Origin of the sequence: Leptospira licerasiae serovar Varillal str. VAR 010, assembly GCF_000244755.1 — a bacterium.
Lineage (GTDB): Bacteria > Spirochaetota > Leptospiria > Leptospirales > Leptospiraceae > Leptospira_B > Leptospira_B licerasiae.
The window spans coordinates 1-57671 of the sequence record NZ_AHOO02000011.1; the positions used below are offsets into that span (position 1 = coordinate 1).

Sequence of the window (57671 nt, forward strand, 5' to 3'; positions counted from 1 at the left end):
TTCGCAACCCATCGCGAGAAGACTAAACGCGAATAAGGTAAATAAGGATCTTATTATATAATATACTTTTCTCATCTCTCTTTCCTTAGAACGCGTGATTGAAGTTTACGAATAACTGTTTATCTTCTTTGGAAACCGCATAGTCGAACATGATGATCGTTGTTTGGTTCCATGCGATCCTGAGACCGATACCTCGGGAATATTTGTAATCCTTGGTCCCCACCTTATGTTCGTCGTTCCAGACTCGTCCGAAGTCCATGAAAGGAACCAGGTTGAATGCAAAGTGTTGTCCCGCAACGGAAAGTGAACCGAATTTCCAACGAAGTTCGATATTACCCCACCCCATTGCACGTCCTACGAATCGGTCTTGTTTATAACCTCTTAATGTAGTACGTCCGCCTAATCCGGAGATCACACCTTCCGTTCCCCACATATTACGATATTCGAAGAATGGTGCGTCTCCCTCTGTAACGGAGAAACCGCCTCGTCCTGCGAGAACCAATTTGTCGAAAACTCTTGGAAACGGACTCCAGAAAAATTTTGCCTGTGTGAAATATTTAGAATAATCGAAATTAGATCCGAAAGTTTTTGCCGATCTTTCGTATGTCGCTTCTAAGAATACACCTTGATTCGGATCAGGTTCCAAGTCTCTGGTGTCGTATACTACACCTAAACGAAGTGTATTTACCATACCTCCATGGTATCCTAAGATCTTTCCCGAATTATAATCTTCGGTAATTTTAGTAGTACCGTTAATCGCCTTTCCGCCCGAATTGATCCCGAATCCATCTAAGTAAGGATCCGAAGCATTCGCAAGAGTTCCGTCAAATGCTCTTACTATATTCTGGGACATACGAAGTCCTGCAACAAGTCGGACAGTTCCTCCGACATAAGATCTTTCTCCACTTAGCATAGCAGTAGGAGAGATCAAATTATATCGGTTGTACTGAGAGTCTGTCACTCTGAATCCGTTTTGAGCGGGGAACCCGTTGTATACTGAACCGTTGATATCCACAGGATCTCCTGGGCCGCCTGGTCTAGTATATGCCAGGTTCCTTTGTTGGTCGGCAAAAGTTGCGTTTGTAAAAACTTGGCCTCCATCTTGGTTCCTATCCGTATAGCTTAAGGTTTGAAGAGAAGATTCTCCCAAACCGAAGAATAAAGTGTTCGGATTCGCATCGTAAACACCCTCTCCTCTCAAACGCCATTGTGTTCCGAACACGTAAGGAGCGTCAAAGGCAACGTCCTGATACTGACGATGTTTTGTGGTGTTGAAGTATTGAGCGTAAATCCTGAATTTGTAAGGTGTATATTCGAAAAATGGATCTTCTTTCTTTCCATTATTATATGCGAATACACGAATACCGTAACCTATACCTGTATTCGGATCCGAATTCAAAAGAGGAAGTCCTGTCGGAAACCAACCTTCTTTTTTCTTTTCAAGATCCTTTTTACAAAGCTGTCTTTTAGGACTTATGTAAAACGGTAGATCCGTTCTTTCAGGAGGTTTTTCACAACCATCTAAGAGGCCCGGATCGGCGGAGATATTTTGAGTCGAAACAAAGGCCAATATAGCAATTATGCCGATGCGAATAAGGAAATGCTTCATGCAGTAACCTGAAATTTTTTATGGAATTCGCAATGTATAATAGCGTCCGAACCGATGTCAAATTTATTCCTGGAACCTTTTTCTTCTAAGAAGGGTCAGCAGTCTCGACTTGAACCTCATTCTAAAATTATCATATCGCTTGTTCGAAATAAGAATTTAATTTTTAACAATACTGAAATGTTCCAGTCTCATAAAACATTTCGACATGGAGAGAGAATGGAAATTTATTATTCGGCTAATTTGATCAACAACTGATCTTGGGAAACGATATCGCCTGGCTCCGCAAGTACTTCTTGCACCTTAGCATCCGTCCCGGCCTTTAAGGCGTGCTCCATCTTCATTGCTTCTACTACCGCAAGGGTCTGTCCTTTTTTTACGGAGTCACCTGACTTCACTTCTACCTTGATGATCTTTCCAGGCATAGGACTTTTGATCTCTAAAGAAGCCGATTGAGCATCCGAAGCTTCCCTCCCTTTGATCGCAAACTGGAAGGTTTTTCCTTTAGTATGAATGAAAAGTTTACCACTTCTAAGTAATGCGACACTCCCATCAGGTAGGGAATAAGAGCCGTCTTCTTCCCCAGTCCAAGAATAATGAGTAAGAAGTGATTCCCATTTCTTTTCAGGACCGAATAATCTAGAAGAGGAATCTCCCAGATCTATTACGTATTCTTTTTCTTTCCATTGGAGTCGGAATAATCGGTTCAAGATATTTCTCCCCAAACTCCGTTCGGCCCGACGGCTTCCCATACGGAGGAAGTTTTCACAGTACGGTTCGCAAGGAAAGAAGCAGTTCTCATAAGCGCTTCTTTTTCTTCTCCGGATTCTTCCCAAACTATTTTATGTTTTTCTAAAAAATGAGTATTGGTGTTTCCTTTTACGAATTCGGAATGCTCCAAGATTGCCTTTAAATAATTCAGGTTTGTAATAGGTCCGAATACTATAGTTTCCTCTAACCCGGCGATCAGATTTTTACGCGCCTCTTCTCTTGTTTTTCCGATCCCGATCAATTTAGCTAACATAGGATCGTAATAGAGAGAAACTTCGGAACCGGTAACAACTCCGGAATCGACTCTGACATTCTGTATCTCGGGGAATCTGGCAAGTTCTACCTTTCCGATGGAAGGTAGGAACTCATTCTCAGGATCTTCCGCATACAATCTGACTTCGATCGCATGTCCGCTCTGAGATGGGGATTTTCCTGCAGTGAGTTTTTCGATACTCATTCCTTCCGCAATTCGGATCTGCCATTCGACTAGATCGAAACCGGTGACGGATTCGGTCACTGGATGTTCTACCTGGAGTCTTGTATTCATTTCCAAAAAGTAGAATGCCCCGTCTTCTCCCAAAATGAACTCAACCGTTCCAGCACCCAGATAACCGATAGAAGAAGCGGCCTTAACAGCAACTTCACAAATCTTTTGTTTCAGATCGGAGGGCAGATTCGGTGCGGGAGATTCCTCCACTACTTTCTGGTGTCTTCTCTGGATGGAACATTCTCTTTCGAATAAATGTATCACTTTCCCGGAAGTATCCCCGAATACCTGGACTTCTATATGTCTAGGATTGACGATGTATTTTTCTAAGAACACTCTCGAATCCCCAAAAGCGTTCCCTGCCTCTCTTTGGGCGGATTCTAATGCGGGTAAAAATTCTTCTTTGGAAAAGACACGCTTCATACCTTTTCCGCCACCGCCTGCGCTTGCTTTGATCATGATCGGAAATCCGATCCTCTCGGCTTCTTTTAATAATATGGAATGTTCTTGGGAATCCCCTTCGTATCCGGGAACAACCGGAACTCCTGCCTTTTCCATGGCCGCGCGAGAACGAATCTTGTCTCCCATTAAGTCCACAGTTTCTGCCTTAGGTCCTAAGAAAGAAATTTTTGCCTTAGATAGTTCTCTTGCAAATTCAGCCTTTTCGGACAAAAAACCATAACCCGGATGGACCGCGTCGGCTCCGGTCTCCTTGATCGCCTTTAGTATATTAGAAATTACTAAATAAGATTTAGAAGGTTCCGACTCTCCTAAATAAAACGAAAAGTCTGCAGCTTTTACGAATGGAGCATCTTTATCCGCGTCGGAATACACGGCTACGGTCTCGATTCCCAACCTTTTGCAGGTCTTCTGGATACGGAGGGAGATCTCTCCCCTATTTGCGATGAGTAGTCTTTTGATCACTTGGATTTAGTAGAGACAGGTTCCTGCACAATTCCGATTTCGGAATCTAATGCAATCTTTTCCTTGCTCATGGTTTCGTATAAAAAATCCCTAAAACTCTCCCAGGTCTCGTGAGTCCAAGGTTCGTATCTTCCGATGAATTTATACCCGACTTTAGCAAACATAGGTTCTGTTTGGTAAGTGGTGATACCGGATTTTAGTACCAACACTACGGGGATCTTATTTTCAAATGCGAGTTTGATCATACCTTTTTGCATAGGTTGGATAATTTCGGAATAAGAATTATGGCCTTCCGGATAAACTATATAAGAAGTAGTGGAAAGACCTTTGATCAGATTACGAACGGAAACCGCTATGGTTGCCGCCTTAGAAGTTTCGAAAACCTGAGAACCCATCGCCTTCATCCACCAATAAGCGACTAAAGTTTTTTTGATCACTTGGTTCGCTAAATAAGGCTTATTTACTACCAGACAATCGTAAGGAAAATCTATTTCGTTTACATGATTTAGGAAGATCATGTGACCCTTTTCAGGGATCTGCATCTCATTCTTTATCGTCAGATCCGTTTTGGTCATACGGATCACGACCGGTCCCCAAGTTTTTGCTCCTCTTAAAAAAGCCGCATATTGTCTTTCTCTTCTCCCGATCGCAGCATAAAAAATTCCAGCGATCATAGAAGGAAATGCTACCGTAAGTACCAATCTTAAGGTTACGACATAGGTGCGTAATACCAATTTACGATACTTAGGGGAAAACCTGCCCAAACGGCTTTCCATAAACTTGAGTGGATTCATGCGAACTATGCTTTAGTACCTCTCCGAACAAGGAAAGCAAATTCTTAGAAGTATTCAAAAGGAGAAACACGAATGCAACAATTCCACTCTGACATAACTTACAATGTTCGCTTTACTTAAAATGGGAATAATAAATAAAAAAGCCCGTCCCCTTTGGAAACAGGCCTTCTATTTTTCAGAAGAATGGAAAGATCTTATTTATTTGGCTGGCTTGCTGCAGCAGCTTGTTTTCTCTTCTGAGCTCCCGGAGGGATTTTATCTCCCAGGAGTTTTTTACGAGTCTCAGCATCCCAACGAAGATATAGTTTATTGTCTATCTCGTCGTCGTAAACTCTTCCTAAAATATCCACAGCGTCTCTACGATAATCGTCCGGAATTCTTTTATCGAATACGGGGCTCATTTTATTATCCGCGCGGACAAGAGGATTCGTAGAGAAGTCGTAAGTTACACCTTCAACGGAAACAACTTCTCCAGGAGTGACCTCTCCGATCTCGTTACGAGTCTCTTCGGTCTTAGCGTCCGATCTTTGTAGATAGTAGTTATCGTAAGGATACTTGAGTTTGAAAATGTTCATCGCATTGGATCTTGCGTCCCTACAAAGATTGATCGCTCCTAAATACATTTCGATACGATGTTTTCTGTGCTCAGGCTGGAGTTTTTGATGTTTCTCCAAATGTTTTTCTATCTTAAGAGCGTTATTCCTAGCTTCCTTCGCTTCTCCTAAGAATTGATAACCTAATTCCATATTCTTTTCGATGGTGTATTTATTCACCACGTAATGGAATTCTCTCGGGTTATACATCCTACGAGTAAAAGGAGCTTCTCTATTCTCCTTAATGTCCGCACGAATATAACTGGTTTTTCCGTATTCCACGGAAATATCCACAAGAGCTCTATCCATAGGATTGTTCGGATTTTTCTTTTCGATCGCAGTTTTTAGGATCTCTTCCGTTCTTTCCACATAGGCTTGTGAAAGTTCTTCCAAAAGAAGTTCCATTCCAAGCTGAGATTCCAAAAATCTACGATAAGAATTTACAAAGTTTCCTTCGAAGAAATACAAAAGACCTTCTTGGTACAGTCTTTTTAGTTCTTTATACTTCGCGAGCCTCTCCCCATCTGCCTGGGGTTGCCCGTTTGCGGAGGATTTTACCTCTCCCGGATAATTTTTTACGACCGGCTCTATCGCTCTTAAATAAGTTAAGAGTTCTATTCTCTTCTTATACGATTTCATAGAAACGGCTTCGCCGTGTAATAGAACTGGGGCGACTAACATCGCAATCATGAAAACGAGAAGTTTTTTCATTGGCGGACCTTTTCCTTAGTATCTTCTTGAGAAGACCGGGTTCAACCCGAAAATCGTGCTTTTCTTCTTAGTCTATCGGTTAGAATACGGTGAGAATTGACGCTTCCGGCTCGATTTTTCCGGAAATTCTTCGTATGACAGCAACTGCATTAGCCCAAGGCAAAAAAATCTCGTTTCGTAACAAAGAAGATACGGTCTGCCCTATCTGTAGCGAGGTCCACCAAAGGGAAAGTATGTTCCAAGGGGGAGGAAGGCTGATCGCAGGCAAACTCACCCAAGAATTACGTCGCTTATACGAAAAAAACAAAAAATTCGGCAGGGTTTCCCCGAACGATTACGTTCTAAATGTCTGCCCACGTTGTCTTTATACTGCATTTCCTAAAGATTGGTCCGGTCTAGATGCGGATGAACTAGCAAAACTACGAGAATCCGCAGAGATCCGACGTAAAAATATAGAGTCCATCATGGGACCTACTGATTTTTACCAGGAAAGAAATCTGATCTTAGGGGCCGCGTCTTATCTTTTAGCGATAGAATGTTACCAGTCCAGAAAAGTTACAGTAGCTCCTACACCTAAAAAAGCAGTCTGCGCTGTCCGAGGGGCCTGGTACTTTGATGATGTGAACACAGAGTTTCCGGGAATGGGTTACGACAAGATCCGGGACCTTCTCTACCAAAAAGCCGCAGGCTGGTACACAGAAACAATGGAAATCATGCAGTCTGGTTCCGAACCGGTGGATGCAGCATCTTACTTACTCGGACCGGATACTGACAAAAACTGGGGATTTGACGGAGTCATTTATCTTTCCGCTTATCTCACAATGAAGTTCAAGGAAGAACTCGCATCAGATGCCGCTTCTAAACTAAACCTTCTTATCCGAGCCAAAAGGACTCTTTCCAGATTGTACGGTTCCGGTAAGGCGTCCAAATCCAAACCTTCTGTCATTATCGATATGGCAAAAGAACTCTATGACGAATACAATAAGATCATAGAGGAGATGGGCGGAGAAAAATAAGAGAATTGTTTCTCCGTTCGCCCCGTCGTTTTACTCAACTAGCTTCCACCCTCTTACTATGACAGAAGATCCTAGAAACTATGCCTTGCTGATCGAATTCGATGGTGGATGTTTTTTCGGATACCAAAGCCAAAAACAATCCCCAACAGTTCAGGAAGAAATAGAGAAAGCCTTAGAGGTACTTCTAAAAAAACAAACCCGGATCTGGGGCGCAGGAAGAACGGACACTGGTGTCCATGCAAGGGGAATGGTCGTAAATTTTAAGACGGATTCTCCGATCCAGAACCTGTCGAAGTTCCTACTCGGAATGAATGCACTCACCGACCGAGGTCTGGCTATTCATGAGATCACGGAAGTTCCGCTGAATTTTAACTCTCAATTTTCATGTACTGCAAGAGAATACGAATACCTTTTAGTTAACGCAAGGTTCCCTAGACCCATTTGGAAAAACAGAGCATTCTGGTACCAACATCGGATTGACGTTTCCCGCTTAAGAGAAGAACTGGAACTACTAAAGGGAGAGCACGACTTTAGAAGTCTGGCAAAAGCCACTTCGATGCGGAACCGCAGGAGCACGACTCGGGTCATCTATGATGCGAGCCTTTTAGAAAGTGAAGAAGAGCCCGGACTTCTTCGTTTACGGATCAAGGCAAACGGTTTCCTCCATAATATGGTCCGGATCCTAACCGGAACACTTTTTGAAATAGCGATAGAGAAGCGCAAAGAGACGAATATATTGAAAATACTTTCTTCCAAAGATAGAACGATAGCCGGGATCACCCTCCCTCCTTACGGATTGTATTTTCTAAAAGCGTACTACGATTCTTTTCCTGAGATAGAACGTATGTACCAAGACAGAAAAGAATTCGGTGGAGTTCCTAGATGAAAAAACTCCTTCTGATCGCATTTTTACTTTTTCCCTGGTCCCAAACATTCTCCTATCCTGACCAACTGGATAATAAAGCAGTAAAATATCTGGGAGGAAACCCGGTTTCTCCTCCTATGGATTTTAATAAGATTGGTAATAGTTTCAAAAATGGAGAATTGATCCTAGCACAAGCTGGTGGAAATTTACCTTCTTCCGGACTTTCCCGCTCGGACAAAAAAGATGGTACAGAAGACGAAGAATTAGAGGAAGAACTTCCTACATTCTACGATAATAGAAAACCGGAAATCGGCGCCTGGGTAGGAGCTTCGAATCCATTCCCCGGCTCGGAAGCACAGAAGTATTTGGATACAACTCTGGGTGGCGGGTTTTTCTATAGAGTTCCTTGGCCTTGGATCTTTTATGTGGAAGTAGGAGCATCTTACTCCAACTATTTATCCAGATCCGAAAGAGCTCTGACAACGATCCCAGTATATTCTGCACTCTGTTATAAACTTCCTTTCGAACTTCCGATCACATTTATGGTTAAGGCTGGATTTGGAGAAACCTATGTGGTGGCAAGACCTGCAAACACTTCCCGTTGGAACGATACATTGTATGCAGGATTCGAGGCAAGTTTCGTAGCAGGAAAAAAGATCCGGATCGGGATCCGACTGGACTACAATAAAATTTATGAATCAGATTTAAATTCGCCTGCGGAAACAAAGTATCCCTACGTGGGTCCTACTGTGGATCCAAGGTTGAATAATCCGTATTATTACAATAAAGTGGATACTGAATTTTTCCATTTCGGTTTAATGGTGAGCGTATTCTTATGATTTCCAAAACGAATCATCTTTTATACCTTTCTTCTATTTTGCTAGCATTCGTTTCAGATTGTAAGGTAGGACATTGGGAAGGAAACGCCACCGATAACCCGGTAATCAGTACTCTTTTTAATAGCCGGATGTTGCTCCTAATGAAAGGTACGTATGCGACCGACAGTCCTCTTGAATTTTCAGAATACAATAACGGAACTGGAGATGTATACGAGGATCCATCCGGCGATCCTACTTTCAATACAGCCGGTCTTCCTAAGATGGCCAATCTTCCCATTTATATCGATATAGGTGAGATACGTATTTCTTCCAAATACCAAGACGGTCTAAACAATCTTTCTCAGATCAGGACGGTTGCAGCTGCTAAAGCTTTCTGGGATAACGTCGCTCCAAATAGAGAGGTATATTGCACCCAGCCCTATACATTGAATGCAAATACATGCCGATCCCTGAACGGCGAATTCAAAATGGTCCAATTCTTAAACGGAGAAGGAGCCGAATTCCCTTCTAACGATCCTACTTCCGGAACAAACAGCGGACTTGCGAGCCAATACTATTATACCGGAACTTATATCCGTTCCTTAGTTACAGGTTGGGGAAATTCCCCAGGCGTAGACCTAACAAAAGTAACCTTCTTTGATAACTATGGAGTTTATGGATTTAATATAGTTCCAAGACTTGCATATGCTGCCGGAGCAACAGACAAATCGGGTTATCCTTTAGTATTCCCACTCCTCTACTCTGTACAACCCGGAGAAGCGGATATGGACTTTAAACCCGGATTCGAGCCTTATATTTTCGAAGTAAGAATGAACCTTAAGGAAAACTTAATGTTGCATTCCATCAAGGCTGCTGACGGAAGTACCGCAGCCACTCTCATTTCTATCAGCGATTGGAAAGTAAATCACCAAGGCCAAACCGATATGGGAGGGGGGATATTATCCAGATCCAGGACAATTTATCCGAGCGGGGCTTCTTCTCTAGCAATCACAGGCGGTTCCGGAAATCTAACTCATTACTTTGCGGTTTTCAGAGAAAATGAAACAAATGTCACGAGTAAACTTCCTTTGGCCGCAACTCCTGCAAGAAGCGGCACGGTAAAGATGAAATACATCAACCCTGGAACTCATAAATTATACTGTCTGGCTGATACAGGAAACCTGGACGGTTTTCCTGATACGATCGTAGGGACTCCACTCACATTTTCCGTTCCGGAGAACGGAAACATGAGTACGATCTCTTTATCTTATTCTTGTCCTTAATAAAAGTCACAGAGTTTTAAAGAGCTACCGAGCGGGTTTCACACAGAGACACGAAGACGTAAGAGAAGAGGCTTTTTTCGCACAGAGTCCACTTTAGAGTTTAGGATGTTGGAGTTCCTACATTCCCTTTGTGTCTCTGTGACTCTGTGTGCCAAAACCTCTGGAACTCTTCCTAACTCAGTGCCTCTTTTCCGAGGATCTCTTTCTGTCTGCCCATAAGTCTGACAGAAAGTCTAGGTCCGATCTCCTGTACGATCCTGGATGCAACGTAATTTCCCCATCTTGCGGCATTCTCTTGAGAGAATCCGTGGGTAAGTCCGTAAAGCACACCTGCTGCAAAACAATCTCCTGCTCCAGTCGTATCCAGTAAATTCTGAGCCGGGAACCCTCCCACATGACTGATCGTTCCATCTACGGAAACGAATGCACCGTTCGCGCTATCAGTCATCATAACATTTTTACAAAGTGAAGAGATAAATTTTAAAGCATCTTCTTTGGACTCGGTGGCAGCCAAAGCTTTTGCCTCTTCCGCATTACAAAAAATTAAATCACAATATTCTTTAGTAAGTTTTAAAAAATCCTCTCTGGAGCGGTTTACGCAAAACGGATCGCTAAAAGTAAAAGCTACTTTTACCCCCGCCTTTTTGGATTCTTCCATGGCAAGAAGGCAAGCTTCCTTGGTAGAAGGTCCGTCCCAAAGATATCCTTCCACATAACTATATGATGAGGCTTTCAATTTATCCAGATCCAAATCCTGCTTTGTTAATGTGGAAGAGATCCCCAAGTGGGTCAGCATTGTTCTTTCCGCGTCAGGAGTCGTAAGGATCACGCAGGTTCCGGTATGTCCGTCTTTGGAAGGAGGAACTTCGAATAAGATCCCGGCCTTCTCCATGTCTTGTTTGTAAAATTCTCCGTAAGTATCCTCGCTTACTTTTCCGGTATATGTTCCGGTTCCTCCGGAATTTGCGAGGGCGATCATCGTATTTGCGGCACTTCCACCTGATCTTAATTCTTTCTTATGTCCGTCTAAGGAAGTAAGGACCCCACCCTGCACTTCCGCGTCCACCAGGGTCATAATCCCTTTATTCCAACCCATTTTTTGTAAAAAAGAATCTTCGGTAGGGATAAGAATATCCACAAGTGCGTTCCCTATTCCGAATACGTCGTAATGTCTCATTTTTTCTCCGATATTTAATATTAATAAAACGTTATGGAATTTTGCGGGTCCACTCGATCAATTCCCAGCCGTTCCAGGAGTCTTGGTATACGAGTTTACCCCCGACTTGGGAAGATAGAAGTTCCAAGAATTCTTCCTTTCTTTCGGTAATCACTCCGCTGAATAAAAAATGATCCGTATGAAGTCCGGCGATCTTTTCCATATTCGCTTTTAAGACTGCGAATGTGATATTTGCCACGCATAGATCGAATTTTTCGGCAGAAACCTGCGGATGATCGAATCCGCCCTCTTCCACCACTAAAACTTCCGGAGAGATCCCGTTCTCGTCCCTATTAAATGCGGAAGAACGTACTGCATTCGGATCTATATCCACTGCGATAATTTTAGATGCGTCTAATTTTGCCGCTGCCACGGATAAGATCCCAGAACCTGCGCCAATATCTGCGACCTTCTTCCCTTTCAAATCTATGGAACCGAGCCTGGACAAAACCAAACGAGTGGTTTCATGATGTCCTGTTCCAAATGCAAGTCCAGGATTGATATAAACAGGAACAGAATCCTTTCGTTCCAACTTTTTGTTTTTTTCCCAATCTTCCTTTTCCCAGGTTGGCACTACCCAGAAAACTCCGACGGAAAAAGGTTTATAAAATTCTTTATAAGCTTCTTCGTATTCTTTTGTTTCTATCCATCTGGATTCTGCAAATGAATCTTCAGGGGCAACTGTTTGTAGATAGATCCAAATTTTAGCCTCGGACTGAATATCGTCTTCCGCCAGATAGACTCTGATAGGAGTGTTATCGGAGATGATCTCTTCTCCTGGTTTTCTGGGTTCTTCTCTATCGAATAGGATCTCGTAATATCCTGCCACCTGCCATTCGTCCAAATAGGCGGAAAACTCTTCCGCAAAATTTTTCGGAATGGAAACTCTGATCTCTTTGTATTTCAACGGATTATCTCTGGAACCGATCGGGAAGGATTTTCCCTGTGAGGTTTTTCTTTTGGTATTATAGAAACTTCTTCTTCGGAAGATTTTTCTTTTACTATTTTATAAATTTCTTCTTCTTTCATATACACTCTTCTGTCTTTCACGATCCAAACCCAGATACCTACGAAGAGTGCTGTCGCCGCCCAATGGCCGAACCTTCCCACTGGGATCACAAAAAAGTCGAATAGTCCATGTTGGACCACCGCAAGTAGGAATCCGGAAAGAATATACCAATACTTTCCGGACTGTCTTTTATTACTTTTGATCAGACATAGCGCAAAACAAAGATTGATGAGTAAATGTGCATTCGAAGATTTTAATGTTCTTAAAATAAAAGTATGAATCCTATCATCTTCCTTTGCGGTAAGAATATAATGATAATTCTCTATTCCTGCAAAACCTAACGCAACAAATCCACCCACTAAAAAGGTTTCCGGAAGAAATTCCTTCTTTTTCCAATCATAGGCTAATGCGAGAGACAATGCTATGATCAGGACGGATTTACATGATTCTTCCATCATTCCCGCTTTCACAAATGCGAGAAACGCAGTCTGAGAAAGGATTGATTTTGCAACCTTGGCTTTGATCTCAGTCTCCGGCCAAATCCAAGCGCTTGCGCTCAGAACTAACTCTGTGGAGATCCAACCTAAAAGTAATGCAAAGAATATTATAAAAAAGAAACGTTTTTCCCTGCCGGTATCGGGTTGGGTGTAGATGATATAAAATCCCCAAGGAAAAATACTCGCGATCGCAAGAAGAATTACTTCTAAATTCATAATTCCTCCATATAACGACCATCGAACATATTCACCAGTTCTTGTTGTAAAGGTGTAGGCATTGCCTTTGCATCCAAAGGACCGTTCCAAAAGAGTTCGGTGACTCTGATATAACCTTTGGTCCCTGGAGGAGGCATCATAGGAGATAAGTTCTCTATCAGTTCCAGTGTTCTTTGGTCCTGTTCCGGATAAGGAGAATTTTGCACAAGTTCCACGTCCACCACTTCCCCGTCAGGAGTGATCGTATAAGCGACAACACAGGAGTAATTTCGAGGAGCGCTTCTCCAATAATCCATAAATGATTCGAAAGTTCTCATCTTAGCGGAGATATAATTGGAATAAGTAGGAGGAAGTTTTTTGCCCTTGATACGTTTGACTTCTCCCTTCACCCTTCCTTCGTCGGAGGGTTTTTCTTCGGGAATTTTCTCACCTTGCACGCTATTTGGCGTATCTGTTCCGGTAATGACCCCGCCATTCAGTCCTTTCACTTCGTCGGGAAGGTTCGGGTCTATAAAATAAAATTCCGCATGATTCTCAGGCGTAAAATGATCCGTAGGTCTGGACTTGCTTTCTTTCTGGAACGCAATCGTAGTCGGCATAAGCAAAATAAGACAGATCACTATCAAGTGAACAAGAACGCTTAATCCTAGATTGTTCTCAAAACCCGGACTGAGGCCCAGAAGAGGCGTTTGTGAACGGAAGGACCTTCTCAGTAGCCAACCTGAAAACACATTAATTAAAACTAATGCAGATAGGATTGCAGACCAAACCCAAACGGAAGACGCCACCTCAAAAAACTTTTTGTCGGAGAGGCCGGGTTTTAAACCTAAACTTGCCAAAAAGCGGATCCCTAAAGCAGGTTCCCACCAAGAAAAGAAGAATGTAGCAAATAACAATAACCCGAGCAAATATACGAACAGGATCGGAAATCCTTTCCACAAACGTCCCGTGTAAATATGCCCCCAACCTGCTAAGATCACATCTCTTACTTTTGCGTTCTTACGTTTTCTAGCGGAAGCAGGTAAATCGCCTTCTTCCTCCGCGAAAGAATCTCTAGTCTGTCGTACGAACCAGGCCCAGGGTCTACGGAATAAGAAGAATGGCCTTTTACCCGATAATAGTTCAGCAAGCCCGATTGCTGTAAAAAAGAAAATCCAAACACTTTCGGAGAAGACCGCAAAGGTAGCCATCTTTGCCCGGAATGTATCCGAATATGTTAAATAATGAGTGAATAGGATTAAACAGAATACTGTTAGAAAAACGATTACAGGATTTAAGATCAGAGGTCTTGGATCTTCGGGTTTTAATCTTTCCCTAATATGTTTTGCTTGGAGAAAAAATACGGTCAGGCCTATGAAGAACATCAATGTCAGGACGGCAAAACCGAACGCGCTTGAATCCTCCGAACTAAGTAGAACGAACGCTGAAAATATCTCTTCCGCTTTCGGGAAAATTAAGAATAGAAGTTCTAAAGAAAATAAAAATAGTCCGAGGACTACTTGCAAAAAAACCGAATGGAATGCCGGCCTACGGACCCTATCCTCTTTAGGAAATAGGAAGATGACTCCCAGAGGAAAAAAGATCCCGAACCCAATCATGGAAATAGGAGAGGTCCAAGAGAGGAAATTGATCCCCCAGAAGACTAACTTTTCCTTTTGCGAAATTTCCTTTTTCATTCCGAATATCCTTGTCCATTGGACCCTAGCTTGTTCCGGAAGCAAACAAGAATTGAAGGAATTCCTACGAATTTAATACTTTATCGCGAATCCTATTCGAGAATCCTTGGACCTATGGAGAAAAAAGAAACCCTAGATTCCTCTCTCAAGGATATTGTATCCGTTTGTAAAAGAAGAGGATTTGTTTATCCCGGATCCGAAATTTACGGAGGACTTTCCAATACCTTCGACTATGGCCCTTACGGAGCCGAGCTTCTCCATAATTTAAAAAGACTCTGGTGGAAACATTTTGTCCATCTGAGAGAAGACGTTGTCGGATTAGATTCTTCTATCCTTCTCAATCCTAAAGTATGGGAAGCATCCGGACACGTTTCCAATTTTAACGACCCGCTCATCGATTGTAAAAATTGTAAAACTAGGATCAGAGCCGACAAATTTTTGGAAGACCAAAAAGGAGAAGGAGCCGCAACAGGATTGACCTTGGAAAAAATGAACGAGGTAATCAAAGCGGGGAATTTTGCCTGTCCGAATTGCGGAAACAGGGGAACGTTCACAGAAGCTAGAGACTTCAACCTGATGTTCAAAACTTCTCACGGAGCTTCCGCGGAAGATTCTCAAGATATTTATCTTCGTCCGGAAACCGCCCAAGGTATTTTTATCAATTTTAAGAACGTTATCTCCACCACCAGGAACAAGATCCCTTTCGGAATCGCTCAGATCGGCAAATCGTTCCGTAACGAGATCATGGCAAGGCAGTTCGTATTCCGTACCAGAGAATTCGAACAGATGGAGATGGAATTCTTTTGCGAGCCTGGAACCCAAAAAGAATGGTTCTCTCATTGGGTGGACTATTGTCTTAAGTTCTTAACGGATCATGTAGGCTTACGAAAAGAAAACCTAAAGATCAGGGAACATGAGAAGGAAGAACTTTCCTTTTACAGCGAGGCCACTTCTGATATCGAATACAAATACGGATTCGGATGGGGAGAACTTTGGGGGATCGCTTCCAGAACCGATTATGATCTTTCCCAACATGAAAAATTCTCCGGAGAAGATCTGAAATACCAAGACCAGGCCGCTAATAAAAAATATGTGCCTTATGTAGTAGAACCTGCACTCGGATTAAACAGATTATTTTTAGCCGTTGTTTCAGACGCTTATGCAGAAGAAAAACTTCCAGACGGAGAAACAAGGACAGTTCTTCGTTTCGCTCCTCAAGTTGCTCCCGTAAAGATCGGGATTTTTCCTCTGATGAAAAAGGACGGTCTTCCTGAACTTGCTAAATCGATCTACGCAAACCTGTCTTCTTTAGGGAATTTAGAATACGATGAAGGCGGCGCTATCGGAAAAAGATACCGCAGACAAGACGAGATCGGAACTCCTTATTGTATCACGGTTGATTACGATTCTTTAACGGATAAATCCGTCACGGTAAGAGAAAGGGATAGTATGTCCCAAGAAAGAGTCTCGATCGATTCTTTGAAGTCTTACTTTGCGGAAAAGATACTTTAATCAGGGACTGTAGTTTCGGATATCGTCCCGACATTCCTGTCCGAAAATTAAAGGACTCGCTGGGTTGAAATTGTCCACCTTGGTGTCGCTTAAAGCCCAGAACATTCCGCAAGTATCGTTAGAACAATGATTCCCATGTTCTGTATCTTGATGAGAAGAATATAATGGGATCCCTGCGTTCACTAGGCCAAGCGCATGCCCAAGCTCGTGGGTCAAAGTCATTTGTTCTGCCTTTTTTACCTTATCCGGTGAAATACCGGAGAACTGATCTATCATATCTTTGAATACAAAGATCACCGGAGGACCAATCCCCAATACTCCCGAAATTGTGACTGCTATTACACCCGGCGCATCCGCCAACTGTCCTCTTACATACACAATAAAGAAACTAGTCGATTGAAAATCGGAAGATTTCTTTCTGTATTTAGGTACCAGATCCAGGAGTTGATTCACACTCCAGGTAGATCTGTTCTGGTTCGGGATCTCATTCATCTCAGTAAGATCGCTCGGAACATTGACTGCAACTGAATAGCCTCTGTCTGCAAAAACATCCTGCAAATTACTATCCGTCACATTCCAAATATTGGAACCGCTTACTATAAAATTCCCGGTAAAAGGCTCCGCGTCAGTTTCATAAGCAACTTCAATATCCACGGATCTAACTGTGGAAAAATAAACGGAAGAACGATCCGGATCCGTTAGAACGAGATAATCCAAAGCGATATATCCCAAAACTGCAGGCGGAAGTTCCGATTTACCGTTTTCGCAATTGATAATGGTGAAGAAGGATAGAATTATAAGTGCTCGAAAGATCATTGTACCTTCGTATTAATAACAACCGGAATCGTTTCTTTTTTTATTAATTTGCAAAAAGAAGAGAAACTACTCTTCTACAGCATAAAAAATACTCCACAAACTCCGGTCATTTGCAAAGTTTTATTTTAATGCCTGAGAAACTTTTGGAGATACGGCCGATCCTCCCCCAAAATAGGGAGCCTGCCATTGAATTGGTAAATCAATTCTTTAGAATGGTGAACAAACTCCCTTTAGATGGAATATTCAAGATTCGCCCAAGAGCCGCCGCCAAAATGGTGGACATCTATCTAAAACTCAGGGCTACAGACAAAGTATTATTCATCGGTGGATTTGTAGAAGATGAACTTGTCTCGCTCTTAATCGCAAGAATCGAAGAAAAACCGTATCTCATAGAGGAGAAGAATTTATTCATCGATCTCGCAGTCACCAAACAAGGCAAAAGAAAATCCGGCTATATGAAACCTCTCGTAGAAGAAACGTTCCGCTACGCAAAAGAAAAAGGGATCTTAGCGGTAGAATTAAGAGCAATTTCCGAGAACGAGGGCGCAGTCGAATTCTGGAAGAAGATGGGATTCGATCCGTTCTACGTGAGATTTAGAAAATCTGTTTAGAGACGCAGAGTTAAGAGAGGCACAGGGGTTTGGTCACACATAGGCACAAAGACACGGAGATGAGTGGAAAATATTGGAGTTCCTACATGACTGCTAAAACCTTAGCGCCTTCGCGTCTCAGCGCGCTAAATATAGCTGGTCAATTTTCATGCCAAGCCGCCAAGTTAAGAAGATATTTTATCCAGGAAGCTTGAACTCTCCGTGGGCTCTGTGACTCTGTGTGAAAATTTCTCGGAGTCTCTTGCTTCTTCGTGACCTCCATACGAAAAAATAAAAAAGGCGCTAAAACCCCAGATCCTCTCTGCAGCTTAGCGCCTCTGCGTGAAAACTAAAAGTTCTTATTGGAACAAGCGAAGTAGCAATCCGCCGTGCTGAACGAAGAACTCCGCGAACACTAAGCTTGTAATCGCCATCAATTTGATCAAAATATTGATAGAAGGACCGGAAGTATCTTTTAAAGGATCCCCTACGGTATCTCCCACAACTGCAGCCTTGTGTTGGTCGGAACCTTTTCCACCTGCAGCTTTTTCGATGTATTTTTTAGCGTTGTCCCAGCCGCCACCGGAGTTCGCAGAAGAGATTGCAAGAACCACACCTGCTACTAATGCTCCAGCTAAAACACCGGACAAAGATTTAATTCCGAACAAGTAACCTACTACGATCGGAGTTAAAAGAACTAAAAGTCCAGGAAGGATCATTTCTCGGAGCGCCGCAGTGGTGGAAATATCCACACATCTTTTGTAATCAGGTTTAGCTTTTCCTTCCATGATCCCAGGGATCTCACGGAATTGTTTCCTAACTTCTTCTACCATGTCTACAGCAGCTTTACCTACTGATTTCATAGTCATAGCTGTGAAAACGAATGGAAGCATAGCTCCGAAAAGTAATCCGCCGAAAACTTCCGCATCTAAGATATCCAAACCGGTAGTCTTAGTTCTGGTGATAAATGCTGCAAACAATGCTAAGGAAGTCAGAGCAGCAGAACCGATCGCAAAACCTTTTCCGATAGCAGCTGTAGTGTTACCTGCAGCATCCAGGGTATCAGTACGATTACGAACTTCTTTTCCGAGTTCGGCCATCTCAGCAATCCCACCCGCGTTATCCGAAACTGGACCGTAAGCGTCTATAGTAAGACCGATAGCGATTGTAGAGATCATCCCGAGAGCAGCAATTGCGATCCCGTACATTCCCGCCAAAATATTCGCAGTAACGATCGTGATCACGAGAAGGATCACAGGAACCACAGAACTTTGGTAACCTAATGCAAGTCCGTAGATGATGTTTGTAGCAGCTCCAGTTTTAGAAGCGTCCACAACCTCTCTTACAGGCTTATAAGAATGAGAAGTATAATACTCGGTGATGAGACCGATAAACATTCCTGAGAAAAGACCCACAACCAATGAAATGAATACATTCCATTTACCGATCGTTTTACCCGCGATCTCGAAAGAATCCACCATGTATTTATCAGTTACAAAATACATGATCGCACCAACGATCAGAGTAGAAACCCAAAGTTGGATCTTTAGGACCTTCTCCACATTTCCTCCCTCTTTCACAGAAGCGATGAAGGAAGTTAAAAGAGAAGCCGGGATCCCGAAAGCGGAGATCAAAAGTGGATATAAAAGAGCGTCTGTATTTCCAGAAAGAGCAGTAGCAGTAGCGCCTATCACAAGAGCGGCACAAGTAGCCTCGGCGCAGGAACCGAAAAGATCGGCACCCATACCTGCAACGTCACCTACGTTATCTCCTACGTTATCTGCGATAGTCGCAGGGTTTCTAGGATCATCCTCAGGGATTCCTTTCTCTACTTTACCTACTAGGTCAGCACCGACGTCCGCAGCCTTAGTGTAAATTCCCCCGCCTACTCTTCCGAAAAGAGCCACAGCGGAACCACCTAGGCCGAAACCTGCAAGAGCTTCCATCAGGAAAAGAGTTCCTACGTTTTGGAATAAATGAGTATAAAGTAGGAAAAGTCCAATCATACCGGAAACAGCAAGACCAACCAGCCCGAATCCCATTACTGCACCCGAGTCGAAAGCGACTCTGAAAGCCTTGGACATAGAAGTTTTAGCTGCCTGAGCCGTACGAACGTTCCCGATGGTCGCGATCTTCATCCCGATAAAACCGGAAAGACAGGAAATCAAGGCCCCTGATACGAAAGCGATCGCAGTAAACAACCCGTCGTTAAAATCCGGAGTTTCCGGATTGTCCAAAAGGAAGAAGATCAGAACAGCCATAAAGGCGATGAAAAGAGAAATGGTCTTGTATTCTCTCACGAGGAAGGCCATAGCTCCTTCGGAGATTGCGGAAGAAATTTCGATCAATTTCTTGGATTCGTTATCCTTTCCGCCCTCAGTTCCGATTTGGATCCTGGTGACCTTCAATGCGTACACTACGGCGGTCAAAATAGCCAGGACGGCAAAAGCCAGAATAATGGTTACCGAATTCATTCAGGGAAACCTCTTGTTTTTTTTTAAAATTTCCGATGGTTTAAAAAGATGGGAACTGTGTTAGCCAAAGCTAAGGAGAAGATCGCCTCGCGGATCCGGGCAATTCTCCCCCAAGTAGAGCCTTTGTTTAAAGGGGGCTTCCGCTTATGAGACGTACACTTTCCATTTGGTTCTTTTTAGTTATTTGCACTATAAAATCGGTCCTGGCCTTGAGTTCAACCTTTTCTTGGGAAGAGCTGATCCAACAGGCCGGGGAAGAAGCAGCAAGAGGCAGATACCAGCAAGCGTTGGAAAAATTACAGATCGCCGACGAAACAGGAGAGCCTAGAGACTTTCGTTACTATTGGATTTTAGGAAAATCCCAAAAAGGAAAGGGAGAAGAATTAGAAGCGCTCAAAAGTTACGAAACTAGCCTTCGATTAAATCCGGAGCAAAGCAAATTATTGGAAGAAATGACGGATCTATACGATTCACTCAGATTTCCGGATAAGGCCCTGAACACTGCTCGGGTAATATTATCCAGGGATCCGGAAAACAGAGATCTCAGATACAAAGCGTTACTTTGGTCTTCTCGTATCGGCGACCTAGAATACTATAAAGCCACTTTAAAAGAATTAGAATCCTCCAATCCATATATAACGGAAGAACAAGCTCTATTAGATGAGATCTCAGGTTTCCAAAAAGCGGGAAAAATAGACGACTCGATAGCAAGATGCAAAAGATTCCTGCCCTACTTTCCTCGAAATAAAAGTCTACATAGGCTCTGCATCTTATCTTATAAATCTAAAGATTCCTATTTATATGAAGAAGGATTACTCCAAAGAGCGATTATATTTAGGGACGAACCGATCTTTCATCATATATTAAGTATGGAATATTTGGATCAAAGAAGGTTCGTAGAATCCGCCGCATTAGCGAGAAGAGCTCTATTACTTTCTCTCAGAAAGAATCTGTTTCCGGATAAGGACTACCTTCTTCCTTTAAGAAGATATTATATACAAATCGGATCAGACTCCGGGATCTTAGGGACCGAACTTTTAGAAGAGATCATCCGCGCCAAAAAAAGTCCGAGTAAAGAAGAGTGGGACGTATTACTCAAACATTCTTCGTTCAGTTGGGAAGTTTTGGCATTTGCGCTCAGATCCGTCGCGGAAACGGAACAAGAAGAATCGGCTCTTATCATTTCTAAAGAATGGAAAGACATGTATAAAAACCTAAAAGCCGGAGAATTGGAGAAGGACCTTTCCAGATACGCAGGACCTTACAGCCTGGACAAAACTTTTCAGTTCTATTTAGAGACAGGTTATTCGCTCCCAGAAACGGAGTAAGTTAGGATAAATTCCTTGCCTCTTCTAACCGAGTATTTCCAATTACTTTCGTGCCTATAAAAGGAAGGCAAGAAACCTAGATGAGAGTATTTATTTCTATCCTCGCCATTCTTTTACTTTTCGCAAGTTGTATCATTAGCTATTCTGATTTTCCCAAAAAAGACAAACCTTCCAAAGGAATTATCTACTTCAGCGTAGAAGATCCCAAAGATTGGAATCCTCATGAAAGAAGAAAAGAATTTCTGAAAAAAGGATGGAAAGAGTTAGAATCGGATAGTTCTCCCCAAAAAGACAAAGATCGTATCCATTTTTTGATCAGTAGATTTCCCGGTTTAAGCAGAAATGAACCTGCGGTCAGAAAAGCACTGTCTCAAAAAGGCTGGAAAGAAATAGAAAATTATCCGCCTGAAAAAGGATATTATATAGATATGAAGTCCTCTCAAAAAGATCCTTCTTTGACTGCTATGATCTTTTTGTATCTTTCCTACGCCACTTTTACGATTATCCCTTCTTATAGCGGGAAAGACGGCGCAAACATTACATTTACCGTATATAAGGACAATTTTGCTTGGAAAACTTTCGAGTATGAAATTACAAGAAAAGCATTCGTATGGATACTTACGTTACCCGTTCTTTGGTTAAACTACACCTATCCCACCGAAATGGAAGCTTACCAAGCAGTAATAGATCAGTTCGAGTCGGATCTATATTCTTCTAAAATATAACTTAAAGTGTCGGAGCCTTAGGGTCCAAAAGATATTCTATCATAGCGAGTATCCTTTCCGGAGGCATAGGTCTAGTAAAATAATGATCGTTCCGAAAAGAAGGATATACCAGACTCCCAGGATGGACAGAATCGGATAAAAGAATAATCCCGTCATTCGGGCCGTAATTCATTAAAAAATTATAATATGGGCGAGCCCTCTCTGTCACATGTCTAAACAATGGGACTCCGACCAAATTGATCATTTTGATCCCGGGAGGAAGTTTCCAATCTCTATCCAAAGGAGCATCCTGTCCTTTTCGGATGGATAAAAATCCATCCCAATCGTAACCTTTGAAAAAAAAGTAGCTTCGGACTTCTAACTTAGTCCAAAAATCATTTAGGATTCCTTCTATCATTCGGGAACCTTTTAAGATCCCTCCTATACTATACCAACCCTTGACTTTTTTAAAATAAGGCTCGTTCCCACATCTCTCGATTGCCATCCTAAAATCGGAAGAACCTTTGCTAGGAGAGGCTACGATCACAGTTTCTTCCGGATTTGAGACTTCCAAGTATTCGCAGATAATCTTTGCATTTTCGCGCACATCGCCAACCTGTCCGATCGGTATCAGATCGGAACGAATCCCTACAGAAGCCACCATCTTTCGAATAGATGCACCGTCCGCTCCCACGCTCGGATTATCCGCATAGAACATCCCTGGCACCATTGCAAGCACGATCTTTTTGGAGGAAAAATCGGGTCGTTTCCCTGAAAATTCCTTCTCCTTCTTGTCCAAATATTCCAAAAACTTTTTATTCTTCGGATCATTGATGATCCTATGATAAAAAATCGCAGCTCCCTTATCTATGTCATCAGTCTCTTCCGAAATTTTTAAAAGATTTTCCTCAGTCAATTTATCCAACGAGTTTAATTCCGGATATGCATTAGAGGCCCAATCCAAATAAGCCTTTTCATCTTCGCAAAGATTTTTAACACGATAGGCAGGAGTATCGCAGGAAACTTTTTTCATTTCCGGGCCTGGATCGGGAACCTTCAGGTCTCCGTCCGCCCTTCCGCTGCAAAAGTTAGAAAAAACGAATATAGAAAATAATAAGAATACTTTAGGACCAGAACGGATCATATCAGCAGTTTTCATTTAAGAAGGAAATACGAAGAGAGAAAATTTAGGAAATAGAAAAAAGGTCGCATAAAATTAAAATTTACACGACCCTTAAAAACCGTTTCACCTAAACGATCCGAATGGATCAAATCGGAAACAATTCGATAGATTTGTTCGTTATAAACGAACTAAGAGATGATTAATCTCCGTAAGCTATCGTACAGTTGGAAACGTAAACTGATCCAAGAACGTTGGATCTGTTGAAATCAATGGATTTAACCACTTTGATTCCACCTTTTTTAGCAGCAGCTTTGATACCTGCATCACCTGTAGCGATCAATGCTAAAATAGAAGATGCACAAGCTTCTCCTGATTTTTCACCGATTCCGTCTTTTTGAGAGTTGTCTCTGTTGAAGATGGTCGCGTTGTCGGTTACGTTGGTATATAGAGATCCGTAAACAATTGGAAGGCAATTGGATACAGAAACCAATACTAACGCTGCAGCTAATAACATGATTTTTCTCATTGAATCTATCTCCGTGTTACTATATTACTTTTTATTTATTTTCGCTTAGTTTTGCGTGATTGTTGGACCCGAAAGTTTTTCGGTAAGAAACAAAAACATAAGAAAGGAACGTCATACCGTCTTTGAAAATGTTCTAAATGGTAAAAACTTAAGAGAGGATCATCTTTTTGAGAAGATTCGAGTCAAGATTTAAAAAAAGAAAAATAACAAAAAAACTACAGAAGTAGTATTCCAAATGGGAGACAAAAATCATATAAAAAGTTTTATCCGAATTTTCCGCAAATACGGACAGAGGCTTCGAAAAATTTTTCCGATTGTCCGTGATTTTGCGAGTAAACAAACCCCAAAGTAAAAAATTCTTTCCAAAGAGAAAACTTTTCCGTTATCACGAAGGCGAATGTCGCGTTTTCTTTAATTCTGGTTGACATCTTATTTTTGGAGGAATTTTATATTTTCCAACTAAAAAGGAAGGAGAGGTTCGTTTATGAAAAAAGAACTTCTATCGATAGGATTAGTCGGTTTACTCTGCTTGTCCTCGGGAATTTCAGTCTCCGCCGCAGACTACGGTGTAGCTGGCTGCGGGCTTGGATCTATAGTTTTTAAAGAAAACAAAGGTGGCCAACAAGTTTTGGCAGCCACTACCAACGGGACTTCGGCAAACCAAACTTTCGGGATCACTACCGGAACTTCTGGATGTGCTACCGACGGATTAGTCCATAAAGAAAAAGTACAAGAAGTATTTGTTTCCCTCAATTTCAATTCTTTGGAAGTTGAGATGGCAAAAGGAAAGGGAGAAAAATTAGAGGCTCTTTCAGGACTTCTAGGCTGTTCCACAAACGGAACCGCTCAATTGGGAGAATATACTAAGTCCAATTTCGAAGTATTGTATACCCAAGAAACCACTCCTTCCTCTTTACTGAGCGCGGTAAAAGACGGGATCAGAAAAGACGCAGTGCTCTCTAAGAGCTGCAAAATTTAAGGAGATAACTCATGAAAAGAATATTAGCAGTATCTCTATTTCTCGCTTTAGTAGCTTCTCCACTTTACGTAGCTTCCGCTAAACACGGCGCCGCAGGATGTGGTCTGGGTTCTATCGTGATCACTGAGAACAAAAAAGTTCACCAAGTAATTGCGGCTACCGTTAACGGAACTCTCGGAAACCAAACTTTCGGGATCTCCACAGGAACTTTAGGATGTGAGACAAGCGGTTTTACCCAAAAGCAAGCAGAACAACAGATCTTTGTTCATATGAACTTCCAATCTTTGGAGCAAGAATTTGCCAAAGGTTCCGGTGAAAAAATGGAAGCTTTCGCTTCTTTAATGGGCTGTTCCGATATGGGAACTTTCGGAAAAGTAGGAAAAGAAAAATTCTCCGCACTTTTCGACCAAAACACTCCGGATTCCTTTTTGGAAAAAATGAGATTCGAAGTAGCAAACAACTCCGCCTTAGTCGGAAGTTGCAAGATCTAACGTAAATCCCTTTTCAGGGTCAAATTCCCTTCTCCGAAAGGAGAAGGGAATATTCTCTAATCTAAAATACTAAGTGCCGACCAAGTATTATTCTCTTTTTCTAATATTCTTTCTATTTTCTATCTTCGGGACTTTTCCGGCTTATGCAAAGGACGGCGAAAAGATCTTAAAATACCAAAAATTGGCGGAAACCAATAAACTTTGGGAAGATAGATACTGGATCCTTCTATTACATTATACTAAAACCACGTTCGGGTGGATAAGCGAGGCTGATTCGTCTTCTTTTTTCCTTTCCGGAGAAGGACGAAAAGATCCGAAACAAGAACTTCTCTCTGCAATCGAAACTTTTATGACGAATGTGTCCGCTCCGACCGGAGAGGAAAATTGGATGCATCCTGTATGTAAATTTCCCGAAAGAAAAAGATGGATCCAGGAAAAACTTTCCATCCCGGATGGAGATTTTGCTCAAGTGGAATGTTCCAGATTCGAAAAATGGTTCGCTACTTTAAACCCAAAAGGTGCAAAAATCATATTCGCTTCTTATTATATGAATGCGCCCGCTTCTATCTTTGGTCATACTCTCTTAAAATTGGATTCCGGAGATCCTAATCGAAAAGAGATCTTGGAATATTCCGTGAACTATGCCGCAAATGCGGATCCTGATTCCACAAATGCGATCGTGTATTCCATTTTCGGTTTGTTCGGCGGATATCCCGGGACATTCTCCTTGTTTCCTTATTATGTTAAGATTGCGGAATATAACGATATTGAAAGTAGAGATCTTTGGGAATATGAGTTGGATCTGAAAGAGGAAGAAGTCAAAAGAATGACCAGACATCTCTGGGAATTAGGAGCAGCCACATTCGATTATTATTTTTTAGACGAGAACTGCTCTTATCATCTGTTCTCTTTGATAGAAGTAGCGAGACCAAGTCTTCATCTTAGGGACAAGGCCCCATTTGTGATCCCCGGAGATACCGTTAAAAAATATATGGAACAGGCAGGTCTTGTAAAGGATATCAAATACAGGCCTTCTCTACATAGCAAAATTATACAGAAACTGAGAAAGATGAACGAGAGCGAAAGGGATCTTTACGAAAACGTAATGAAAGATGGAAATATTTCCTTTTTGACAAATATGGAACCTGATCCCAAGATCAGGATTTCTTTTATTTCGGACACGATACTGGATTCATTTCGTTACAAAAAAGCGGAAGGAGATTCTCCAAAAGGGTGGGATCAAACATACAAACAATTACTTTTGTTCAGAAGTAAACTTCCGACCGACTATGAGGATTCCGGATATTCTCCAATTACGCAGAGTCCTCATGTAGGACATGGAAGTTCCGCATTGTATAACGAAGTGGGAACTTCTAACTTAGGAAATTTTGTTGGATTCGGTTATAGAGCCGCGGTTCACGATCTTTTGAATACAGATCAGGGTTATATTCCGAATTCTTCCGTGGATTATTTTTCTCTTAAGGCAAGGTATTATCAGGATTCCAAAAAACTTCATCTAGAAGAATTCCATATTATCCGACTTCTTTCCTTAACTCCCTATAATTCGTTAGGTCGATCCGTATCTTATTTTGTGGATTCAGGAGCGGACTCTTCCGTGTATGAAAAGAAAGGAAACAAAGAGGATCGAAAACTCCTGGAATGGCAAACTTTACTCCGACCGGAAGATCTATCTTACACGCTCTACAGACTGGACGATATCTCTAAATCGGAAAAATATGAAAGGGTCACGAATGCAAATATAGAGACCACTTTCGGTTATAGTTTTCAGGACCAATTCTCGGAAGGACCAAAACGTTTCTTATTCTCCGCTCAAGCCGGAGCGAAAGTAAGATACAACGGTAAATACGATACGAATGCAGTAGTTGCCCCACAAATCGCCGCTTATTGGATCGCCAATTTCGATGTTTTTAAAGCGGTCCTATCTTTACACTATTACACTTTTTCAATTTATGGGATACCGGACGATTATAAGGCACAATTAGGTTTTCGTTATGCGATCCATGCCAACCATGAATTAAGATTAGAGGCCAAAGCCCAAAGGAATTATAATGAAGCTAGTTTCTCCTATGTTTACCAATTTTAAATATATATTATATTCCGTTCTTCTTTTTATATTTCTGGGAAACTGCTCTTCCATGTTATTTTATCCAACTAGAGAAATGTATATCCCTCCTGAAAAAATGGGATTCCAACCTGAAAAAATCTCTCTCCAAATGAAAGACGGAACAAATATTAAACTTTGGATCTTCAAACCTTCCAAAATAAAGGCTAAGGCAAGTATTCTTCAATTCCATGGGAACGGGGACAACATGTCGAGTCACTATATCAGCCTGGTTTGGCTCGTTGAAAAAGGATACGAATTGGTCATCTGGGATTACAGAGGTTATGGAGATTCGGAAGGAGAAGCGGAAAAGGAAGCTATATTAGAAGATTCTAAAGAAGTTCTCATATTCGAGCAAAATAGAGCGAAAGAACTGGGCATTCCTTGGATTGTTTACGGGCAAAGTATGGGCGGAGCGCTCGCGATCAGAGCGGTTGGAGAAATGCAAAACAAAGACGGATTGTTGCTGGTAGTCGGAGATGGAACTTTCGCGTATTATTCACATGTGGCCAAAACAGTAGCTGAGAGAGTGTTTTTCTTTCCAATAGGTCAATTAGTCGGATTTTTCTTTTCGGATCATCTAAGCCCAGGAGAAGTAGCGGACCAAATCTCTCCCGTAAAACTATTAGTGATCCATGGAACGGAAGATCAGATCGTTTCTTATCCGAACGGTATGGAACTTTTCCAAAAAGCGAAAGATCCTAAAATTTTCTGGGAGATTAAAGGTGCAGGGCATTTGGATTGGATGGAAATGGGAAGGTCCAAAGGTGCAAAAAATTTCGTAAAGTTCCTGGAAGAACTGATCTCTCACTGGGCTCCCTAATTTTCGGAAGGGCTCCAATACATTCTTTTACCTTCTAATAAAGATCTCAGAGCATCTTCCGGTTTAGATTCTTGGATGAATAGGTCCGGCAAGGAGAAGTTACCCGTATTAAAAAGTTCTATCGATAAGAAGATGATCTTACCTTCTTTAGCAAAGAAAACTTTTTCAAAATCTCTACATTTCAACGCGTAAAATCCCGGAACCAACTCAAAGGTCTTATATTCTCCGGAATCCAATCCGAAATTCTGGAATAAACTTCGATTCCCTTCTTTGAAAGATCCCGGATATTTATACAAGTCTATAGTAAAAGAGAATAAGGACTGCGCCTCTCTTTGTGGTCTAAGCACATACAACAATGCCTTATCTTCTTTCACTTTTTTAAGTTGGTCGAATCTTTGGGTACTCGCACAAGATCCGATCCCTGAAACCAGGCATAAACAAAATAAGAAGGTTCTAAAGTAGACAATGTCCTGAAAAAATCTGGTAGCTCCTTGGGCTCTCCGGTTAAAATTGACCTTAATTCGAGGATTTTTCATGAAAATTGAGTTCACACCCGAGCAGTACGAAACCTTACTAAAATCCATCGCGATCTCCAGTTGGATGATCAATGCATTTAACGAAGGTGACGAGGAATTAAATTCCTACGCGGAACTCGAGCAATACATACTTTCCTTTGCAAAAGATTTTGGGAAGCAGGAATTCGTAGACTACGACGCGGCTGACGATGTATATTTCCCCACTCGTAAATTCGAAGACCAAACGGATATTTTCGATATTATCTCCGATTATGATAATGAATTATTCTGGGATGAGCTAATTCACAGAATGGCCAGACGGGATTTCCTCCAAGAATATGGAGAAACTGGTGTGGCCTCTATGGCGATCGAGGAAAGAATAGAAAAGGAAGCTCCTTATATCAGCAAATACGAAGAGATATTTACCAACCAAGGTTTGGAGAATATAGACATTCGTCCTTAATCCATGTTTGATCAGGAACCTTTCGGAGTTTTAGAAATTGAGAACCTTCTACCTAACTTAAGAGGAGAAGGTACATTAGGAAAAAGAAAAATAGAGATCCCTTATTCTCTTCCGGGAGACGTATACGACGTATACAAGTTCGGAAAAAGAAAAGTGTTCTATAAATGGAACCCTACCCGCTTGGAACCGAGGGCTTCGTCTCCTAAATGCCCAAGTTTCGGAGAATGTGGAGGATGTTCCGGTCAACACCTTCTCTACCCTGACCAATTCAAATTAACATCCGAGCCGATCCTAAAAGGATTAGAAAATTTTAATACGATCCACAAAGGAACTTCTCCAGCCGAATCTTCTTACTCTTACAGGAATCGTATGGACTTTGCAGTTTTTCCTGGGCGTGTCGTCGGCTTAAGGATGTCAGGAAATTTTAGAAGGATTGTGCCTATAAGTAATTGTTCCATTCAAACAGATTGGGCAAATTCCGAAATGCCTCTTTTTCAAAAACTTTTGGAATGTTTTCCGGAATTGGAATATGATCGCAAAAAAGAAACAGGTTATCTGAAATATCTCACTCTTCGCAAATCCGTCTTCAATGATGATTCCATGAGTATCCTAACTTTTACGGAAGACTTCAAGAATGAAGATCTGATGGACCGAGTAGCCGAAAAAGCAAAAGAGATCTTAAGCGCTAAAAATATAGTTTTCTGTTTCAACCGCAAAAAAGGCGAGATCTCGGCTTCCGGAGAAGCGTTAGCTATCCGAGGAAATATCTATCTGATAGAAGAGATCTGGGGTAAAAAATTTAAAATCCCTTTCGACGGATTCTTCCAGCCGAATCCGAAAGAATTCATTAAAATTTTAGAATTTATCAGATCTAAGATTAAACCTGCGGAAAATCTCGCTGACCTTTTTTGTGGAAGCGGTTTTTTCTCCATTCTTTTCGGCGAAAATTTTTCCAGGATCTTAGGGATTGATATCATATCTTCTTCCGTTTCCGCGGGCGAAGAGTTCCTACAAGAGGTCTTCCCGGATAAAAAAATAGAATTTCTCGCGTTCGATTTATTTCACAAAAAAGGACTGGAAAGAATGTCTTCGGCAAATCTTCCTTGGAAGGATTCTGTAGTGATCGCGGACCCTCCCAGAAGCGGTCTTTCCCCCGAGTTGTGTGCCTTCTTAAATTCCAACCCTGTTTCCCAGCTTATTTATATTTCCTGTAATCCGGAAAATCTTTTGAGGGATGCCCGCATTCTGGAAGGATCCTACCAAATGGAGGAATTCCTACTCTGCGATCCATTCCCTCAGACTCCCCATCTGGAAGCAGTATCCATCTTCTCCCCTAAAAATCGCTGAAGGGAATCCGATTTTTCTTCGATAATAAGTACCAAAGGTATACGAAACCGACAGGTGCCCATGAAACGACTTTCTATCATTATTCTATCACTCTTAATTTTGGCGGTCTGGGGCTGTAATACCGTCATTATTCGTCCTTGGAATTCTCCGAACGCTCTCAAAACTTCCGAAAAGATCCGAGTCTTTTTAGGAAAGGCTGAATCCGATCTGATGATCAAAGCGGATGGTGTGATTTTCGTATATGATGTGAACGATCTTCTGATCAAACGTGCTTACGATGCGGTTTCTTTGGACGCTAAAAAATTAAAAGCACCGATCCGCTTCGTTGCAGACAATCCCGGTTTGGAATATAAGGGAAGAAAGTTTAGAGGAGAAATTTTACTCCAACCTGATAAGAATGGTAACGTTCTACTCATCAACAGAGTTCCCTTAGAAGAATATTTGTATTCAGTCGTTCCTTCCGAAGTTCCAGCAGGCTGGCCTACCGAAGCATTAAAAGCGCAAGCGATCTGTTCCAGGACTTATGCGATCAGAGAGATCCTGAATAAAAAAGATACTGCTTACGATGTGGAATCCACTGTGAATTCACAAGCCTACTCCGGTATGGCGAAAGAGAATCCGAGAACCACTCAAGCCGTTCGAGATACCGAAGGCGTTCTTGCAGTTTATGAAGACGATCCTATCCATATGTTCTTTCATTCCAATAGTGGAGGAAGAACAGAAACTCCAGACCAAGTTTGGGGAGGCAAAAGACTTCCGTACTTAGAATCTGTTCCGTCTAGATTTGATGAAGCAGGCGATAATTTCGTTTGGAAAGAAATTTTAAACCAAGATAAAATGGACCAAACTCTTTCTTCCTTAGGCGTTGGTTCTATCCAATCTGTCCAAGTTCTTTCCAGAACTCCTTCCGGTAGAGTGGATCTTTTGGAAGTGATCGGTAAACAAGGCACTTCTAAAATTAAAGGTAAAGAATTCCGCAACTTACTCGGAACTTCAGTCAAGTCTCTTCGTTTCGGTATCAAAAGAGAAAGTGAAGGATTTCTGATCAAGGGGATGGGTGCTGGCCATGGCGTGGGCCTAAGCCAATGGGGAAGTTTTGGCATGGCGAAACAGAATTTTACGTACGCGGAAATCATTCGTCATTATTACCAAGGGATTGAATTCGCGAGAATTACTAGGTAAGAGGCGCAGAGAATATTGAGCCTCTGAGGGTTGGTCACACAGAGCTGCAAAGATTCCCACGCAGAGACGCTGAGCCGCAGAGAAAAGCCGGGAAGGTTTTTATATGCGGTGTTGGAATTCCTACATTTCCCTTTATCTCCGCGCCTTTGTGTCTCTGTGTGAGAAAAAACTCAGTGTTCTTTACGAACTACATGCAAACCTATCGTTTGTCCCCGAACTTATTTTAAATCTATAAAACCATTATATAATCTAAGAATCCATCACTCACCCTCTCCGCGTCTTTGCGGCTCTGCGTGAAAATTTCTTTGCGTCTCGTTGCCCTTTGTGTCTCTGTGTGAATATTCCCTTGCTTCTTCTACTAAAGAAAACAAAATAGGATCATGTCGAATCCGACAAACAAGATCACCATCCGAAATCTAACCAAGTCCTATATAAACGGAAAACAAAACTTCCCTGTCCTGAAAGGGATCAACATAGATGTTCCGGATACATTTTTAACTTTGATGGGCCCATCGGGTTCGGGTAAATCCACATTTTTGAATATTCTCTCCGGGATTGACCAAGCTGATTCCGGAGAAGTTTGGATCGGCGGAAAAAATCTAAGCAATTTTACGGAACAGGAACTCACAGAATACCGCAGGAATGAGACCGGGATCATATTCCAATTTTTTCACCTTCTTCCTTACTTAAACGCTTTAGAGAATGTAGCTTTACCTTTATACATCTCCGGTTTGGGAAAATCAAAAGCAAGAGAGATCGCAAAAGAAGCATTGGAAAAGGTGGATCTAACCCATCGCACCAAACATAAACCGGACGAACTTTCCGGTGGAGAACAACAGAGGGTTGCGATTGCAAGAGCGCTTGCAAAACGTCCGAGTATCGTTTTGGCGGATGAACCTACCGGAAATTTAGATACATATCACGCTCATAAAATTTTAGAACTTCTATTAGAATTGCAAGAAAAGGAAAAGTTTTCCCTATTCATCGTAACTCATGACAAGGAGATCGGAGAAAAAGGAAAGGTCCGACTCAAGATGAAGGACGGACTCATCTTACCGGAACAAAACCCTGCCCTGGATCTTGTATGAATTTATACCTCTTATTTTTGTACGAATATTTTAAGACTCATCTTCCTAGATTTATATTCGCACTTTTAGGAATTTCTTTGGGGGTGGGCCTATTCTTATCCACTACGAGCAATGCAAACAAAGCGGAAAAATCTCTGATCGATTTTTCCATGGGATACTTAAAAGGAGATTTTAATTTAAAAATTTCCTCAAATAGGCCAGGCCAAAGTTTGGATTGGCAAATCCTTTCTCAGATACATTCTCATCATGATCTCAAAAATATTTCAGCAATCAGACCTAGAATACAACAAGAAGGAATTTCATCGGATAATCTGAGAGTTCTATATATGGGAATGGATCTTACCAAAGAACATTTGGGAATTCCTTTAAAGGAAGATATCGGTTCAGAAACTTCCGGTCCATTAGAAAAAACGTATGTATCCAAGTCTTTAGCGGAGAAATTTAAAGGCGCCCCCTTTAGCCTATTGTTAAACGGAAAAAACTGGGAGTTTAAAAATTACGTTCCGGTGGATATGGAAGGCGGTTTTCTGATCATTGAAGATATTTCCCTGATCCAAGAAAAGCTCGGAGATATCCAAGGCGCGGATTATCTTCTTTTAAAATCTTCCGATACGGACCTTTCACGTATAAAAGAAAACTTGCAGCGGATCTTAGGATCGAATGTCAAAATAGAAACTTCAGAAGAGATCCAAGAAAAATCCGCGAATGCACTTCGTTCTTTTCAATTAAATCTACTTATCATTTCTTTTATCTCGCTATTGATCGCATTCTTCATGGTATCGAACACCATGACCGGTTTGTATTTGAGCAGAGAAAGAGAACTAGGGATCTTAAGGACATTAGGATTGGACGTTAGATCCTCTATTTTTCTTTTTTTAAGCCAGTCGGTCTTACTAGGAAGTATAGGAACCGTTTTAGGGATCGTATTTGGGATATTTTTCTCCGGTTTGGATTTTTTCCGTCCCGAATCAGGGCTTGTAGATAAAAATATATTATCCACTTACAGTTCTATTTCTCTTTCCGATTTGGGTCTTGCTGGGGGGCTCGGGATCTTGGGTTCGGTCATTTCCTCCGTGTATCCTGCGATCCGAGCCGGGAAGGTCCCTCCCCTTTCTATCTTAAGAGATTCTCAGAAAGATAAAAGGCAGATCCCAAATTCCAGACTGGCAATTTACGGTGGAATCATATTTTTTTCTTCTTTAGGGATCTCTAATATTCCTTCTCCTTGGAAACTCCCTCTGCCCGGTTTGCTGGGAGTGGGAGGTGTTACTATCGGGATCACATTCGCTTTTCCTTATCTTCTTTCCTTATTCAGTTCCGGTGTTTCCAAAATTCTGGACAGAAGCGACAAAAGTTTTCCTTTTTTCAGGATCGGCCTGGAAGAATTAAAAGAAAATCCGGGAAGGAATACTTTGACTGCGGCAACAGTGATGCTTGCGGTTTCTTTAGTCTTATGCCTGACCATTCTTACCGACAGTTATAAAAAATCACTGAATGATTGGGTAGATTCGGAATATCCTTCGGACTTTACGATCATCAACGATCGATTCTTTCATTCAGGTATCCATGGAGGAGTCCCCAAAGATCTTCCCGAAAAGATCAGAGAGTTGGGAGTAAGCTCATATTTGGACGGATTTTTGGTAAATACTTCGTTTGAAACCGACAAAGGGAACTTTATCATTCACGCTTACGATTTTTCCGTTTATCAGGATAAACCGGAAAGAATAGAGAACGAAGTAAAAGAAGAAACGGATATTTTAATTTCTTCGAACATGGCGCATTTAAAAAAGCTGAAAGTGGGAGATGTGTTGGTTTCCCAAACCCCTTTCGGTAAAAAAGATTTTCGCATTAAAGGTATTAAGGAGCATTTTTTCTCGGAAAAAGGAACTGTGATGATGGATATCCGTTCCTATGAGAAAAACTTCGAAGTTAAGACTATTAACTCTATTAAACTTTTCTTAAAAAAGGAATATTCAGGCTCTTCAGGCATGGAATATTCCAAAAAGAAAATTTTGGATTTTCTGAATTCAGATCCCAAATACAAAGATTTGATCTTGCTTGATTCAACACAACTCAGGGAAATTTATCTTTACGAGATCAATAAGGTATTCAGAGTTTTGGATTCCCTGAAAGCGACCGCCATTCTGATATCCGTCATTTCCCTCCTTTCTTCTCTGGTCCATACATTATACGATAAACGTAGGATCTTAGGTCTTCTCAAATATTTAGGAGCATCTCAGGATCAGCTTGGGACTATCCTCAAAACAGAGTCGGTTTATTTGACAGGATTCGGTGCGTTCTTCGGGATCATCTCTTCCCTGATCATGTCCCCCATCATCCTTTATGTGGTTAATAAGAACGCCTTCGGTTGGACCTTAACCTTCTCATTTTTACCGGAAACCCCGATATTTATCCTGATTTTTGCGCCTATCTTAGGTTGGGTTTCCGCCGTTTATCCTTTACGTTTATTGAGAAAAATGAGCTTCCAGCTCAGTCCTGAATAAGGAAAACTATCTTGATTCCCAGCTGCCTGTAAGTAAGTTATTCCTTCGAATGGCTACTCAGCTAGAAATCGCCCTGGAACTTGCGGAAGAGATCAAAAAGATCAATATGCAGGAAGACAATCGGATTCCTACTTCCGATTCTTTTTTGAAAGATATGATCGCATTCTTTTCCAGGGATGTACATGAGATCCGACAAACCCTGGAAATGCTCAGGGAAGCTAAGTATATTTTTATCATTAAGATTGTTCTTCCGGAACAGTCCAAAAACGCCAGGGATCAAGACCAGGGAGTAGACGCTTATATCTACGCGGACCTTAAGATCGTAAACGAACTGAAAGGCTTTGCGGAGAAAAAATTGGAGAAGGCCTACGAGGCAACTTACTATAAAAGAAAATCTCCCTTCCAGATCACTAGAGAATTATTTCCCAAGATCAAAGAACATAATAACACTCCTCTGGGAAGGTTTATCAATATTGCGGTGATGCTGGAAGAATACCAAAGAGTTCTTACGGCGGCTCCCAACGACTACGACGATAATCGACGCAGAAATTTATTATCTGAGTTACTGGAAAGAAGTGGGACTCCGGTTACTGTTGCGAGAGATATTCCGGATTATGAAATCACATCTTTGGGCGGGGGAAGCGGTTCTCCTTTAGGTCATAAAAGAGCGGCTGACGCAGTCGCATCTAACGAGGTCTCTTTTAATCCTAAAAGCCCTTGGTCCAGACTTACTTCCAAGTTTTCGGCGGAATTTTTAATTCGTATTCATTTGAGAAAATACGAATTCGATACGGTGCGCAAACTGATACTAAGCGGAAAGTTAGTCAACTTCGAAGATCTAAAGTATGTAAGAGATAGCGTCCAGACTATGGAGAACCATGTGCACTTGGACCCTCTACTGCGAAATTTTACGGAAGAGATGACCGAGTTAAGAAGGCTTGCTCAGAAAAAAATGAATATCCTGAAAGGAATCACCAATTCAGGATCTATCCAAAGTTAAACCCACTCGAAATATCGAGCGATAAAAACGATCAGCAATATCACTAAGATAAAGATATAACGTCTTCTTGCGGAATATCCCGTGTCCATTCTATCTTTAGGAAAATAGATCATAAACAAAAGCGCGTTCGCTACGAATACTATAAAGAGAGCATCTTGTTTTTCTTTCCAATAGCCGCTTCCAAAGGCGATTGCAGCTCCTATCGAAGGGAGAAATGCGATTAACGATTTCCAACTTAGGACCTTAGTATCTTCTTCGAAAACTTTCGCCTTTTTGCCGGACTTCTTTTCTAATTCGATTAAGAACTGATCCATATTCTCTATATTTAATATAGGGATATAAGTTCCTTGTTTAGAGATTAGCAAGATCCTTTCATAACCGCGAAATCTATCCTTTTCTATACTTTCCAGATCGCGAAATTCGAACTCCATACATTGGCCTTTCGCGTTCCATTGTTTTAAGGAAGAAGAATCCAATTCAACTTTGGCGCCTTCCAAAACTTTTAACTGCCTTCTATAATTTTTCAAAAGAAGAAGTATAAGTACTCCGCTCAAAAGCAAATACATGGAAAGAAATGCGGATCTTTTGTCCAATTCCACCTGAACGAAACTTACGCCGATGAATATTACAAAGACCGAAAGCACAAGTCCGGTGCGGATCAGCAGCTTTTTCTTAAAAACGGGGGAATCGTATTTGAATACGGACATTAATCTAAACTTCCGAATTCGGATTTTTTAAATAAAGGGAAAACTTTGATCCCTTCTTCTTCTATCGCTTTTCTTCCGCCTTCCTCTCTGTCCAAAATGCAGATACAAGCTCTCACTTCCAGTCCGGCATCCCTCAAACTTTTGATTGCTTGCAAAGTAGAACCTCCGGTAGTGATCACGTCATCCACAACCACACAGGATTTGACCGCGTTCACTCCGCCTTCTACCAGGTTTTTGGTACCGTGTTCTTTGGCTTGTTTTCGAACGATAAGCGGAAACACATTCTTGGATTGTTTACGATATTCCAAAGCGATTCCGAAACAGATCGGATCTGCTCCCATTGTGAGACCGCCAAAGGCTTCTTCATTATCCAGACCGGATTCCGGGAGATGTTTTTCCACAATATACTTACAAAGTAATTCCAATCTTTGAGGATGGAGAGTGATTTCCTTACAATTAAAATAATGCCTGGATTTTCTACCACTAGCCAGAGTAAACGGTTCTTCTCGGAAACGATAGGCGTGGGTTTGAATGAGTTGAAACAATTCTTCCCTCAAAGCGGATCTCCCTCGGGCAAGGCCCGGAATCCCATAATAGTAGAAACTCCTCAGGAAAAAACAGATTTTTGAGCCTTATCGCGGCCTGCAGGAAAAATTCTAAATTTCCGAATTTTTTCGCAACCTGGGTCCTCGATTCCGCTCTTATCATAAAAACCAAGACGGGAAAGCCGACATGGAACAAACGAAAAAGAAATACGCATTGAAGACCACAATCTTCTTAATAGCGACTCCGATCATCGGGGTCATTGGGACGGGTGCCTTATTATTTACCAGAGGTATTCCATTAAACACATGGCTTGTGTATCTATTTATGACCGCAGCTACGGGACTAGCGATCACCGGGGGATACCACCGTCTGTTTTCGCATAGAGCTTACAAAGCTTCTTTACCGGTAAAACTCTTTTATATTCTTTTCGGAGCGGCTGCGTTCCAACAATCAGTGATCGAATGGAGTTCCGACCATAGGATTCACCATAGATTCGTAGATAAGGAAGAAGATCCTTATGCGATCACGAAAGGATTCTGGTACGCTCATATTCTATGGTTATTCGAGAATAGGGACCATAGAACTCCGGTTAACGTGAACGATCTTTACGAAGACAAATGGGTGAAATTCCAAGACGATCATTATTATCCGATCGCTATTTTCATGGGATTTATCTTCCCTACTCTTCTTTGCGCTCTTTGGGGAGATGCGTTAGGTGGTTTATTATTGGCAGGTTCTTTAAGAATTGCGGTCAACCACCATATGACATTCTTTATCAATTCCTTGGCACATTATAAAGGAGATCAACCTTTCTCAGATAAACATACTGCTAAGGACAATTGGATCATAGCATTGTTCACTTTTGGCGAAGGATATCATAACTTCCACCACGAGTTTCAAGCGGATTACAGAAACGGAATTCGTTGGTTCGATTACGATCCGACCAAATGGTTGATCAATACCTTTGCATTCTTCGGTTTAGCTAGCGATAGAAAAACTATCTCTGAAGAACAGATCCTGCGTAAAAAGATGGTGATGGAGGAGAAGGCTTTACGTAACAAATTAGAAGCTAAATCCCAAACCTTAAACCAAGGATTCGAAGAAAGATTAGAAGCTCTGCGTAATTCCGTTCAGGAATCCCAAGCAAGAATGATCAATTTAAAATCTGTAAAAGAAGAAGCAGGTAAAAAAGCAGTCAAAGAAGCCGAATCGGAATACAAAGTGGCGTTGAACACTTGGAAAAGATTCGTTTCCGGAGATCTAGCACCGGTCTGATATTATTCCCAGTACCTGATCCATTGCCCTCCTTCGGGAGGGCCTTTTTCATTTTAGATATGATTTCCTAAATGTGTAGGATCTCCTAACTGAGAGACATCCACTTCCACCTTCAATTTATGCTTCCCACCCCCGAATAAGATCCCTTTCAAAGGAGACACATCCGAGAAATCGCGCCCCATAGATGTATGAATATATTCGTCGGTGATCGCTTTTCCGTTCGTAGGATCGAAATCGAACCAACCTTGTCCGGGGCAATACACTGAGATCCAAGCATGAGTAGCATCGCTTCCTCTTAACTTAGGTTTTCCAGGAGGTGGATAGGTTTCAATATAACCGGATACATACTTACAAGGTAAGCCCAAAGAACGGAATGCTGCCACTGAAAGATGGGTGAAGTCCTGGCAGACTCCTTCCTTTTTTTCCAAGACCTCGTCCAGAGGAGTATAGATATGAGTGCTTCCCGCCTTGAACTTAAAATCTTCTCTGAATCTTTTTACATATTCCAAAACAGATTCCAAATAAGGACGATCCATCGGCAGGTATTTTTGTAAAAAATCCTTATAAGAAACGGATCGACTCACAAAGGCGGAGTCGCCAACGAATTCCATGGCTTCTATATCTTCTTTTTCGGTAACCGTTTTCAACTTTTGTAATATTTCGGAGGTTGTAATCGAGATTTGATCTTTTTTCTTGTCCGGCTCGGAAGTGAAAACCTTTGCTTCTGCAGTCACGGACAAAATATTATGTGGGGTTTCTACTGCAAAAGAGTATACCGTATTCCCGAAATAGTCCGTTCTGAATTCTGTATATTTAGGTTTAGGAAGTATTTCTATCCGGAATTCCCTACAAATTTGTCTTTCATTGGAAGTAGGACAAAGATGGGCCAAATTCAAACAATGAGAAACTTCCTTTTCGTAAGTATAATGGGTCAAGTGACGAACGGAATACTCAGCCATAGGGTCCTCCCAATCTAACTTGGTTTTCCACATAGCGGAAATATTTGGTGGCAACAGCGTCGGAAACGGATTTTAATTGGGCGAGAATATCTTCTAACCACCTGCGAAGTCCTCCGGCAGGATCGGCATATTCGAAAATACGTTTTGCATCTTCTTCTCCGAAACGAACTAAAACGTCGGTGAGTCTCTGGATCTCTTCGGAAATTTCTTCTTCTTTTCCGGATGAAGAGAATAAGGTATTCTCCCTTAATCTTTCTAATTGGAAAGCGAGAGAGCGAGGATTACTTTCGTCGAATATCAGAATATCCACTACGGATTCCGCTTCTATTCTATATTTGTAACGTCTTCTGTAAGTGATCCGAATGTCGTTCACATTCAAAAGACTTTCGAACATACTCTTATTGTATATGGAAGACCTTTCTATAGTAGCAAGTATCAGTCTCGCAAGGAACTGTGCCCTCTCCAATCTTTTGCCCATATCCAGGAAAAAATAACCTGTTTCACGGCTCATACTTTCGTTCGCAAGTCCGGAGAGAGAAGCAAACAGGTTTACCAATTTTTGTAAGTATTCCAACACTTCGTCGTAACTAGAATTTCCTGGAGCTTCCGATTCCAATCTGGAAATCAAATAACGTGTATCGTCCGAAATCCTGTCACGAACAGCCTTGGTGGTTCCCACGAAAAAGTTCAGATCATGGCGAATACTTCCGGAAGAATAAGGAGAAGTTGCCAATTGGAATATTTTCTCCCGGACCGAATCTAAGGAATCCATTCCGTTCGTTTCAAAAAAACCCATACTGTATCCGGATAGTTGGTCCAATACGCTAAGAAGGATAGAGAACTGATCCTTTTCATAGGATTCCTCCGCTTCTAAGATCTTATGCACTGTCTCTCTGAGAAGTCTGGACATATTCTCTGCACGTTCCGCATAACGTCCCATCCAGAACATATTGTCGGCGACCCTACTCGGGATCCCGGAACCCTTCCTTTTGATTGGGATCCTTCCGATCTGTCCGGGAAGAAGACTGAACTCTTTCTTCTCTTCCGAAGCGAGTATCCAAAGATCCTTGGATATAGCTCCCGTTTGGTTGGTAATGATCAGTTCGTCCGCTTTAGGAGAGACCCGGACTAGTCCGCCGGGCATACATGTATATCCGTTCTCAGAAAGACAGGTAAAAGTGCGTAAGACGGATTTACCGATCAAAAGTTCTTCCGAGTCCCCCGAAAAAATAGGAGAAGTAGAACCTGGAAGTATTTCCTGTGCCACATAACGTTCCGGCCTTGTTTCCACCCTAGTTCTCAAATCGAACATTTCCTTTTCTTTCAAGGTAGAAAGGAATACGGAAGAATCTAAAGGAGAACGAATTGCAGGCTTGATCGTATATTTATGGGGATTGGAGAAAACTTCCTTACGGGAATTTTCATCTCCCATCCAAAGAGTAGGAACATTCGGCAGGATCAGATCCTCGCCCAAATAAAATTTACATAAATTAGAAAGATATGGATGAATTGCTCGATTCTCTAAAAATCCAGAACCGATAGGGTTAGCCACAGTGACATTCCCTGCCCTCACCGCGCCCAAGATGCCGGGAACTCCTAAAAGAGAATCTCCTTTTAACTCAAGAGGGTCCATGTACCAATCGTCCACTCGACGAAAAATCACATCCACTTGTTGTAGACCTTCTATAGTTTTGAGAAAGACCTTATTATCTCTAACCGTTAGGTCTTCCGCTTGGGCCAAAATATATCCCAGGTAACCGGCAAGATATGCGTGTTCGAAATAGGTTTCGTTTCCGGGTCCAGGAGTCAGAAGAATAGTAAGAGGTTCCCTATCTTTATTGGAAGAAAATGAATTTAATGTTTTTCGTAATGCTCTGAAATATAACGCGACTCTATGTACTTGTGAGTCTCTGTAAAGAGATGGGAAAATACGAGAAAGAACGATCCGATTTTCTAAAGCATATCCGGAGCCGGAAGGGGCCTGGACTCGATCTCCTATCACATAAAAATTCCCTTGGCTATCCCTGCTAATATCGGTTGCTAAGAACGCCAGACGGAAATTTGTAAAATCATAAACAGGGGCACAGGCTCTTAAAAAACCGCCTGATTGGAATAGAACCTCGTGCGGGATCTTTTTTTCGTATAAGGACCTTTTAGGACCGTAAACGTCTTTTAGAATTTCGTTAAGTAGTTCGGATCTTTGGGAAAGACCTCTTTCGATCTCGTCCCATTCTTTGCTGTCCATGAGAAGAGGAAAAAGATCCAGTCCCCAGGCTCTTTCTCTCTCGTCCCCATAAACATTATACGTTACTCCGCTTTCCTTTAGGATACGGAGGCTGTCTTCTTTGCGTCTTCTTAATTCCGCTCCGCCCAGATGATTTAAAGTGCGAAGTAAAAATTCGTATTTTTCCCTGGACTTTCCGTCGGGCAGGCATAGCTCGTCATAGACTCCGGGAGCAGGTTTATATCCGGAGAGAAGATTTGCTGCTTGGGAAGTTCTCTGATTCATCTTCCGGGAGACATTGTCACTCCCCGTCCGATTTTAATCCAGCTTTAAAGTAGCCCCGATATTGATTTGTCTGTACGGACCTTGTTGGATCCCGACTGGAAGTCTTCCGGAGATATACACTCTATCTTCTAAATTTTTTCCGTTCACAAATATAGACCATCTTCCGCCCGGCGCCTCGTAACCGAAGTCGGCATTCCAAATTCCGTATGCAGGAACCACGCCTTGGCTTCCGTCCGTACTTTGGTTTTTGGTATTCTGTAAATCGGAATATTGTTTATCAAAATACTGATATTCCACTCGGGCATAAAATCCGGACGGACTTTTAACTCCGATAGCACCTATAAAAACATTCATAGGAACGTAAGGCAGATAATTTCCGTTTGTGTTTACTTTGATCAAATTTCCGGCGGAATTGATCGAATATAAAGGTTGGTTCGTGATACTCACAGTCCCATCCGCATTTTGTATCGTTCCTACAGGAACGTAAGTTGTAGAGATCGCTTTTGTGTAAGAGTAAGTAAACTCAAGAGGGATCTCCCACCTGGACTCCGCAAATTTTCCGAAATCGAAAACAAAATTGCTCTCCACACCTCTGTTTACGGATCTTCCAGCATTGATCGGGACCGCTCCAAGTCCTGAACCTGCTTCGTTCGTATTTACGATTTGATTCGAAAAATACAATGCATAAGTACTGACTTGAGTGTAGAAGTAGCGGGTAATATTCCCCCTAAAACCTGTCTCGTAATTATTGGATCTTTCCGCACTTAGTTTATAACCTAAACCTAATGCAGGATTTTGAACAGTGGAGAACGTAGGCGGAGAGAAAGCAGTATGTGCACCGGCAAACCAGATGAATTTTTCCGTAATATCGAAAGTTAATCCGATACCCGGTAGAACCACCTTAGTGTAAGTCTCGTTTGCGTCGTTCACTAAGATGGATTGACCGACAGTATTTGCATATCCTTTGGTAACATCATTCTCGGTCGCAAGTCTTCGGTGAGTATACACTCCTTGGAAAATATGTTCGTAACGGACTCCGGGGATCACCTTAAACTTATCAGTAATCTTAATCGAATCTTGGACATATAAAGCGTAAGCTCTTGCATTCCGATTTTGTTGTTGGGTGGTAAGGCCTTTTGTAAGAGTCGGATAAGGAAACACATTATTTGCGGCATTTACGGATTCATAATGCATTCTCGCGCCGAAAGCGATCTCATGATCCAAACCGAACGTATTAAATTTACCTTCTACCTTAGTTTCCAAACCGCCTGTCTTAAAGAAAGAATGCCTGTTCGGAGTGGAATTTAACATGTAAATCACATCCCCAGGTTGATTTCCTATAATGTCCGGAGCATAAACTCCAACCGCATTTTCAGGAGGTCTCGCAGGAAAACCGAATTCTGTCAGATTATTATAAGAATAAGATTCTTGGCGAAATAAGAAGCCTACATTTGTCCAATACGCTCTTGTGATCATCTTCCAATTTTCATTAAAAGTGTGATCGTGACCTATTACTGCAGCTTGTCTATCGATGGATTTTTGGTCGTATCTAGCCGGATTGATCCTGGGATTCTTCCAGTATAAACCCTGAGTCAGTCCTAAATACGTGGACTGTGCCTCTTGTTGGTAAGATTGGTATTTAAAGAAAACTGAATCCTTTTCCCCTAATTTCTGGATCAACTTTAGGTTTAGGTCGTTCACTCTAAAGCCTTGGTAATCCCTGAAACCGTTTCCTTGGTTGCGCATGTAAGAAATATCGTAACCGGTATTCGTAGTTTGGTTGGTCCCCCCATACTGCAAAAGACTGGAAGCATAACCGTTCATTCCTCCGATCACCTTTGCACTAAACGTAGGTTTTTCCGGAGGTTTACGTGTCACATAGTTGACTATACCGCCTAAAGTTGTAGGTCCAAAAAGAATAGATCCTGAACCTTTTACGACTTCTACCCTTTCCATTCTATCTATATGAGGCACAAAATAACTTTCAGGCTGCCCATAAGGACTCAAAGAAGTGAAGACACCGTCTTCTAAGATCAAAGTTTTTCTAGATTCTTCGTTACTAACTCCTCTGAATGCAATATTCGGAGTAAGACCTACCGCATCTTGATAACGGATGGTCGCACCAGGAACCCTACGTAAAGCTTCCATCGAATCGACAGGATTTGTTTCTTTTAAGATCTTTTTACCGATCACATTCGCGGAACCGGGGATCTTCTTTATATCGTCATCTTTCGCGCCGATCACATTGATCTGACCGCTTTCTAAAAATCTTCTTTTCTTTTCCGCAAGAGTTTCTTCCTGTTTGGACACTTCCTTTTTAGAAGGATCTTCTTGCTCAGTCTCGGAAGAAGTTCCGTTATTCCCGGCATTTCCGTTCGGCTGGGAAAAAAGGAAAGAATTAGAAAAAGTTAAAATACATATAATAAGAGAAGAACGGAATTGTTTATGCAACATTAATCTCCGTCCCCTCCTGGCCCGCCGGAAACGGGATTCGAGCCTGTAAGAGCGGCTAACTCAGTGTTTAAGATGGTCAACAATTCTCCCAACTCTTCAATACAAGCTTGGATTGCCGTAAAATTCGCGGCGTTTGAACTTCCCCAAGCGGTAGAAGGATCGGAAGGAGAAAGAGAAGGAGTAATATCTCCTAAATGTACTTCTAGTTCGGCGATCTCTCCCTTAATCTCTTCGTCCAAAGCGGGACTATAAAACTTTACGTAATCCGAAAGTCCAGCACCTGTTCCATTGCCGGTATAGATCGCTTTAAAAGTACTGAAATTATTGATCAAACTCTGGAAAGATTGGCCTGAAAATCTGAACTCTGCACGATCCGTTTTAGGAACAGAACCGTTCCCTCCTCCGGAAAGGCCCGCAGGAATTTCCAATTTTCCATCCTTCATGATGGTCAAGAGTTGGACCACTCCCGCGAAAACAGCGTCTAACGCGGCATCCGAACTCGGAAATGTAGTGGAAGATCCATTCCCAGCAGTTGCAAGCTGTGTACCTAAAGGATTTGTTCCACTTACATCCCAGGCATTCGTTACATTCTGCACATGTCCGCTATAATTAACTACTAAAGCCCTAAGAAGAGCGGACCTTCCGTTAGGAGCGTTTGCAAAATCAGAACAGCTGGGAGCAGTTCCACGATTCACTCCCGCTTGGCTAAAAAGAAGATATTCTATCGCGCCTATTCCCTTGGCATCGTTATCAAATCCGGCTATATAGGTTTGAGCATCCAAAAAATCTCCGGATGGATCAAAGCCATCCAGGTCATCCAGATCGCCCGAGCTCGGCGGAGCCTCTGTAAGATAATCGATCAGGAAAGGATCCATTTTGGAAAAAGAAGAGAGAGTGGTCCCAAATCTAAAAGGTTCTACTTTTTTAAGATCACTTACGTGAGCGATCCAGGCTGCTTGCGCACTAGCAAGAGTATCTGAAGAGCATACACTATCCGTCGCTGCCACAAGAGAGAGGCGGCTAGCTTCTAAATTTACAAAGAGAGGAGGAATTATATTATTTCCTAAATTCTGCAAAAGAGATCTAGGATCGAACGAATTGAACATTCGATAGAGATATCCATTCGTATTTGCCGCACCTGATGCAGCGTTCTTATGAGAACAAGAAATAAGAATGGAAAGTAAGAAAATACTTAGAATGATCCAAGCAGTAAGGATCAGCTTTTTAATCCGGAAAAACCTGCCGAATCGTCTGCTTTTAACAGAATTGTTTGGTCGCATAGTTCCCTCGAAACTGGGCTCTTTATCTTGAGAATCAGAATTATTTTTATAGAGCAGGATGCAACTGTTTTTGAGATCTGTTCTCACGAACAGAGTTTGATAAATGATATGTTATTCGATCCAACGAAGGTCCATCGTGTAACCGTTGGAATGCTTCAATCGTTTAGGTTCAGAACCATCTAGAGCAGAATGGCCATCCGCTAAAAATCGGGAGATCCTTCGAGACTCCGCTTCATATGAATTCACCGGGAATGTATCGTAGGCCCTTCCGCCTGGATGAGAAACGTAATAACGACAACCGCCTAAGGGACGGGAAGACCAGTTGTCCCAAACATCAAATACTAAAGGAGTGTGAACCGGAAGATTCGGATGCAAAGTGAATACAGGATTCCAAGCCTTGAAACGAATTCCTGAAACGGCTTCTCCTTTTTTTCCGGTATTACGAAGGGGAACCTCGTAACCATTACAACTTAGAATATAACGATCACTCCATCCTTCTACTTTTACTTGCAATCTTTCTAATGCAGAATCCACAGATCTTGAAGTTCCGAAAGAGGAAGATTCCTCCCCCAATACATTCCAAGGTTCTAATGCCATTCTAAGTTCCAAAAATACTTCTTCTCTTTGGGTCTTTCCATACACAGGAAAACGGAATTCAAAAAAAGGAAGGAACTCCTCCTCTTGGAATGCGAATCCGTGATCTTTTAGATCCCTCAGAACATCTTTAAAATCGTTCCAAACAAAATGCGGAAGAAGAAAACGATCATGCAATTCGGTTCCCCAATGGATCGGAGATTGTTTATATGGCTTTTCCCAAAATCTGCAAAGCAAAGATAATACCAAAAGTTGTTGGACCACACTCATCTTATAATGAGGAGGCATTTCGAATCCCCTTAATTCCACGAGTCCCAAACGAGGTCCCGAAGGCGGATACAGTTTATCAATGGAAATTTCCGCTCTATGAGTATTCCCCGTTAGATCTACGAGCAGATTCCGAAAAAGTCTATCCACAAGCCAAGGATGGTGTTCTTTAATTTTATCTAATTGAGAAGATGCTAATTCATATTCGTATAATATTTCGTCCCTTCCTTCGTCCAAGCGAGGAGCCTGGGAAGTAGGCCCTATGAACAAGCCGGAAAAAAGATAAGAAAGAGAAGGATGATGTTGCCAATAACTTACCAAACTTCGCAAAAGGTCCGGCCTTCGCAAAAATGGACTATCTTCAGGAGACATGGCGCCTACTGTAATATGATTTCCACCTCCTGTTCCGGTATGTCTTCCGTCGATCAGGAATTTTTCAGCGCTTAGGCCGATCTCTTTTGCTTCTTCGTATAAGGTTCGGGTCTTTTCTTCCAGCTCTTGGAAATTGGAGGAAGGATGTAAATTTACTTCTAAAACTCCCGGGTCCGGCGTTATACGAAATAGACCGAGCCTGGCATCTGAAGGAGGTTCGTAACCTTCTAATACGATCTTTACATTCGCTTTTTCAGAAGCGAATTCCAATGAGGAGATCAGATCCAACCAAGGTTCCAGACCTTCCACCGGAGGTAAAAATACATGGATTGAACCGAGCCTCGGTTCAATCACTAAAGTAGTTCGGATCGGAAGATCTTTCCCCTCCGGAAAAAACTTAGGTTTTTTAGAAGATCTTTTTTCTAAGGCCAAATCCAGATCTTTTCGAGAACTTAACTTTTTACTTTTGGATAAATCCGTAAGGACCGCATTCGGTCTGAAATTTTCGGAAATAGAAGAAAAGGGCAGCCTAAATCCAGCAGGACTATCCCCCGGGATCAAATATAATCTTTCTCTTTTATATTTCCATTCGGAACTTTCCCATTCTGATTTCGTATAATTAAATTGTAATGGGATCGCGATCGCTTTTTTAAGTTTAAATTCCCTATCCACCAGAGAGAGAACCTTTTTCCTTTCTAAAGCCTCGAACGAAAAATCCTCCGAATTAAAATCCCCGCTCTTAGGATCCTTCCATTCGGGGAGTTGTCCTTCTTTCCATAGATAGTAAAAACCGTCCTCGTATAAAGGAACCATATGTTTGGAAGAAATGCCTAAGGTCTTACAAACTTCTTCCGCAAATACATCGGATAATTTTAAGTCCTGGTCTAAATCCTGTTTTTCTTTTTCAGAGGAAGAAACAAATAGTTCTTCGTTCTTCCACAAATGCTCTCCGTCCTTCCTCCAAAAAACGTTTAAAGACCAACGAGGTAAAGGTTCTCCCGGATACCATTTCCCTTGAGTCACTTGGACCAAAGAACCGGGGGAAAATCTCTTACGAAGCCTGGTAAGAAGTGTTTCGCCTAACTCTAACTTTTCATTTCCTAGTGCGAGAGTATTCCATTGAGGATCTTGCCTGGAAGTATCCGAAATAAAAGTGGGCTCTCCTCCTATAGAAACGCGAATATCATTTTTTTTGCATCTAGCGTCCAGATCGGTTCCGAGCTTAATAATTCTATTCCAAGTAGGATCCGTATAAGGTTTAGTGACGCGAGGAGATTCCTGGAAACGTTTCACTTCCATTCTGAATCCGAATTTGGACTCTGCGGGATCCGAATATCCGAATACTGGAGAAGCACTTCCGGGTTCTGGGACCGCCGCTAATGGAATATGACCTTCTCCAGTAAACAGACCGGAAGTTGGGTCTAACCCTACCCATCCTGCACCGGGTAGGAACACCTCAGCCCATGCATGAAGGTCCGTAAAATCTTCCTTAGCTCCGGAAGGCCCGTGGATAGAAACCTCGTCCGGTTTCAATTGGATCAGATATCCTGAAACAAACCTGGAAGCCAGGCCGATATGTCTCAAGATCTGAACTAGTAAAAATGCAGAGTCCCTGCAAGATCCGGATCTTCTTTCTAAAGTTTCCGTACAAGTTTGGACACCGGGCTCCATTCTGATCACATAAGAAATGTCCTGATATACCCTTTGATTGAGACCGACCAAAAAGTCTACGGTGCGCTTTGGTTTTAAGATGCCGTCTTTTCTTAAATTAGATATATAATTAGCGAGTGCGTTACTTCCGTCTGTTGCGCTTAAGTAAGGAAGAAGTTCCTTTCTCAAAGCATCCGAATAGATAAAAGGAGTCTCTTCCGCGTCAGGCTCTAAGAAAAAATCGAACGGGTTGATAACTTGTATCTCGGCGACAAGATCCACGAGTATTTTCAATTTTTCAGTCTTCTTAGGAAATACCAACCTTGCCTGATAGTTCCCAAAAGGGTCTTGTTGCCAGTTCAAAAATTGTTCCGACGGTTCCACTAAAAGTGAATAAGAAACGATCCTGGTCCTAGAATGAGGAGCGGGTCTCAATCGAATAATATGAGGAGATAACGCAACTGGTCTATCGTATTCGTAAGAAGTTTCGTGGGTAAGAGAGACTAATAAGGACATTATCAATTCCTAAAATAGGTCTCGTCCAACTGAGTAGCGATGCCATTCAATCTTACTTGCAATTGGTCCAAATATTCATGCATTCCGGAAGAAAAAATTTCGTCGATGGAGGCGTAATTCATTTCGGAAAGAAGAACACCTACCCTCTTCTCAGTTTCGTCCCCATAACTATCTCTCTCGGTCCCGCTTAAAATTTTTAGGCTATCGAACGCTTTAGAAAGACAGAAACGTATCGCTCTCGGAAAAATTTTATCCAAGATTAAGAACTCTGCGATATTCTTAGGAGTGATCCTTGTATAAAAACGATTGAACATTTCGTGAGCGCTTGCGGACTTCAGAAGAGAAAGCCATTGGATCAGATCTAATGTCGATCCAACTTCTTCTCTAGCGGGAAGAAGTATAAAATATTTCATGTCCAAGATACGAGTGGTCTTATCAGCTCTTTCTAATAATCTTCCGAGTAATGCAAAATGCCAAACCTCGTCGTGCGAAATTGTGGCCTCTTGACAACCATAGAATAATAAACACTGATTTCGGATCGCCTTGAAAAATTCCGCAATTCCGGGCATATCAGATTCTTCGAATTTTCTTTTGGATTTGATGGTAAGATAGAATTCGTTGATTACTTCCCACATAGGAGTGGAAATATTCTCTCGGATGGTTCTGGCATTTTCTCTTGCGCGGATCAAACAATTCATGATCGAGTTCGGATTCTCAGTATCCAAACTCATGAAGTGGATCACATTCTCTTTGCTAGGAGAATTATACTTTCTGGAAAATAATTCATTATCTCCGGTGGTATACACCAAAGGTGTCCATTGTCTGTTGGAATCCTCGTTTAGGTCCAAGGAAAGCTGAAAATTCACATCCAAAAAGCGTGAATAATTCTCGGCCCTTTCCATATAACGATTCATCCAGTATACGGATTCAGCGACTCGGCTTAGCATTAGGAAACCTCTCTAGTTTTGTGATGTTTTTTCGGTTCCGCTTGGGACATTCCCCTGATTGCCAGTTCTTCTTCTTTTTTGATATTAACCCATCACCCAAGTATCTTTAGAGCCGCCGCCTTGGGAAGAATTCACAACTAAGGAACCTCTTCTCAATGCGACTCTAGTTAAACCTCCGGGCATCACATAGATCTCTTCTCCATATAAGATGAAAGGTCTAAGATCCACATGCCGTCCTTCTAACTTATCCTCTATCAATGTAGGAATCCTGGATAAACTCAAAACAGGCTGAGCAATATAATTGCGGGGATCGGCCTTAACTTTCGCTACGAATTCCTCTTTTTCTTTTTCGCTGGCAACAGGCCCTATTATCATTCCGTATCCGCCTGCTCCGTTAGCCGCCTTTACTACAAGATTTCCGATATTCTCGCAGACATATTTTAGGTCCTTCTCCCTGGAACATAGATAAGTCGGAACGTTAGGTATAATCGGCTCTTCTCCCAGATAATACTTAATAAAATCCGGAACATAAGAATAGATCACCTTATCGTCCGCAACTCCTGTGCCAGGGGCGTTCGCCAATGCAACGTTTCCTTTTTTAAATACTTCGAATATACCTGGAACACCTAAAAGAGAATCCTTACGGAAGGCTTTAGGATCCATAAAAGTATCGTCGATCCTTCTATAGAGAACGTCCACTTGTTTCAATCCCTTGGTGGTCCTCATATACAATTTATCGTCTCTTACCGTAAGATCCGTGCCTTCTACCAAAGGAACTCCCATACGAGATGCAAGAAAACTATGCTCGTAGTATGCCGAGTTATAGATCCCGGGAGTTAGTACTCCGATATTCGGGTTAGGTTTGTCGGAAAGATGTTCAAGCATTCCCCTAAGTCTGATCGGATAATCGTAAATGGGTCTTACAGACAAGCTAGCGAATAGCTCCGGAAAGGTCTTTTTCATCACTTCACGATTTTCTAATACATATGAAACGCCGGAAGGACAACGAAGATTATCCTCTAGGACCAACATCTGCCCATCCCCATCGCGCACCAGATCCGTTCCGGTAATATGGATCCAAATCCCTTTAGGAGGTTTGATACCTATACATTCTTTTAAATAACCTGAACTGCTATAAACGATTTCCGCAGGGATCACTCCGTCTTTAATGATCTTCTCGTCTCCGTAAACGTCTTGGATAAAAAGATTTAAGGCACGGATCCTTTGTTTAAGACCTTCTTCCATTTTTTTCCATTCGAAAGAAGTTACGATGCGGGGAATGATATCGAAAGGCATGATCCTCTCTTCTTCTTCCTCGTCTCCATACACATTAAAAGTAATGCCCAAAGAAAGAAGCGCCTTTTCCGCAGAGGCTTTTCGCTTCAAAAGCTCCTTATCATCCATCCCTTCGATTCTGGATTTTAAAATATGATAACTCTGGCGAATTGCCCCCTCTTCGGAGAACATTTCGTCGTAAAAGGAATCCGTCTGGTAATTAGTCAGGAGCATAGAATCCTCCTCCCATCTATCAGAAGGAGACCAATTTCGCCTCTAATAAACAAGCAGAAATTAAATACTTCGCTTATTTTTTATACTAATTATATATCAATGTTTATAAATTAAACATTTTATTAAAATATTCACCAAATTGTTCTGAAAGAAATCTGATTTTGATCGAAAACCGAAGGAAATGGAGTGGGAGCGGTTTTGCGAATATGCGACTACGTGCAGGGAGGGAGGCGGCTTTGCGAATGTTCGCCCATGCCTGGATAAAAATATATTTTACTATACAGGTAAAACTTCCAAGGGAAGGTTTTTGAAAAATATGAAACGGCCAGTTTACTACTTCTTAATCATCATCCTATTTTATTTTATCGGTTCGGTAATTTATACGATCGTTTCCGCATACAAAGTTCCTGAGAATAATCTGGATTCTTTCCTAAAATCGGAAGATAAAACTCCAAAAAGATATGTGGTCTTTTTAGGAGATAGTATAACTCACGGAACAGTAAGTTATAATTACGTTCAAAGTCTATCGGAGAACCCTAAACTTAAAAATTTCACATTCGTGAATGAAGGAATCAACAGCCGCTTAACCTACCAAATATTAGAAAAAGTAGATGATACGATACGATTGTCTCCGGAACATATTTTTATTTTGATTGGTACAAACGACGCAAAAGCCGCTTTAAATGAAGAAGAATATAAAGGATATAATTCTTTGTGGAATCTTCCGGAAGTTCCAAACATCTCTACCTACGAAAAAAATCTGAAAGTGATAGTCGCCCTCTTAAAGGCGGAAACAAAAGCAAAGATCCATTTAATCTCGATCCCGGTATTGGGAGAATCTTTGAACAGCATACCGCTCAAACAATCGATCGCATATTCGAATGTTATACGAAATATTGCAAAAGAATCTAATTCCTATTATATTCCATTAAATGAAACATTAGTTGCAGATCTGAAAAATCGGCCCGATCAAACGGAAGGCGAATATACACGCAATACTTTAAAAATGTATTGGATCATATTCAAACATTTCGGCTTATTTCAATCCTGGGATAAAATTTCAGACCAGTCCGATCTTATTTTTATGACGGACGGGATCCATATGAATTCAAGAGCGGGCAAAATTTTAGAAGAAATGATCCAAAAAGATCTAAAAGAATAATTATTTCTTCTTTTCCAACTCCGCCGCGATCATACATTCTTTTGGAATCCACTCCTTCTCCACTTGTTTTTGGCGAACGTAACCGACTACGTGACCCGTACTGGCAGCAACCGCGAGAATGGAATAAGAATATAAAAGCGCATATGGAGAACTTGGAAGTAAATCGGAAATACCTCCTCCCACATAAGATCCGTAAGCCGGATACAATGTGCGATACGCGGTCATTTCTTCTGTTTTATCGCAACGGTATCTGAAATATCGGATCGCATCGTCTGAGGCTCTAGCTTCCGGGTAAAAGGCTCCTAGGATCGGAACGGCGTAACCTAACGCATACAAGGATCTATATTCCCTTTGTGCAAAATCTTTGGAGTGACCTCCTTCGTGTATCACAACCGCGGGAATATCCGAATATACATGGATCGTATTGGAATATGGATTATAATGGTCTCCACCGAAAATACGACCTACTAAAAGTACATCGTTCATCACATAGGCGAATAAACCTATCGTCCATTTTAAAAGTGGATTTACCGACTTAGAATCCCAAAGTCTTTTGAAATCATTTCCCGGAGAATATTGATTGAATCGCACCTTAACATCTTTCAGATTATTATCTCGGATATAATCCATGAGATACTTCTTTGTTTCGAAAGAAAACTCGTGGTTTTGCATCCTTCTATCCCATATCATGATTTTTGAGAGTAGACTTTCGATCCAGATCCAACTTCCTATAAAGTCCAGGACTGCATAAGGTTTACCTTCTTCGAACTGAGGATTTTCCTCATCGAAATACATTTGGTCATTCGGCTCAAATGGTTGAGCTACCGTGTATCTTTTCTCTGTAGAATAGTAGCATGACTGAAATACCAAACAAGCAAGTAAGAATATTATGATTTTCTGCTTCATCTCACTTATTTCCTTTTATTCGGAATTCGTTTATTCTCGGCAGAATGTTTCTTGATCTCTTCTATAAAATCCAGAAGTGCAACTCTTCCCATTTGATTCACTTGATCTTCTCTATTACCTCTATGTCCTAAATAAGGAAGATGAATGATCCATCCCAGTAAAATGGGAAGAGTTGCCAAAGTCGCCATACAATCGGTAACCCTGGACTCTATCCCATCCTTGAATTGGTAATGCCAAGTTTTTCCGGATGAGATAATGTCCGCTTCCATTTCCACGTTTACTTGGTTATAACTGCAATGATCCAATGATTCTAATCTGAATTTTTTGATTATGATCTTATGTTTTCCGGGATATTCTTCCTTATGATCGTTTAATTCCTTTCGGATCAGCTTAGAGATCGGTCCATACAGATTTGAATAATCCTTTCCCCATCCTGTCCAAGAAGTGAATCCATCCTCGAAATATACGAAACGATTCTCGTCCTCGTCCGGAAATTCGACCTCGAAATCCGGATCCTTGGAATCGTAATCAGGAGCTCCCGATTTCACCTCCATCCAATGCTCTTGGACTTCATGAGCGCCGGAAAGAGTTTTTGGGACATGCACCTTTATGGAGGTGCAAGACAAAACAAATATTAGAAAAAATGATAATATGCACTTAAGAATATAAGACATGATAGATCGCTTTGTAATCTAAAAGTGAGGAGAAGAATGTAAAGAATAAATTCCAAACCGAAAGAAAGTGAGTTCCATTCAATTTGGAATATCTTTCCATTTTGAACCCGGAATTTCCAAAACGAATTCGGAACCGAATGCAAGACTAGGGGTCTTAAATCCTTTTCCTCCTTTCCCGGAAAGTACTTTGGAAACCGCGGCAAGAGAAGATTCCACAGTGAATTCGTATCCTTCTTTACATTCTAAAACTTTGGTGGATTTTTTTCCTTCTTCCGATCGGACTTCTCCCCATACCGTCGTTTTGACTAAGTTCCTTGTTCTTTCTCCAGGACCCTTGATCGTTTTCCCCACCAAAGCCTGGACTCCTTTTAATACGAAAGGAATTTTTAATAAAGAGATGATAGGTTTAAAATAACGTAACGCATTTACCTGTCCGGAAGGAATATCGGTATACACATCGATATTCGGAATGCCGGTGGAAATATAGGCGGTAAATACGTCTCCCCAGGGAATTCCATACACTCTGTAGGTTTTCCCTCCGGCGTTAACCTCCCTTGTTCTACTCAGATGTGGAACTCCAACCATCTGTCCGTCCCTTCTGATCTTAGAACCATAAGGCAATTGAGCGAGCGCGCTTTTCATCGTACCTGGAGAGACTTCACTCAATCCCACAAACGCAAGCTCTAGAAACTTTGGCTTAGATAAAGACTCTTTCAAAGAAGCAGCCAAACAATCAGTTGGAACAATATCGAAGCCCACACCTGGCAAAAGTAGAACGCCCGCTTTCTCCGCTTCTTCTCCTAGGGCTTGGAGAGATTCATAAACAGGTATTTCTCCAGTGATATCCAGATAGTGAACCTTTTTAGAAATACATGCCTTTGCCATCGGAACGGAAGTTTGGATGAAAGGACCCGCGCAATGCAATACAAGTTGGAATCCTTGGATATTCGAGCCGACCTCGCTCAAATTAGTTAAGTCGAAAATTTTATATTCTAAACGCAGTTCGTTTGCGAGTTCTTCAATTTTGTCCCGGCTTCTTCCTGCGATTACAGGGTTTAAACCTCGAGACACTGCTCTTCTTGCAATCAGTTCTCCCGTGTAACCGTTCGCTCCATAGATCATCCACTTAGATACTGCCATAAGGTAGGAACTACGACATCGCTTCCGATTTAGTCAACCTGCATACCGCGAACGAGTTAGTTTTTTTCACACGATCGATAGGTAAAAAATTTTCGATCTGGAGTCTGTTTTAGTTTTAGATTGACCTAGTTCCCAAACGAGGAATGATAGAGGTTAACCGGCTTGTATTATGGAAAAAATAAATCTTATCACAATCGCAATTCCATTCTTCTTTTTGCTGATCGGGTTAGAACTCGCATTCTCCTGGTACCATAAAAGAAAACTTTATCGTCTGAACGATTCTATTAATGATCTCAGCGCTGGGATCGCTAGTCAGATCTTCGGGATTATTTTTAAGACGATCACATTCTTCGCATACCTTTGGGTATATGAGAATTGGAAAATATTCAATCTTCCTTCTTGGCCGAGTGAACCTGTTTCTTGGATGCCCTCTTCCGAAGTATTGGGACTTTCCGCAAGCACCTGGGCCTGGACAATCGTTATAGCTGTTTGGATCAGCTGCTTCGTGCTCTACGATCTAGCTTATTATTGGCTGCATAGATTGAGTCATGAAGTTAATTTTCTTTGGGCAGGGCATGTGGTCCATCACCAAAGCGAAGAATACAATCTGACCGTTGCGTTACGTCAGGCAAGCTTTCACGGATTATTTACTTGGATCTTCTATATTCCTTTGGCGATCTTAGGATTTTCTCCTATCGTGATGGTACTGAACGGACAATTAAATTTGATCTATCAATTCTGGATCCATACGAAAGCCATAGATAAATTCCCTAAATGGTTCGAGGCTGTGTTCAACACCCCATCTCACCATAGAGTTCACCACGGTATCAATCCTAAGTATATCGATAAGAACCATGGTGGAACTTTGATCGTTTTTGATAGATGGTTCGGGACCTTCCAAGCAGAAGAAGAAACTCCTGTTTACGGAACAGTAAAACCTTTGCGTAGCTTTAACCCATTATGGGCAAATGTTCATTATTGGATAGAAATGTGGGAACAAGCAAAACAAAGCACTCGCTGGTCCGATAAGATCAAAGCATTTTTAGCAGTACCGGGATGGAGACCTAAGGAATTAGGAGGACAATACCCGATTCCGGAAGTGGACGAGAAAACATTCAAAAAATATGATGTAACTCTGTCCAAGAGTTTAACCGCTTATACTGCAATTTGGTTCGTTCTTACTTTGGTCGGGACATTTTCGATGCTTGTAAAAATACATTCTATTCCGACAGGATTACTATACCTGATCTTCTTCTTCAGTTTGTTCTCTTTAACAACTGTAGGAGGGATCTTAGACCTGAAACGTTGGACTTTATACCTAGAGCCGATCCGTATTGCGCTTTTAGTAGGAACTGCTTTTCTCTTGGGATTTTCCACCGGGACAGCATTTATCGTAGCAGGATTCGGTGCACTTTCACTCGCATGGTTTTTATCTCAGAGACATGTATTTGCAGAATGGAAGGATATTGATCCGGCAAAAGAGATCCGTAGCAAAGCAGCTTAATCGGCATTTTCCTTTCACTTCTCCGCTTGGATTTTAGTCATTTCCTGCGGAGAAGTTTCCTTATAGCCCTCGCTATTTCCTACCTAATACTGCAAAGCGTTTCCTGTTTCCAGTAAACTTTTGAGGGAAGAAAGGATCGCAGGCCAACCGTTATTCAATCCCACAAACGTATCCGGGTTTTCTATAAAATCCTCAGGCAAAAGATCTTCGTGCAGGAGAGTAAGCCTTGTAAGATCTTTCATTCGTTTTAAGCTATAAGTCACCCGAGTAGGCTCCTTAGATTTATCCAGTCTTGCTTTCAACTCAAGCGGAATGGATTTGAAAGTCGGTGGAAGTTCCCATGTGTAAGAAAGTAAAAACGGTTTCTCATACTTCAAAATTTTGCCCACCACCAAAAGTTCACCGCTCGGATCCGAAAATCGAAATCCGCCGCCAACCTTCCAGTCCCCCTCTATCTTACTTCCGAACCAATATTTTTGAGAATATTCGGAACTAGTCAAAGCCTCCCAAACTTTTTCAGGACTGGCAGCGATATAAGTAGTATATATAAATTTGATATCCGATCCCTGTTCCATTTTTCAAATCCCCCAGCTTTCCATATATGTAATAGAGTAAAAATCGTATCTGGGCA

48 protein-coding genes are annotated in these 57671 nt (G+C 41.7%); 21 read left to right on the top strand and 27 right to left on the bottom strand.

The genetic code is table 11. The features are described from left to right. Window positions 1-85 precede the first annotated feature (85 nt). From omp85 to LEP1GSC185_RS12595, 5 genes are all read right to left on the bottom strand, one after another. Entirely contained in the window at window positions 86-1609 is a 1524-nt protein-coding gene (omp85, locus tag LEP1GSC185_RS12575) for an Omp85 family outer membrane protein (protein WP_024864112.1), read from the bottom strand. Window positions 1610-1836: 227 nt separating this feature from the next. After that, the gene (locus LEP1GSC185_RS12580) at window positions 1837-2316 is read right to left on the bottom strand and encodes an acyl-CoA carboxylase biotin carboxyl carrier protein subunit (RefSeq protein ID WP_008591077.1); all 480 of its coding nucleotides are present in this window, start codon (window positions 2314-2316) and stop codon (window positions 1837-1839) included. Next, a complete protein-coding gene (locus tag LEP1GSC185_RS12585; RefSeq protein ID WP_010515226.1) occupies window positions 2313-3788 on the bottom strand; it encodes an acetyl-CoA carboxylase biotin carboxylase subunit in 1476 nt (491 codons plus the stop codon). Before LEP1GSC185_RS12585 ends, LEP1GSC185_RS12580 begins: the two co-directional genes overlap by 4 nt. Then, a complete protein-coding gene (locus LEP1GSC185_RS12590; protein WP_008591005.1) occupies window positions 3785-4582 on the bottom strand; it encodes a lysophospholipid acyltransferase family protein in 798 nt (265 codons plus the stop codon). The genes LEP1GSC185_RS12585 and LEP1GSC185_RS12590 overlap by 4 nt, the downstream gene beginning before the upstream one ends. A gap of 194 nt (window positions 4583-4776) precedes the next feature. After that, window positions 4777-5886: an LIC11274 family protein gene (locus LEP1GSC185_RS12595; RefSeq protein ID WP_008590493.1), complete on the bottom strand. Its 1110-nt coding sequence runs from the start codon at window positions 5884-5886 to the stop codon at window positions 4777-4779. 134 nt (window positions 5887-6020) lie between these two features. Between LEP1GSC185_RS12595 and LEP1GSC185_RS12600 the strand changes: the two genes are divergently transcribed. The 4 genes from LEP1GSC185_RS12600 to LEP1GSC185_RS12615 are packed head-to-tail and all read left to right on the top strand — an operon-like array spanning window position 6021 to window position 9868. Beyond that, the gene (locus tag LEP1GSC185_RS12600) at window positions 6021-6902 is read left to right on the top strand and encodes a DUF2225 domain-containing protein (RefSeq protein ID WP_008589773.1); all 882 of its coding nucleotides are present in this window, start codon (window positions 6021-6023) and stop codon (window positions 6900-6902) included. A 58-nt stretch (window positions 6903-6960) separates the two neighbouring features. Then, complete coding sequence (gene truA / locus LEP1GSC185_RS12605) at window positions 6961-7788, top strand: tRNA pseudouridine(38-40) synthase TruA (protein WP_008590398.1); 828 nt, start codon at window positions 6961-6963, stop codon at window positions 7786-7788. Further along, window positions 7785-8606, top strand: a complete 822-nt coding sequence (locus tag LEP1GSC185_RS12610) for a hypothetical protein (protein ID WP_008591161.1) — start codon at window positions 7785-7787, stop codon at window positions 8604-8606. Before truA ends, LEP1GSC185_RS12610 begins: the two co-directional genes overlap by 4 nt. Beyond that, a complete protein-coding gene (locus LEP1GSC185_RS12615) occupies window positions 8603-9868 on the top strand; it encodes an LIC11270 family surface protein (RefSeq protein ID WP_008589878.1) in 1266 nt (421 codons plus the stop codon). The genes LEP1GSC185_RS12610 and LEP1GSC185_RS12615 overlap by 4 nt, the downstream gene beginning before the upstream one ends. Window positions 9869-10040: 172 nt before the next feature. Here LEP1GSC185_RS12615 and LEP1GSC185_RS12620 read toward each other — a convergent pair whose 3' ends face one another. Genes LEP1GSC185_RS12620 through LEP1GSC185_RS12635 form a run of 4 tightly spaced genes read right to left on the bottom strand, consistent with a single transcriptional unit; the run spans window position 10041 to window position 14482 of the window. Beyond that, a complete protein-coding gene (locus LEP1GSC185_RS12620; RefSeq protein ID WP_008590648.1) occupies window positions 10041-11045 on the bottom strand; it encodes an adenosine kinase in 1005 nt (334 codons plus the stop codon). 31 nt (window positions 11046-11076) lie between these two features. After that, window positions 11077-11991: a 50S ribosomal protein L11 methyltransferase gene (locus tag LEP1GSC185_RS12625; RefSeq protein WP_008589601.1), complete on the bottom strand. Its 915-nt coding sequence runs from the start codon at window positions 11989-11991 to the stop codon at window positions 11077-11079. Further along, complete coding sequence (locus LEP1GSC185_RS12630) at window positions 11988-12806, bottom strand: PrsW family glutamic-type intramembrane protease (protein ID WP_008590672.1); 819 nt, start codon at window positions 12804-12806, stop codon at window positions 11988-11990. The genes LEP1GSC185_RS12625 and LEP1GSC185_RS12630 overlap by 4 nt, the downstream gene beginning before the upstream one ends. Beyond that, window positions 12803-14482, bottom strand: coding sequence for a TonB C-terminal domain-containing protein (locus tag LEP1GSC185_RS12635; RefSeq protein ID WP_008591634.1), 1680 nt, complete (start codon window positions 14480-14482; stop codon window positions 12803-12805). Before LEP1GSC185_RS12635 ends, LEP1GSC185_RS12630 begins: the two co-directional genes overlap by 4 nt. 114 nt (window positions 14483-14596) lie before the next feature. Between LEP1GSC185_RS12635 and LEP1GSC185_RS12640 the strand changes: the two genes are divergently transcribed. Then, a complete protein-coding gene (locus tag LEP1GSC185_RS12640; protein ID WP_008591054.1) occupies window positions 14597-15994 on the top strand; it encodes a glycine--tRNA ligase in 1398 nt (465 codons plus the stop codon). Here the strand turns inward: LEP1GSC185_RS12640 and LEP1GSC185_RS12645 are convergent, their stop codons facing one another. Further along, a complete protein-coding gene (locus LEP1GSC185_RS12645; protein WP_008590548.1) occupies window positions 15995-16810 on the bottom strand; it encodes a hypothetical protein in 816 nt (271 codons plus the stop codon). A gap of 128 nt (window positions 16811-16938) precedes the next feature. On the opposite strand from LEP1GSC185_RS12645, the gene LEP1GSC185_RS12650 reads away from it, so the two are divergent. Beyond that, on the top strand, window positions 16939-17421 hold the full coding sequence (locus LEP1GSC185_RS12650; protein WP_010515221.1) for a GNAT family N-acetyltransferase: 483 nt from the start codon (window positions 16939-16941) through the stop codon (window positions 17419-17421). Between the two features lie 338 nt (window positions 17422-17759). On the opposite strand, the gene LEP1GSC185_RS12655 is transcribed toward LEP1GSC185_RS12650, so the two are convergent. Beyond that, the gene (locus LEP1GSC185_RS12655) at window positions 17760-19874 is read right to left on the bottom strand and encodes a sodium-translocating pyrophosphatase (RefSeq protein WP_008589377.1); all 2115 of its coding nucleotides are present in this window, start codon (window positions 19872-19874) and stop codon (window positions 17760-17762) included. 146 nt (window positions 19875-20020) lie between these two features. Here LEP1GSC185_RS12655 and LEP1GSC185_RS12660 point away from each other — a divergent pair, with 146 nt between their 5' ends. Both LEP1GSC185_RS12660 and LEP1GSC185_RS12665 read left to right on the top strand, forming a co-directional pair. After that, complete coding sequence (locus tag LEP1GSC185_RS12660) at window positions 20021-21202, top strand: hypothetical protein (RefSeq protein ID WP_008591234.1); 1182 nt, start codon at window positions 20021-20023, stop codon at window positions 21200-21202. An 80-nt stretch (window positions 21203-21282) separates the two neighbouring features. After that, complete coding sequence (locus tag LEP1GSC185_RS12665; RefSeq protein WP_008589490.1) at window positions 21283-21927, top strand: LIC12231 family lipoprotein; 645 nt, start codon at window positions 21283-21285, stop codon at window positions 21925-21927. Window position 21928: 1 nt separating this feature from the next. Here the strand turns inward: LEP1GSC185_RS12665 and LEP1GSC185_RS12670 are convergent, their stop codons facing one another. Beyond that, window positions 21929-23065, bottom strand: a complete 1137-nt coding sequence (locus tag LEP1GSC185_RS12670; RefSeq protein ID WP_008590255.1) for a hypothetical protein — start codon at window positions 23063-23065, stop codon at window positions 21929-21931. 163 nt (window positions 23066-23228) lie between these two features. Next, window positions 23229-23555 carry a TRL domain-containing protein gene (locus LEP1GSC185_RS12675; RefSeq protein ID WP_008590379.1) on the bottom strand — a complete coding sequence of 109 codons (327 nt, stop codon included), beginning with the start codon at window positions 23553-23555 and terminating at the stop codon, window positions 23229-23231. A gap of 484 nt (window positions 23556-24039) precedes the next feature. Between LEP1GSC185_RS12675 and LEP1GSC185_RS12680 the strand changes: the two genes are divergently transcribed. From LEP1GSC185_RS12680 to LEP1GSC185_RS12695, 4 genes are all read left to right on the top strand, one after another. After that, entirely contained in the window at window positions 24040-24534 is a 495-nt protein-coding gene (locus LEP1GSC185_RS12680) for a DUF3015 domain-containing protein (RefSeq protein ID WP_008589479.1), read from the top strand. Between the two features lie 11 nt (window positions 24535-24545). After that, window positions 24546-25025 carry a DUF3015 family protein gene (locus LEP1GSC185_RS12685; protein ID WP_008590522.1) on the top strand — a complete coding sequence of 160 codons (480 nt, stop codon included), beginning with the start codon at window positions 24546-24548 and terminating at the stop codon, window positions 25023-25025. Window positions 25026-25098: 73 nt separating this feature from the next. After that, on the top strand, window positions 25099-27129 hold the full coding sequence (locus tag LEP1GSC185_RS12690; protein ID WP_008591424.1) for an Lnb N-terminal periplasmic domain-containing protein: 2031 nt from the start codon (window positions 25099-25101) through the stop codon (window positions 27127-27129). Next, the gene (locus LEP1GSC185_RS12695) at window positions 27095-27970 is read left to right on the top strand and encodes an alpha/beta hydrolase (RefSeq protein ID WP_008591212.1); all 876 of its coding nucleotides are present in this window, start codon (window positions 27095-27097) and stop codon (window positions 27968-27970) included. Before LEP1GSC185_RS12690 ends, LEP1GSC185_RS12695 begins: the two co-directional genes overlap by 35 nt. Here LEP1GSC185_RS12695 and LEP1GSC185_RS12700 read toward each other — a convergent pair. After that, complete coding sequence (locus tag LEP1GSC185_RS12700; RefSeq protein WP_008590009.1) at window positions 27967-28506, bottom strand: hypothetical protein; 540 nt, start codon at window positions 28504-28506, stop codon at window positions 27967-27969. The two genes, LEP1GSC185_RS12695 and LEP1GSC185_RS12700, sit on opposite strands and share 4 nt — an antisense overlap. On the opposite strand from LEP1GSC185_RS12700, the gene LEP1GSC185_RS12705 reads away from it, so the two are divergent. The 6 genes from LEP1GSC185_RS12705 to LEP1GSC185_RS12730 all read left to right on the top strand — a co-directional run bounded on the left by LEP1GSC185_RS12705 (window position 28505) and on the right by LEP1GSC185_RS12730 (window position 36069). Then, the gene (locus LEP1GSC185_RS12705) at window positions 28505-28948 is read left to right on the top strand and encodes a hypothetical protein (RefSeq protein WP_008589780.1); all 444 of its coding nucleotides are present in this window, start codon (window positions 28505-28507) and stop codon (window positions 28946-28948) included. The two genes, LEP1GSC185_RS12700 and LEP1GSC185_RS12705, sit on opposite strands and share 2 nt — an antisense overlap. 3 nt (window positions 28949-28951) lie before the next feature. Then, entirely contained in the window at window positions 28952-30295 is a 1344-nt protein-coding gene (locus LEP1GSC185_RS12710) for a class I SAM-dependent RNA methyltransferase (protein ID WP_008590887.1), read from the top strand. Between the two features lie 60 nt (window positions 30296-30355). Then, a complete protein-coding gene (locus tag LEP1GSC185_RS12715; protein WP_008589513.1) occupies window positions 30356-31477 on the top strand; it encodes a SpoIID/LytB domain-containing protein in 1122 nt (373 codons plus the stop codon). 380 nt (window positions 31478-31857) lie between these two features. Continuing rightward, window positions 31858-32565 (top strand): ABC transporter ATP-binding protein, encoded by a 708-nt coding sequence (locus tag LEP1GSC185_RS12720; protein ID WP_008590393.1) that lies wholly within the window; start codon window positions 31858-31860, stop codon window positions 32563-32565. Then, window positions 32562-35069 (top strand): FtsX-like permease family protein, encoded by a 2508-nt coding sequence (locus LEP1GSC185_RS12725; protein WP_008590893.1) that lies wholly within the window; start codon window positions 32562-32564, stop codon window positions 35067-35069. The genes LEP1GSC185_RS12720 and LEP1GSC185_RS12725 overlap by 4 nt, the downstream gene beginning before the upstream one ends. Window positions 35070-35118: 49 nt before the next feature. Next, a complete protein-coding gene (locus LEP1GSC185_RS12730; RefSeq protein ID WP_008591762.1) occupies window positions 35119-36069 on the top strand; it encodes a hypothetical protein in 951 nt (316 codons plus the stop codon). Here the strand turns inward: LEP1GSC185_RS12730 and LEP1GSC185_RS12735 are convergent. Further along, entirely contained in the window at window positions 36066-36776 is a 711-nt protein-coding gene (locus LEP1GSC185_RS12735) for a hypothetical protein (protein WP_008590208.1), read from the bottom strand. The two genes, LEP1GSC185_RS12730 and LEP1GSC185_RS12735, sit on opposite strands and share 4 nt — an antisense overlap. After that, window positions 36776-37333, bottom strand: a complete 558-nt coding sequence (pyrE, locus tag LEP1GSC185_RS12740; protein WP_008590431.1) for an orotate phosphoribosyltransferase — start codon at window positions 37331-37333, stop codon at window positions 36776-36778. The genes LEP1GSC185_RS12735 and pyrE overlap by 1 nt, the downstream gene beginning before the upstream one ends. Before the next feature lie 175 nt (window positions 37334-37508). On the opposite strand from pyrE, the gene LEP1GSC185_RS12745 reads away from it, so the two are divergent. After that, the gene (locus LEP1GSC185_RS12745) at window positions 37509-38597 is read left to right on the top strand and encodes an acyl-CoA desaturase (RefSeq protein ID WP_008591484.1); all 1089 of its coding nucleotides are present in this window, start codon (window positions 37509-37511) and stop codon (window positions 38595-38597) included. Window positions 38598-38650: 53 nt separating this feature from the next. Here LEP1GSC185_RS12745 and LEP1GSC185_RS12750 read toward each other — a convergent pair whose 3' ends face one another. The 7 genes from LEP1GSC185_RS12750 to LEP1GSC185_RS12780 form a co-directional block, all read right to left on the bottom strand. Next, window positions 38651-39556, bottom strand: coding sequence for a transglutaminase family protein (locus LEP1GSC185_RS12750; RefSeq protein WP_008590205.1), 906 nt, complete (start codon window positions 39554-39556; stop codon window positions 38651-38653). Further along, window positions 39549-42065 carry a circularly permuted type 2 ATP-grasp protein gene (locus tag LEP1GSC185_RS12755; protein WP_008591283.1) on the bottom strand — a complete coding sequence of 839 codons (2517 nt, stop codon included), beginning with the start codon at window positions 42063-42065 and terminating at the stop codon, window positions 39549-39551. Before LEP1GSC185_RS12755 ends, LEP1GSC185_RS12750 begins: the two co-directional genes overlap by 8 nt. A gap of 33 nt (window positions 42066-42098) precedes the next feature. Beyond that, the gene (locus LEP1GSC185_RS12760; protein WP_008591157.1) at window positions 42099-44519 is read right to left on the bottom strand and encodes a TonB-dependent receptor family protein; all 2421 of its coding nucleotides are present in this window, start codon (window positions 44517-44519) and stop codon (window positions 42099-42101) included. Next, a complete protein-coding gene (locus LEP1GSC185_RS12765) occupies window positions 44519-45799 on the bottom strand; it encodes an imelysin family protein (RefSeq protein WP_008589678.1) in 1281 nt (426 codons plus the stop codon). Before LEP1GSC185_RS12765 ends, LEP1GSC185_RS12760 begins: the two co-directional genes overlap by 1 nt. A gap of 111 nt (window positions 45800-45910) precedes the next feature. Further along, entirely contained in the window at window positions 45911-49198 is a 3288-nt protein-coding gene (locus LEP1GSC185_RS12770; protein ID WP_008589673.1) for a transglutaminase family protein, read from the bottom strand. A 2-nt stretch (window positions 49199-49200) separates the two neighbouring features. Beyond that, a complete protein-coding gene (locus LEP1GSC185_RS12775; protein WP_008590960.1) occupies window positions 49201-50145 on the bottom strand; it encodes an alpha-E domain-containing protein in 945 nt (314 codons plus the stop codon). A gap of 84 nt (window positions 50146-50229) precedes the next feature. Then, on the bottom strand, window positions 50230-51654 hold the full coding sequence (locus tag LEP1GSC185_RS12780) for a circularly permuted type 2 ATP-grasp protein (RefSeq protein WP_008589831.1): 1425 nt from the start codon (window positions 51652-51654) through the stop codon (window positions 50230-50232). Window positions 51655-51970: 316 nt separating this feature from the next. Here LEP1GSC185_RS12780 and LEP1GSC185_RS12785 point away from each other — a divergent pair, with 316 nt between their 5' ends. Beyond that, a complete protein-coding gene (locus LEP1GSC185_RS12785; protein ID WP_010515205.1) occupies window positions 51971-52816 on the top strand; it encodes an SGNH/GDSL hydrolase family protein in 846 nt (281 codons plus the stop codon). Here LEP1GSC185_RS12785 and LEP1GSC185_RS12790 read toward each other — a convergent pair whose 3' ends face one another. The 3 genes from LEP1GSC185_RS12790 to LEP1GSC185_RS12800 form a co-directional block, all read right to left on the bottom strand. Continuing rightward, window positions 52817-53722, bottom strand: coding sequence for a hypothetical protein (locus tag LEP1GSC185_RS12790; RefSeq protein WP_008590449.1), 906 nt, complete (start codon window positions 53720-53722; stop codon window positions 52817-52819). Window positions 53723-53727: 5 nt separating this feature from the next. Further along, entirely contained in the window at window positions 53728-54276 is a 549-nt protein-coding gene (locus tag LEP1GSC185_RS12795; protein ID WP_232298397.1) for a hypothetical protein, read from the bottom strand. A 198-nt stretch (window positions 54277-54474) separates the two neighbouring features. Continuing rightward, entirely contained in the window at window positions 54475-55536 is a 1062-nt protein-coding gene (locus tag LEP1GSC185_RS12800) for a saccharopine dehydrogenase family protein (RefSeq protein ID WP_008591650.1), read from the bottom strand. Between the two features lie 169 nt (window positions 55537-55705). Here LEP1GSC185_RS12800 and LEP1GSC185_RS12805 point away from each other — a divergent pair, with 169 nt between their 5' ends. Next, window positions 55706-57040 carry a sterol desaturase family protein gene (locus tag LEP1GSC185_RS12805; protein ID WP_008591231.1) on the top strand — a complete coding sequence of 445 codons (1335 nt, stop codon included), beginning with the start codon at window positions 55706-55708 and terminating at the stop codon, window positions 57038-57040. Window positions 57041-57123: 83 nt separating this feature from the next. On the opposite strand, the gene LEP1GSC185_RS12810 is transcribed toward LEP1GSC185_RS12805, so the two are convergent. Next, window positions 57124-57615, bottom strand: coding sequence for an SRPBCC family protein (locus tag LEP1GSC185_RS12810; RefSeq protein WP_008589442.1), 492 nt, complete (start codon window positions 57613-57615; stop codon window positions 57124-57126). Window positions 57616-57671 lie beyond the last annotated feature (56 nt).

What these genes read in the sequence shown, in the direction of transcription:
- omp85 (WP_024864112.1), bottom strand. Translation starts at nt 1,609, where the DNA reads ATGAAGCATTTCCTTATTCGCATCGGCATAATTGCTATATTGGCCTTT.
- LEP1GSC185_RS12590 (WP_008591005.1), bottom strand. Translation starts at nt 4,582, where the DNA reads ATGAATCCACTCAAGTTTATGGAAAGCCGTTTGGGCAGGTTTTCCCCT.
- LEP1GSC185_RS12595 (WP_008590493.1), bottom strand. Translation starts at nt 5,886, where the DNA reads ATGAAAAAACTTCTCGTTTTCATGATTGCGATGTTAGTCGCCCCAGTT.
- LEP1GSC185_RS12600 (WP_008589773.1), top strand. Translation starts at nt 6,021, where the DNA reads ATGACAGCAACTGCATTAGCCCAAGGCAAAAAAATCTCGTTTCGTAAC.
- truA (WP_008590398.1), top strand. Translation starts at nt 6,961, where the DNA reads ATGACAGAAGATCCTAGAAACTATGCCTTGCTGATCGAATTCGATGGT.
- LEP1GSC185_RS12610 (WP_008591161.1), top strand. Translation starts at nt 7,785, where the DNA reads ATGAAAAAACTCCTTCTGATCGCATTTTTACTTTTTCCCTGGTCCCAA.
- LEP1GSC185_RS12615 (WP_008589878.1), top strand. Translation starts at nt 8,603, where the DNA reads ATGATTTCCAAAACGAATCATCTTTTATACCTTTCTTCTATTTTGCTA.
- LEP1GSC185_RS12620 (WP_008590648.1), bottom strand. Translation starts at nt 11,045, where the DNA reads ATGAGACATTACGACGTATTCGGAATAGGGAACGCACTTGTGGATATT.
- LEP1GSC185_RS12630 (WP_008590672.1), bottom strand. Translation starts at nt 12,806, where the DNA reads ATGAATTTAGAAGTAATTCTTCTTGCGATCGCGAGTATTTTTCCTTGG.
- LEP1GSC185_RS12635 (WP_008591634.1), bottom strand. Translation starts at nt 14,482, where the DNA reads ATGAAAAAGGAAATTTCGCAAAAGGAAAAGTTAGTCTTCTGGGGGATC.
- LEP1GSC185_RS12640 (WP_008591054.1), top strand. Translation starts at nt 14,597, where the DNA reads ATGGAGAAAAAAGAAACCCTAGATTCCTCTCTCAAGGATATTGTATCC.
- LEP1GSC185_RS12645 (WP_008590548.1), bottom strand. Translation starts at nt 16,810, where the DNA reads ATGATCTTTCGAGCACTTATAATTCTATCCTTCTTCACCATTATCAAT.
- LEP1GSC185_RS12650 (WP_010515221.1), top strand. Translation starts at nt 16,939, where the DNA reads ATGCCTGAGAAACTTTTGGAGATACGGCCGATCCTCCCCCAAAATAGG.
- LEP1GSC185_RS12655 (WP_008589377.1), bottom strand. Translation starts at nt 19,874, where the DNA reads ATGAATTCGGTAACCATTATTCTGGCTTTTGCCGTCCTGGCTATTTTG.
- LEP1GSC185_RS12660 (WP_008591234.1), top strand. Translation starts at nt 20,021, where the DNA reads ATGAGACGTACACTTTCCATTTGGTTCTTTTTAGTTATTTGCACTATA.
- LEP1GSC185_RS12665 (WP_008589490.1), top strand. Translation starts at nt 21,283, where the DNA reads ATGAGAGTATTTATTTCTATCCTCGCCATTCTTTTACTTTTCGCAAGT.
- LEP1GSC185_RS12670 (WP_008590255.1), bottom strand. Translation starts at nt 23,065, where the DNA reads ATGAAAACTGCTGATATGATCCGTTCTGGTCCTAAAGTATTCTTATTA.
- LEP1GSC185_RS12675 (WP_008590379.1), bottom strand. Translation starts at nt 23,555, where the DNA reads ATGAGAAAAATCATGTTATTAGCTGCAGCGTTAGTATTGGTTTCTGTA.
- LEP1GSC185_RS12680 (WP_008589479.1), top strand. Translation starts at nt 24,040, where the DNA reads ATGAAAAAAGAACTTCTATCGATAGGATTAGTCGGTTTACTCTGCTTG.
- LEP1GSC185_RS12685 (WP_008590522.1), top strand. Translation starts at nt 24,546, where the DNA reads ATGAAAAGAATATTAGCAGTATCTCTATTTCTCGCTTTAGTAGCTTCT.
- LEP1GSC185_RS12695 (WP_008591212.1), top strand. Translation starts at nt 27,095, where the DNA reads ATGAAGCTAGTTTCTCCTATGTTTACCAATTTTAAATATATATTATAT.
- LEP1GSC185_RS12705 (WP_008589780.1), top strand. Translation starts at nt 28,505, where the DNA reads ATGAAAATTGAGTTCACACCCGAGCAGTACGAAACCTTACTAAAATCC.
- LEP1GSC185_RS12700 (WP_008590009.1), bottom strand. Translation starts at nt 28,506, where the DNA reads ATGAAAAATCCTCGAATTAAGGTCAATTTTAACCGGAGAGCCCAAGGA.
- LEP1GSC185_RS12710 (WP_008590887.1), top strand. Translation starts at nt 28,952, where the DNA reads ATGTTTGATCAGGAACCTTTCGGAGTTTTAGAAATTGAGAACCTTCTA.
- LEP1GSC185_RS12715 (WP_008589513.1), top strand. Translation starts at nt 30,356, where the DNA reads ATGAAACGACTTTCTATCATTATTCTATCACTCTTAATTTTGGCGGTC.
- LEP1GSC185_RS12720 (WP_008590393.1), top strand. Translation starts at nt 31,858, where the DNA reads ATGTCGAATCCGACAAACAAGATCACCATCCGAAATCTAACCAAGTCC.
- LEP1GSC185_RS12725 (WP_008590893.1), top strand. Translation starts at nt 32,562, where the DNA reads ATGAATTTATACCTCTTATTTTTGTACGAATATTTTAAGACTCATCTT.
- LEP1GSC185_RS12730 (WP_008591762.1), top strand. Translation starts at nt 35,119, where the DNA reads ATGGCTACTCAGCTAGAAATCGCCCTGGAACTTGCGGAAGAGATCAAA.
- LEP1GSC185_RS12735 (WP_008590208.1), bottom strand. Translation starts at nt 36,776, where the DNA reads ATGTCCGTATTCAAATACGATTCCCCCGTTTTTAAGAAAAAGCTGCTG.
- LEP1GSC185_RS12745 (WP_008591484.1), top strand. Translation starts at nt 37,509, where the DNA reads ATGGAACAAACGAAAAAGAAATACGCATTGAAGACCACAATCTTCTTA.
- LEP1GSC185_RS12750 (WP_008590205.1), bottom strand. Translation starts at nt 39,556, where the DNA reads ATGGCTGAGTATTCCGTTCGTCACTTGACCCATTATACTTACGAAAAG.
- LEP1GSC185_RS12755 (WP_008591283.1), bottom strand. Translation starts at nt 42,065, where the DNA reads ATGAATCAGAGAACTTCCCAAGCAGCAAATCTTCTCTCCGGATATAAA.
- LEP1GSC185_RS12760 (WP_008591157.1), bottom strand. Translation starts at nt 44,519, where the DNA reads ATGTTGCATAAACAATTCCGTTCTTCTCTTATTATATGTATTTTAACT.
- LEP1GSC185_RS12765 (WP_008589678.1), bottom strand. Translation starts at nt 45,799, where the DNA reads ATGCGACCAAACAATTCTGTTAAAAGCAGACGATTCGGCAGGTTTTTC.
- LEP1GSC185_RS12770 (WP_008589673.1), bottom strand. Translation starts at nt 49,198, where the DNA reads ATGTCCTTATTAGTCTCTCTTACCCACGAAACTTCTTACGAATACGAT.
- LEP1GSC185_RS12775 (WP_008590960.1), bottom strand. Translation starts at nt 50,145, where the DNA reads ATGCTAAGCCGAGTCGCTGAATCCGTATACTGGATGAATCGTTATATG.
- LEP1GSC185_RS12780 (WP_008589831.1), bottom strand. Translation starts at nt 51,654, where the DNA reads ATGCTCCTGACTAATTACCAGACGGATTCCTTTTACGACGAAATGTTC.
- LEP1GSC185_RS12785 (WP_010515205.1), top strand. Translation starts at nt 51,971, where the DNA reads ATGAAACGGCCAGTTTACTACTTCTTAATCATCATCCTATTTTATTTT.
- LEP1GSC185_RS12790 (WP_008590449.1), bottom strand. Translation starts at nt 53,722, where the DNA reads ATGAAGCAGAAAATCATAATATTCTTACTTGCTTGTTTGGTATTTCAG.
- LEP1GSC185_RS12795 (WP_232298397.1), bottom strand. Translation starts at nt 54,276, where the DNA reads ATGGAGGTGAAATCGGGAGCTCCTGATTACGATTCCAAGGATCCGGAT.
- LEP1GSC185_RS12800 (WP_008591650.1), bottom strand. Translation starts at nt 55,536, where the DNA reads ATGGCAGTATCTAAGTGGATGATCTATGGAGCGAACGGTTACACGGGA.
- LEP1GSC185_RS12805 (WP_008591231.1), top strand. Translation starts at nt 55,706, where the DNA reads ATGGAAAAAATAAATCTTATCACAATCGCAATTCCATTCTTCTTTTTG.
- LEP1GSC185_RS12810 (WP_008589442.1), bottom strand. Translation starts at nt 57,615, where the DNA reads ATGGAACAGGGATCGGATATCAAATTTATATATACTACTTATATCGCT.